Origin of the sequence: Streptococcus respiraculi, assembly GCF_003595525.1 — a bacterium.
Lineage (GTDB): Bacteria > Bacillota > Bacilli > Lactobacillales > Streptococcaceae > Streptococcus > Streptococcus respiraculi.
The window spans coordinates 1-57,671 of record NZ_CP022680.1; the positions used below are offsets into that span (position 1 = coordinate 1).

The window sequence follows — 57,671 nt, forward strand, 5'->3', positions numbered from 1 at the left end:
TGGGTAGGTCACATGGTTTCGGGTCTATAACATGATACTATGGCGCCCTATTCAGACTCGGTTTCCCTGCGGCTCCGTCTCTTCAACTTAACCTCGCATCATATCATAACTCGCCGGTTCATTCTACAAAAGGCACGCTCTCACCCATTAACGGGCTCGAACTTGTTGTAGGCACACGGTTTCAGGTTCTATTTCACTCCCCTCCCGGGGTGCTTTTCACCTTTCCCTCACGGTACTGGTTCACTATCGGTCACTAGGGAGTATTTAGGGTTGGGAGATGGTCCTCCCAGATTCCGACGGGATTTCGCGTGTCCCGCCGTACTCAGGATACTGCTAGGTACAGACTCTGTTTCGAATACGAGGCTTTTACTCTCTGTGGCTCCCCTTCCCAGAGGATTCTTCTACAAAATCTGAGTCCACATTGCAGTCCTACAACCCCGAAGAGTAAACTCTTCGGTTTGCCCTCCTGCCGTTTCGCTCGCCGCTACTAAGGCAATCGCTTTTGCTTTCTCTTCCTGCAGCTACTTAGATGTTTCAGTTCACTGCGTCTTCCTTCTCATGACCTTAACAGTCATGGATAACATGCATTACATGTTGGGTTCCCCCATTCGGACATCCCTGGATCAATGCTTACTTACAGCTCCCCAAGGCATTTCGTCGTTAGTCACGTCCTTCTTCGGCTCCTAGTGCCAAGGCATCCACCGTGCGCCCTTATTAACTTAACCTTATTTAACCTAATTCTTTCAAATTAGAAAACTCATTAATTCACAGCGTTTTCGGTTTATTTTCTTGTTACTATTTGATATAGATATTCAATTTTCAATGGACAATTCCTACAATCACATTCAGTGACTGTATGGAGCCTAGCGGGATCGAACCGCTGACCTCCTGCGTGCAAAGCAGGCGCTCTCCCAGCTGAGCTAAGGCCCCAACTAATAATCTGGTTTTCTCTTATTAGTTCACGTTTCTTATTCTATTGTCTTCGGGTGCCGCTGGCCCCTGTCGTTCGCTTTCGCTTCGACAAACCTGAAACCTGCGGTTTCGCTTAGCTGAGCTAAGGCCCCACAAGACCTCTCAAAATTAAAGAAGACTACGTACAGAGTTCCATTTCCTTAGAAAGGAGGTGATCCAGCCGCACCTTCCGATACGGCTACCTTGTTACGACTTCACCCCAATCATCTATCCCACCTTAGGCGGCTGGCTCCTAAAAGGTTACCTCACCGACTTCGGGTGTTACAAACTCTCGTGGTGTGACGGGCGGTGTGTACAAGGCCCGGGAACGTATTCACCGCGGCGTGCTGATCCGCGATTACTAGCGATTCCGACTTCATGTAGGCGAGTTGCAGCCTACAATCCGAACTGAGACTGGCTTTAAGAGATTAGCTTGCCGTCACCGACTCGCGACTCGTTGTACCAGCCATTGTAGCACGTGTGTAGCCCAGGTCATAAGGGGCATGATGATTTGACGTCATCCCCACCTTCCTCCGGTTTATTACCGGCAGTCTCGCTAGAGTGCCCAACTCAATGATGGCAACTAACAATAGGGGTTGCGCTCGTTGCGGGACTTAACCCAACATCTCACGACACGAGCTGACGACAACCATGCACCACCTGTCACCAGTGTTCCGAAGAAAAATCCTATCTCTAGGACGGTCACTGGGATGTCAAGACCTGGTAAGGTTCTTCGCGTTGCTTCGAATTAAACCACATGCTCCACCGCTTGTGCGGGCCCCCGTCAATTCCTTTGAGTTTCAACCTTGCGGTCGTACTCCCCAGGCGGAGTGCTTAATGCGTTAGCTGCGGCACTGAGTCCCGGAAAGGACCCAACACCTAGCACTCATCGTTTACGGCGTGGACTACCAGGGTATCTAATCCTGTTCGCTCCCCACGCTTTCGAGCCTCAGCGTCAGTTACAGACCAGAGAGCCGCTTTCGCCACCGGTGTTCCTCCATATATCTACGCATTTCACCGCTACACATGGAATTCCACTCCCCCCTTCTGCACTCAAGTTTGACAGTTTCAAAAGCGTACTATGGTTGAGCCACAGCCTTTTACTTCTGACTTATCAAACCGCCTGCGCTCGCTTTACGCCCAATAAATCCGGACAACGCTCGGGACCTACGTATTACCGCGGCTGCTGGCACGTAGTTAGCCGTCCCTTTCTGGTAAGTTACCGTCACTTAGCGGATTTTCCACTCCCGCTAACGTTCTTCTCTTACAACAGAGCTTTACGATCCGAAAACCTTCTTCACTCACGCGGCGTTGCTCGGTCAGGGTTCCCCCCATTGCCGAAGATTCCCTACTGCTGCCTCCCGTAGGAGTCTGGGCCGTGTCTCAGTCCCAGTGTGGCCGATCACCCTCTCAGGTCGGCTATGTATCGTCGCCTTGGTGAGCCGTTACCTCACCAACTAGCTAATACAACGCAGGTCCATCTGGTAGTGGTGCAATTGCACCTTTCAAATACTTACCATGCAGTAAGTACTTTTATGCGGTATTAGCTATCGTTTCCAATAGTTATCCCCCGCTACCAGGCAGGTTACCTACGCGTTACTCACCCGTTCGCAACTCCTCCGCTCGGTGCAAGCACCAAGCTTCAGCGTTCTACTTGCATGTATTAGGCACGCCGCCAGCGTTCGTCCTGAGCCAGGATCAAACTCTCATTTAATAGTTTGAGTCTTCACTCATACTGTCCACTGACAGATTTATTTTCTTATGTTCATTGACGGTTTATGTCTCCATAAACCACCCTGCACGTTTGGTTCGTCTTCTTTAATTTTCAAAGGTCTTGCCTTATCGCTCTCTCAAGCGACAACTATATCAGTATATCACCTCTTCTTCTTATTGTCAACTACTTTTTTTACTTTTTTTGAATTTTTTTCATGAAAATAACAATCGAAAGTTCTAAAATGAAGTTAGCCACTCAAGGGTATAAAAAAACATCTCAGAGAGATATAATTGTAATCACCACAAGAACAATTAGAAAGACTCTGAGATGCAACACTATTATACACCAAAAAGGAAACATTTGACACTAGCTGAACGTAGAATGATTGAGCGTTGGCTTCAAGAAGGGCTCTCAAATCGTGAAATCGCTAGAAGATTAGAGAAGGCTCCTCAAACCATTCACAACGAAGTCAAACGTGGTCTGGTTAGGCAACAAGTGCGTAAAGGAAAATTTGAAATAATCTACTCAGCTGACTTCGCTCAAAAAAACTATCAAAATAATCGTAAACATTCTGTGAGGCAGACTTCCCTAACCAAGGAACTCAAAGAAAAGATTCTTCACTATATCAAGCAGAAATACTCTCCTGAGATGATGGTAAAAGCAAAAGGGATATCTGTCTCCGTCTCCACCATTTACTACTGGATTCATCATGGACACTTAGGATTGACCAAGGATGGCATGCTTTATCCTCGCAAGGAGAAAACGAAGAAAAAACAAGCGAGTCCCAACTTTAAGCCGGCTGGAAAATCGATTGAGGAACGGCCAGAAAGCATTAATCAACGTGAGAATGTTGGTGATGTTGAAATTGATACGGTTATTCAAACACGGGCAAAAAATGAGTGTCTGTTGACTCTAACTGATAGAAAGAGTCGTTATCAAATCATCCGACTCATTCCCGATAAGTCCGCGTCTTCAGTCAATCAAGCTCTGAAAATGATCCTCAGAGATTATCAAATTAACTCAATCACAGCTGATAACGGGACTGAATTCAGTCGTTTAGCAGAAGTTTTTGGCCCCGATCATATCTACTATGCCCACCCTTATTCCTCTTGGGAGCGTGGAACTAATGAGAATCATAATAGACTCATCAGGCGTTGGTTGCCTAAGGGAAGCAAAAAGGCGACGCAGCAACAAGTCGCATTTATTGAAAACTGGATTAACAACTATCCAAAGAAGATATTGGGTTACAAATCTCCTAGAGAATTTTTACAGACTGGCTAACTTGAACTTGAAATTTGCCATGAAAATAACAATAGTTAAAAAGCATATCGATACTAAGCTATGTCAATATACTACATAACCTTACAATTTGTCAAGGGTATTAAAAAGAAAGACTTAGGAAACATTCTATACAATCTTATAGTTGTTTCCTTAGGTCTCTCTTATATATTTATTTCGTATCTTTCATTTTTTCTTTGATTTCATCATATGAAAGTGGATGAACATCTTCATTATCAGGATGGTTTAAATCTGTTGGCATCTGCCCTGTTTCATAGAGTGATTTGATTTGAACGCTATCCAATGTTTCATATTTCAATAGTGCTTCTGCAATCAGCTTATGCGTTTCACGGTTGGCCTGAATAATTTCAGCTGCTTTATCGCGTGCTTCATTCAATAGCTTGCGAACTTCATTATCTAATTCATAAGCAGTTTGCTCTGAAATATGTTTTTGAGTTGTATAGCCGCCAAACATTGCATGATTTCCCTCATACTGCATCGGTCCCATCTTATCACTCATTCCATATTCTGCCACCATAGCTCGTGCCATTTGGGTTGCTTGTTCAAAGTCGTTGGCAGCTCCCGTTGTTTGAGCATTGAAAATAATCTCTTCTGCTACGCGACCACCCATAAGACCTGCCAACTGCTCTTTCATATCTTCCTTAGATAGAAGCATTTGATCTTCTTTAGGTAGAGCAATCATGTATCCACCTGCACGACCACGAGGTACAATCGTCACTTTATGAACTTCGCGTGCATTTGAAAGAATAAGTCCAACAATCGTATGACCCGCTTCGTGATAAGCGACCATTTCTCGCTCGCGTTGTGAAATTTGACGGTCTTTTTTAGACGGGCCTGCGATGACACGATCTTCTGCTTCATCAATATCAGAAGCATCAATAACTGCTTTGTTTTGACGGGCAGCGACAAGAGCTGCTTCATTCAGTACATTTTCCAAATCGGCACCGACAAATCCGGGTGTTTGCTGGGCAACCAGTTTCAAATCAACATCATCTGCCAATGGTTTATTTTTGGCATGAACTTTCAAGATAGCTTCACGACCTTTTACATCTGGTCGTCCAACCAAGACTTTACGATCAAAACGTCCCGGGCGAAGAAGGGCTGGATCCAATACATCGCTACGATTTGTTGCGGCAATCACGATAATACCTTCATTGCCAGCAAAACCATCCATTTCAATCAATAATTGATTGAGGGTTTGCTCACGCTCATCGTTTCCACCACCCATACCGACACCACGTTGGCGACCGACAGCATCAATTTCATCGATGAAAATAATGGCTGGCGCAGCTTTCTTAGCATCTTCAAAGAGCGAACGGACACGACTGGCACCAACTCCGACAAACATTTCAACAAAGTCAGAGCCAGAAATACTAAAGAATGGTACTCCTGCTTCTCCCGCAACAGCTTTTGCGAGAAGCGTTTTACCTGTCCCTGGAGGACCCTCAAGGAGAACACCTGCTGGAATGCGTGCACCTAATTTAGTGAAGCGTTTTGGATCTTTAAGAAACTCAACAACTTCTACTAATTCTTGCTTTTCTTCTTCGGCACCTGCTACATCAGAAAAGCGAACTTTTACATTACTCTTTTCTAAAGCCTTTGCCTTATTGCGACCAAAGTTCATGGCGCCTCGTGCGCCACCACCACCTTGGTTCATCATCATGACAAAGAAGATACCAAAGATAACTAATGGAAAAATATTGATTAGGATATTTAACCACAGACTATTGGAACTTTCTGGTTTTACCGTTACTTTTACATCATGTTTTTTTGCTAATTCTTGTAAATCATCTACTGCTGAGTCAGCTGGTAACATAGTAGATGTAAATTTCTGATAACTAGTCTTATCTGAAACTTGGAATAATTTAATTGATTCTGCAGCTTTGCTTTCTGCAACCTTTGGATTTTTATAGGTTCCTGAAATTTCAACAACACTACCATTGGGTTGATAGGTAACATCTTTCACATTCCCATCAGTTAATTCTTTAACAACTTGTGAGTAGCTAATTTCATGAGTTGAAACTTGACTACCCGCTTTAAAAAATTGATACGCCGTAATTAAAGTAGCAATAATTAAAATAAGGAGAAAAGGATTTCGGATAAATCCTTTATTGTTTTGATTGTTCATAAATACTATAGTAACCTTTTTCTAATTTGAATAAACTTCCTCTTTCAATACTCCTACATAAGGAATATTGCGGTAGTTTTCATCATAATCTAGACCAAATCCTACAACAAATTCATTTGGAATTGTAAAGCAAGTATAATCTGGTTCAATCTCTACCACACGGCCTTCTGGTTTATCAAGGAGGGTTACAATTTTAATGGAAGCTGCTTGGCGTAGAGCAAACAACTCTTTCAATTCTTTCAAGGTGCGTCCTGTATCAATAATATCTTCGATAAAGAGGACATCACGACCCGCAACATTTGTATCTAAGTCCTTGATAATCTTGACAGTACCGCTACTTTCAGTACCCCCATGATAGCTAGAAACCACCATAAAGTCCATTTCGATATGAGTGTCAATATGTTTTACGAGTTCCGCCATAAACGGAATAGAACCCTTTAAAATACCAACCAAAAGGGGATTTTTCCCAGCATAAGCTTCTGTTAAAATCTTCCCTAATTCCTTGCTTTTTGCAACAATTTCTTCTTCTGAAATAAGGATTTTTTTGATATCTTTTTCCAACATATTTCATTCACTCTTTCATTTTTATATATAATGTAGCTTTGATTATATCATTTTTTGCAGATTTACTCAAATCACTGGCAACCATATTTGCGATTCCGTAAATTTTTCCGTCTTGTTCAATCACAATAGCCGTATCTCGCAAGTTTTGAGGTATTTTTTGGTCAATAAAATAACGTCGAATTTTTTTGTAAATCGAATGAAGTAAGATACGATCACCAGCCTGTCTCCCTCGTAGGAGAATCGGTTGATGAGCCTGAAGATAGAGAATCTGATCTGGTTGCTCAAGAGGCTCATTCAATGAAAAAAGAAACGATCCATACTGAAAAATACCTTCTGATTCTATCACGTATTCTTCCTCTTGCCTATCCGTCTTAGGTTGGATTTTTGTAATAGCAAAACGCTGATAATCCTTGATAAGGTAATAGTCACCTTTTAAGTGCTGCTGATAATTGGCTTTTTTTTCAAGGATGTTTAACACTTGGTCAAATTGATTTCGTGTCAACTGAAGTTCTGGAAATTCTTCCAGATAGTGTTGTAGTAAAAAATAACGAACAGCTGTCGTCTGCGCTTGAAAATCCTGCAAATTTGTCACATCAATATGACAGGTTAAATCTCTGAAAGCCTGATGTAGCCGTTCAGACTCTTTTCCTATATGCAATAAAGCAGATCTCACTCGAGGATTTTCATTGAGTAACACAGGAAGATAGTTATTACGAATACGATTTCTGAAATAAAGCGAAGAATTGTTACTCTCATCTTCAAAGTGAGGCACATTCATCAATTCACTCTTACGAAAAGCCAATAAGGGACGAATCAACTCTCCACTTGCAAAAGGTTGAACAATCTTCATTCCAGAAAGGTGAGCTAGACGACTCCCTCGAATCAAGCGCATCAAAATCGTCTCTGCCTGATCATCAGCGTGATGAGCCGTAACAATAGCTGTATAATCATGCTGTTTCATCACTTCTGCAAAAAAATCATAGCGCATGGTACGAGCTGCTGCTTCAGAGAATGTTCCTTTAAAATAAGAAACATGAAAAGGAATCCTTCGTCTTTCAGCCCATTCTTTGATATAAGCCTCTTCCACAGCTGATTCTCGTCGTTGTTGATGATTGATATGAGCAACCCCAATTCTAATATCGAAGACACTCTGATATTTATAGAGAAGATGAAGTAAATTCATTGAATCTTTTCCACCTGAAACTGCAATAAGAACTGACTTATGCTTATCAAAAAAGTGACCTTCTTGTGTCACTTTTAAAAATTTTTCTTCCATTATTATTTTAAAATCCCGTATACATCATTTGCAATCTGTGAAATATCATCGTACGCCATCCGATCTGTAAAAATCGAGAGAACAAATGGTTCTTTGGCATAGACAATCGCTACGTCATGCTTGAAGTCATAGGCATCTCCGATTTTATGAGCAACTTTGACATCGATATCTCTCGCAATCCGTTGGTCATCAAAGTTGGTAGCAGACAGACTTTCTAGAACATAACCATTCTGATGATAGATTGCTTCCATCATCAATCCCGCCATTTCAGCCGATGCCATGCGCGATACCATATCCCATTTTTGACCTGCAATTCTAGTCGTTTCTTGGTAGAAACGCTTATCAAATTTATCAGCTGCGTAGTAGCCAAGGAGGTTGCTAGCCACATTATCTGATTCCTTTGCAGTTCGATTGATCAAGTCACCAATGTTGTAATTCTGATTATCAGGTGTTTTTGGGATTGAGCCACTTCCTTCTGGTTCGTAGGCACCATCAAAATCTTCTGTTTCCTTGACATACTTTACACTATCTGTCAAGTTTATTTTTTTTTGATTGATATTCTCTTGTACGTAGTAAAGTTCTGGAAGTTTGGTTATACTAGCTGCATACATCAGCTGTTCTTGGTTGACACCAGCTGTCTCTCCAGTTGACAACTTCTTGACATAGACAGCTATATTCTTAGAATGATATTTTGTCGTAAGTAACTCCTGAACAGCTTCTATACGGTTATCATTCTCAGATAAATCAGCCACATTAACCCAAGCTTTAGAATTTATTTTCGCAAAGAAACCTAGATGAGTTTCAACCACTTCTGATACTGTTACTTCTTTATAGGGTTTAACCCCAATATCTATTTTTTTCGCTTGATTAGAGATAGGACTGGAGTAGAGGGTGAAATCTTTCTTGAGCCAGGCTTTTTCTTCAACAACCTTTTTAGATAAGATAATATCATCATAGATACGGGTCTGATCAGCCACCACATAACTCTTATCCTTTAATTGGAAGACTAGCTGATTCTGACTATTACTATCCACACCAATAATTGAGAAAATTTGATTAGGCTTGATTTTTTTTAATGGTGTTGTTAACTCCTTGTCAAGGTAGCTATCAACTTCTTCATAGACATTTGGATTGGTCGGAATACTCTTAAAATCTGTACTATACTCTTTGTAGTTCAGTTGGTAGTTCATCTGACTAGACAACTCAAATGGAATCTCAGTACTTCCAACTGGTGTCGTTGCAAATAAAACTGGACTAATGAGCCATAATAACTGCTTTTTCATGTTTCCTCCTTTCCTACTTTTTAGTATCCTTTTCCTCAGTTTTTAATGCTTGATTTTTCTCAGCTAGTTCCTCTAATTTTTCATCAGAATAGGCCAAGAATTTTTCTACAATTTCTACAATCGTTTCTGTCATCGTGGTAATAATCCTGGGATGTTATAAATAAATTCCCCGTCCTTTGAATATTGAAGTTTTGCTCGAATATACTTGGTCACATATTCTTCATCTTCTAGTTTTTTCACTAAAGAAGTCTCAATTTTTTGCTGCTTTTTTAATTCTTTATAGCGCTTTTGCAAATCGTTCAATTGGGCTTCACGCTTTTGCAAATTTTCATAACTAGTGACCAGATTGTAGGTCGGCAAAACAAAGAGAAAAACGACCAAAATCAAGATAGAACCCATAAAGCGGTTCTTCTGCCTTTTTTCTTGCCGATAAGCCTGACTTTTTTGCAGTTCTTCTTGAATGTATTGGTTATTGATTTGGAGAATATTCGATTTTTTCATCTGCTTCAATCCTTGTTTCACTGATGATTTCATACATCTTGAGCGCATCTTCTTTTTTAGTGCTATCTTTCATTTCAAGTACTTTGACAACTAGCAACTTGTTCCCAAAACGGATTTCAATCTGGTCATTTTCTTTCAAATCAGTCGATGATTTAGCCAAAATACCATTAACCTTGATTCTTCCCTTATCCGCCACTTCTTTTGCAACCGTGCGACGTTTGATAATACGGGAAACTTTTAAATACTTGTCTAGTCTCATATTTTCACCTCATTTCTTTATTGTATCACTTTTTGATTGGTTTTAAAACTTTATAGCGCCTTTCGTGCCTTAATTTCAACCATTTTTTCAGCAAAATGTAGTAGTTCTTCGATGATTTCGTAGTCTTTTTTCTTAGTAATATTAAAGATCAACTCCACACTTCCCTTATTTTCCGAAATATGGGCTTTTAAATCTGTCACAGACAAAGCCTCAAAGTAATCTTGCATCAGGAAGATTTGACCTGATAGTTCTTCAAAGCTGACCACAAGCTGATGCTGTTTTCGTTCGACTTTCTGTGCAAATACTTGATCAAAAGAGGATTTTAAAAGACCAATTTCAAGAAGATAGGCCACCACATCTGGGTATTCTCCAAAGCGGTCCATTAACTCATTTTGTAATTCTTCATAATCCACCCGATTTTCAATCTGCTTAATCCGCTTATAAATCTCAATTTTTTGGCGTTGGTCAGAGATGTACTCACTTGGCAAATACGCATCGATAAAAAGATTGATTTCAGTATTGCTTTTTTCCCGCTTAGCCTGCTTACCTTGTTTTTTAAGAATCGCATTTTCTAGTAATTGTGAATATAATTCATAGCCGACTGAATCAATAAAGCCACTCTGGGCTGCTCCCAAAATATTTCCAGCTCCTCGAATGGATAAATCCTGCATAGCAATTTTAAAACCGGAACCTAATTCTGTAAAGCCTTTAATCGCTTCAAGACGCTTTTCAGCAATCTCTGTCAAATTTTTGTCTGGTCTATACATCAAATAGGCATACGCAATACGATTAGAGCGACCAACACGACCTCTCAGTTGATAGAGGGTTGACAGCCCCATGTGGTCTGCGTTTTCTATAAAAAGCGTATTGGCATTTGGAATATCGACACCTGTTTCAATAATTGTCGTTGTCACTAGGACATCGTATTCACCTTCAATAAAGGCTAGAAGCGTATTTTCCAATTGGATTTCTGACATTTGACCATGGACATAGCCAACCTCTGCCTCGGGTACTAATTCACGGATTTCAGAAACCTTTTGTTCAATTGTGTCAACTTTATTGTAAAGGTAGTAAACCTGTCCACCCCTATCCATTTCCCGCAAGATTGCATCACGGATAATAGAAGGGTTAGTCTCTAGCACATAGGTCTGAACAGGGTAACGATTGGTCGGAGGCGTCTCAATAACTGACAAATCTCGAATACCTAACATGGACATTTGCAAGGTCCGTGGAATCGGCGTTGCTGTCAAGGTCAGCACATCAATCTTGGTTTTCAATTCTTTTAAGCGTTCCTTATGCTTTACTCCAAAGCGTTGTTCCTCATCAATCACCAAAAGTCCCAAATCAGCAAATTTCACATCTTTTGAGAGCAGACGGTGGGTACCGATAATAATATCTACCTGACCTTTTTTGAGCTTTTCGAGCGTCATTTCTTGCTCTGCCTTGGTCTTAAATCGGCTCATAACATCAACATTGACAGGAAATTCTGCAAAACGGCTTTGGAAATTGGTAAAATGTTGCTGAGCCAATACAGTTGTCGGAACCAATATTGCTACTTGTTTACCATCATTAACCGCCTTAAAAGCTGCGCGCATGGCAACCTCGGTCTTTCCAAAGCCAACATCCCCTACCAACAAACGATCCATTGGAGAGGCTTTTTCCATGTCTTTTTTAATTTCTTGAATGGAACGAAGTTGGTCTTCTGTTTCGACGTAGGCAAAATGCTGGTCAAACTCAGCTTGATTTTCATCATCTGGTGAAAAGGCAAAACCTGTCAATTGACTGCGCTCGGCATAGAGACGAATCAAATCATCTGCTATGTCCTCAACTTGTTTTGCTACCTTTTGCTTGGTACGCTGGAAGCGACCGTCGTTTAACTTATTGAGTTTAGGTGTTTTTCCGTCTGAAGCTAGATACTTAGATAAGGCATCGATTTGCTCAACTGGTAGAGAAATGCGGTCATTGTTCTGATATTGAATACTCAAATAATCACGATGAATACCCGATATTTCAATGGTTTCAATCCCTAAATATTGACCGACACCGTGAACATGGTGAACAACGTAGTCTCCAACAGATAACTCGCTATAGTCTTTCAAGCGTTCAGCATTTGAGATATTTTTCCTGCGGACCTTACGCTTAATCTTTTTATGAAAAATCTCATGTTCAGTAATGAGAACAATCTTTTCGTCTAGGAAATGAAAACCTGCTGATAATTGACCGATTGTTAGCTGTTGCTGACCAATTTGCAGCTGATTTGATTGAGCGACAGGCAAGTCTATCTCATATTCCTGTAACGTCTTTTGTAAACGCTGTAAGGAAGATTCTGACTCTGCCTGGATGATAACTGTATAGCTCGATTTGGCATAGTGGCGTAATTCGTCTTGCAATAAGGGAATTTGATTGAAAAATTCCTGCATAGAATGTTGATTGAATTGATAGATAGCATCGAACTTCAGATTTCCTAGTCCTTTTTGAAAGACTGAAAAATAAGTAGCAGGTTTATAAGCTCTAAAAGATTGATAGGTTGATGCAAAGTATTGTAATGTTGATAATGATTTATAATTTTGTAAATCTTGTGTCAACAATTCTGCAACTTCCTTATCAAACTGAGCATGGGTATCTGCTAGCTTATGAAAGTCATCAAAAAAGATTGGCGTATGAGTTGGAAGATAGTCTAACAAGGTCCATTCCTTTTGATAAAAATAAGAAAGGAATTTCCGAATATCTGGATGACGAAAGGACTGTCTTACATCTGATAATACTTCTTCAATATAAGAAATCTGTTCTTGCTGCTGTAAATTTTGTAAACTATCTGTCAACTTTTTTTCAGCACGCAAAAAATCTTCTGAGTAAAAAATCATATCAGAAGCAGGTCGTATTAAAATACTATCGACATTTTCAATAGACAATTGGTTTTCAATTTCAAACTGGCGAATACCGTCAATCTCATCACCAAAGAATTCCAACCGATAAGGATTTTCACTGCTAATTTCAAAAATATCCAGAATATCTCCACGCTTGCTAAATTCTCCAGGACTTAACACACGAGATACTTTTTTATACCCAACTGCTTGTAAACTTTTTACAATGTTGTCAACTTCAAATTCTTCCCCTACTGCAAGCTGCATCATGGCATTTTGATAAATGTCTGGACTTGGCAATAAAACTCTACAAGCGGCCATGCTAGCAACTAATATTCCTGATTTATTTTTATTAATTAAAAAGTTTAGACTTTCCAAACGAGATTGAGTACGGTCATTTGAAGCAAAGACGAACTCTGCAACAGGATTGTCATCTGTAAAGAAGTTGTAAATATACTCACTTCCCAAAATACTGGTCAGCTCTTGGATTAATTTTTCGGCCTCATTCTGGGTAGGGGTCACAATCAGACACTTTTCGTCTAACACATCAAAGGCAGATGACATGACAAGGGCCTTCATAGTACCTGATAAGCCCATTACCAGCTGGCGACTAGACTTGTTTAAACCAGCCTGCCATTTGTCAATTTGCCTATTGCGATTGACTAATTCAAGAATATTCATCTTAGGTATTATACTTTCTCATGATTTTTTCAGGGTTCGCTTCCTGTAAATAGAAGTTTACAAAGTCGTCAAGTTTTTCCAAGGTTAACTCAACTGCAATACGGTCATTGGTATCAAATTGAGACAGAACATGCTGAACAACGGTCATACCATTCTTTGGCCGGCCAATTCCAATCTTAATGCGATCAAATTCCTGACTGTCCAGATGTTTAATGATACTCTTAATGCCATTGTGACCACCTGCCGATCCTTTCTGACGAAAACGTACTTTTCCGACCACCATATCCAAATCGTCATAAATCACTACTAAATCTTCCTTATCCAGGCCATAGTAGGCTAAGAGGGCATGAACGGCCTTGCCTGATTCATTCATAAAAGTTGTTGGTTTAACCAAATAGACTTTTTCGCTATTTATAAATGTTGAGGCAATGTCTGCCTGAAAAATCTTGTCATGAATAAAGGAAAGATTTTCCTTTTTGGCAATTCGATCGATAAACATAAATCCAACATTGTGCTTGGTATCTTCATAACGATCACCAGGATTTCCTAGACCCACAATCAATTTTGTCATGATATCTCCTTTTAAAACACTAAAATGGGAGTGGGACAAAAATCGTGATTTCGTAAAAATCGATTTTATAGTCTTCGCTTTCTAATTTTTAGGATCAGTTATGAACAGTCACTCCCCTAACTGTTCATACCACACAAGATTGATGTGCTTTCACAATTGAGAATTGTGAAAGATTGGAAATAGGGCTAGCGAAGAAATGTTCGCTAGCCTATTCAAATAGAATATTGATTTATCAATGTTTTACAAACTCGACAACTACTGCGTTAAACTGTTCAAATTATAATACTAAGGAGGTTGGGTATTTTTTATATGTAAGGTTTCAGATTACATATTTTTGTGGGTTAGTGCTACGCGCTCATCATGGCCTGTCCCACTCCCTTTATCCTTTATATTATTCTCTACATTCTTTATACATTAAAGCGGAATTCCATAATATCGCCGTCTTGGACGATGTATTCTTTTCCTTCCTCACGGAGGCGTCCTGCTTCTTTTACAGCTTTTTCGCTACCATAGGACATGAGGTCATCATAGGACATGGTCACAGCACGGATAAAACCTTTTTCAAAGTCTGAATGGATAATACCAGCAGCTTGTGGGGCTTTGATACCACGCTTAAATGTCCAAGCCCGCACTTCTTTTTCACCAGCTGTAAAATAAGTTCCGAGTCCTAACAAATGATAGGCAGCTCGTGTTAACTTATCAACACCTGATTCTGTTAAGCCCATTGCTTCTAAAAATTCAGACTTGTCTGCTTCATCGAGTTCTGAAATTTCTTCTTCTGCACGCGCCGAAATAACGACAACTTCTGCACTTTCTGTTGCTGCAAACTCACGAATTTGCTTCACGTAGTCAATATTATCTGGATCTGCCACTTCATCTTCGCTAACATTTGCCACATAAAGAACTGGTTTTGTCGTTAAAAGGAATAATCCTTTCACAATCTTCTGCTCTTCTTCCGTAAAATCAATAGTTCGAGCAGATTTACCATCTTCTAAAACTGGTTTGATTTTTTGTAAAACAGTAAATTCTGCAACTGAATCCTTATCTTTTTGCGTACGAGCCATTTTTTCCACACGCGCATAGCGTTTGTTGACACTCTCTAAATCTGCCAAAATCAATTCTAAATTGATTGTTTCAATATCGGCCATTGGATCCACAAAAGCAGACTCACGCCCTTGCTCTCGCATGACATTTTCATCATCAAAGGCGCGAACAACATGGACAATCGCATCTACCTCACGGATATTGGCCAAGAATTTATTTCCAAGACCTTCCCCTTTAGAAGCTCCTTTTACAATTCCTGCAATATCTGTAAATTCAAAAGTTGTTGGGACTGTCTTTTTAGGAGTAATCAATTCTGTTAATTTCTGCAAGCGCTCATCTGGTACTTCTACCATTCCGACATTGGGATCAATAGTTGCAAAGGGATAGTTTGCTGCTTCTGCTCCTGCCTTTGTAATCGCATTAAATAGGGTTGATTTTCCAACATTTGGTAAGCCAACGATACCTGCTGTTAAAGCCATTTCTTATTCTCCATTCAAAAATTTCAATCATGACCATTATAGCAGAAAAATTTGAAAAAAGCTTGCTAAATAGCAAGCTAAATGAACAGAAATTCAACCAACACACAACACTTTTAAACTAGTTTGAAAAATAGCGAACCAATGTTACTACGAAAAAATACGGCTAGAATGCCAATGAGCACCAAAGTTTCGCTTTTACTACTTTCTGAATGTTTATCCAAAAACTCCCAGACATTCATAGAACGCTCCGACTTCTCGACCATCCGCTAAATGCGCACTTCCTCTATTTTACCAAGTACCAACTCACCCAGACTAACCTCTAAACATGTAGCTAATGTGATAAGATTTTCTATATCGGGTGTTACATCCCCATTTTCCCATTTGGAATCAGGACTTATTTTTTGACATTTTTTTGTCAACTAGAGCTTGCAAAATTATGTAAAAATCGCTTTAAATCAGACTTTTTACGGTTGCAAGACTTTCTTCATCTTCCGCTCAAAATCATGACGACTCATCATAACGAGATGATCACAGTTAGTGCAACGAATTTTAATATCTGCTCCTAAGCGCATGATTTCCCAGGCATTTGCTTTTTTACCAGTTGATTTGATGACACAAGCATGTGGCTTTTTCATTTCAACGATACTTCCTAATTCGTACATCTTTATTCCTTTCCAAGATAATAATAACGTGTTTGGCAGCTAATGGTCAGCTGTTGAATCGTCTGTAATTCTCCGTCTACCTGAGCAACTATTTCATGAGGTAATATCAATTTGACAGTTTTTGCTGTAACATGATGCAACACAGAAGAAGATTTGTGGCGTTTTAAAATCAATTCTAACAAAGCCTTGATACGCTGGAAAATGGAAGGTGCTGAAACATAAACAAGATCCATTTGTGGCTTTGTAATATGAGCATCTGGCCAAATCATAATCCCACCACCAAAGTAAGTGTTGTTTGCAATAGAAAGAAAAAAGAGATGCTCCAATTCCATCTTCTGATGATTGATTTCAATGCAAGCTGACAATTGGGAAGAATTAAACAAACCAAGAACCCCAAAGAAAATATAGGTCAACTTTCCGATTTTTAGTCGATTAAACCATTTTTTTAAGGCTGTTTTTTCAGAATGTGCAATAACACGGGCAGGATAGCCAATGTCCAAACTATTGATGACTACTCCTTCTGGCAGACTTAACACACAAACTGGTACAGGTGGAGTTGTCAATATCGTCTCCATCACTTGCTGCCATGACCGAATGCCGGCGGCACGCGCAAAATCATTTCCTGATCCAGTGGGAAAGTAGGCAAAAGGAAGCTCTTGTGGCCAAACAGACAACACTTTCGATAACGTTCCATCTCCACCCAAAATCAAGAAACGGTCCTGTTCTTTCCGAAAAACGGATAAAATCGCTTCTACTTGTGCATATTCATCATCTTTACTCGCTGTAACATAACTTTCTATCCGTACTTGTGGATACATTTCTCGAATGTCTTTAACGATTGTAAAAGCCTGACCATTTCCTGCATGAGGGTTCGCTAAAATATATACAATCATATCTCTAATCGTTTTCATTTTTACCCTAGTATAACATAAAAGACACTGAGAAAAAAGCCATAATTGCAGCGATATCAGCTTTCTTCACTTTGACAAAGTATTAAAAAGTGAAGGAACTCGCAACGATTCTTATTTTTTATTTTTTAGACTCAGATATTACCAGTCACTCCTCTGGCGGACGGGTGATTAGATTATTCTATCAATCATATAATGTGTTATTCTGCTTTTTCTGAAATTTAATAAAAGCTAAAATTTTATAAAAAAGCTCCTACTAAGATACTATCTCTTAGTAAGAGCTGTATGATGGTTTTCGTTTTTTTTTGTGGGTGAGGGTACATCTTGCCTCACTCCCTTTTATTAGTTCGTACGTACTGGTGTAATCAATTGGATAAAATCAATTTCTTCTGTATTTGGAACAAGGGTAAAGGGACGAACTGGGGAAATAAAGCTAATCTTGATTTGTTCACTATTGGTTGCTTTTAGGGCATCAATCATATAGGTTGGATTAAAGCTGATGACCAAGTCCTCTCCTGTCACTTCTAGTGTATCCAATTCTTCGTTTACCCGACCAACTTCTGGTGAATACACGTGAGCTGACACTTGACCACCTGTAATTTCTAATTTTACGGTACCATTTTGAGTGGCATTTGACAGTAAACGAGCCCGCTCCATAGCTTGACGGAGTTTTGCAGTATCAAAAATAGCTGTTGTATTAAATTCTGTCGGAATCAAACGATCAGTATCAGGATAGGTTCCTTCAAGCAAACGAGTATAAAAACTGATATGCTCGCTTCTAAAGAGCATTTGGTTGTTTGAGAAGAACACTTCTACCGTCTCAATATCATCGGTGAAAACAGTGACAAATTCACGTAGAGAGCGGCTCGGAATAACCACGTTGAAGTTATCCCCAGATTTATCCAAGGTTAATTTACGTTGGCTCATCCGATGAGAGTCTGTTGCAACTGTTTTTAAGTATTTATTTTCTGTAAGAACAAAGTGAACACCTGTCAAGATTGGACGACTTTCTTGGATTGAAGCTGCAAAAGCTGTCTCGTTAATGGTCTCTTTCAAAACGCTGGTTTTGAGAATAAGCGGATCAGCAGTTGACACTTCCTGCAAGCGAGGATATTGCTCTGCCTCTTTTCCTTTTAAGGTGATTTCTGATTTACCACTGGTTAAAACAATTTGTTGCTGCTCGATTTCACGGACGTCTAAGACAATATCAGGTAAGCTTGAAACAACATTGATAAAGAAAGAAGCTTCTAATAAGATAGAACCTGGCGAAGAAATCAACAGACCAGCATTTTCGTCTTGAATAGAGAGAAAGTTTTCAATCGAAATTTGGCCATTCGATCCAGTTAATGTAATACCTTCAGTAGAGACTTCCATTTTTACAGTTGATAAGATAGGAATAGCATTTTTACTACTGATTGCCCGCTTGGTAATAGTAAGAGCTTGTAAAAATACAGTTTTATTGATAGAAAATTGAATCATGGATTCTCCTTTATTTATATATTATAAGATTAGTAGTAATAGTAGGCTTTGTGTATTCTGTGGAAAACAGGCTGATAGTGCATGTTTCTTCGAAAAATACGGTGTGCATAGCTTGTGGAAAACTGTGGATTTTTCTCACAAGTTATCCTCATACTCGTCAAAAATCAAATTCTGATATAGAATATCAGTTTCGAATTTTGTTTTTGATAGTGGTTAGTTCAATTTCGAGATTTTCATCGTTTGAGAGCATATTTTTGATTTTATTATGCGCGTGCATGACGGTTGTATGGTCGCGATTGCCAAATTCTTTTCCGATTTTTGGGAGAGAATTGTCAGTCATTTCACGTGCAAGATACATAGCCACCTGTCTAGCATGGACAATATTTTGGACACGTTTTGCCCCCTTGATTTCTTTTAGGCTAACCCCGTAAAATTCTCCTACTTCATGCTGAATGGTCTCAATCGCAATAACTGTATTGACAGGGTTTGTCTGTTTTCGAGCTCGAATAGCTTCTGCTGCGACATCAACGGTAATTTCAGTCAGATGTTTCACACTAGCTAAGAGATGAATGTCTTTTAAGGCGCCTTCTAGGTCTCGGACATTGGAATCAAATTGCCCTGCTAAATAAGAGAGAGTATCGTCTGTAAAGTCATAGGGATAATCTTCACATTTATTACGTAAAATGGCGATACGTGTTTCTAAATCTGGCGGTGTAATATCTGTTGTTAATCCCCATTTAAAGCGTGTTACAATCCGTTCTTCCAGATTATCCAGATAGTCAGGATTACGGTCACTAGTTAAGACGATTTGCTTATTTTTATCGTAAAGTGCATTAAAAGTATGGAAAAATTCTTCCTGGGTAGAGGCTTTGTTTCGTAAAAATTGAATATCATCAATGAGTAGAAAATCTAAATTTCGATAGATTTCTTTGAATTGCTCCATCTTATTTAAGCGAAGATGGTCTAGAAAGTCATTGATAAATGTTTCTGTTGAAACATACTTGATACGGGCATTTGGATTATTTTCTAAAGCTTTATTTCCAATTGCATTTAAGAGATGGGTCTTTCCTAAACCAGGTCCCCCGTAGATAAATAGAGGATTATAGTAAATTCCTGGGTTATCAGCAACCCCTAAAGCCCCAGCTTTTGCCATCTGATTATTAATTCCTTGGACAAAATTTGCAAAGGTATACTGAGATTTGATATCTGGATGAGGAGATTGTTCTTCTTGTAGCTGCGCTACGGGCTCACTGACTATAGCTCGTTCAGGGGTATCTGTGGTAAATTGATAATCAATAGCAATTTGGCTATCAAAAATTTCGAATCCCGCAGTGATGAGAATATCTTTTAAATTTTGATCCCAAAAGAGCTGTTTATAAGGGCTGTCTAAAAATATCTGCGCTCGGTTTGAAGCGATATCTAGTAATTTGGCGTTTTCAACGTAAAAATCATAGGCTCCTTGGTTGAGCTTGGCTTTAGCAAGCTGAAGAACCCTGCTCCAAAATGTTTGCTTCTGGTCCACTTTTTCCCCTCTCTTTCTATTTGGTCTTACTAGTGTATCATAAAAGAATAAAGTTTTCCACAACTTTATTCTTTTTCCACACGGTTTATAATAGTTTTCCACAACTTGTGGAAAAAATAGGGAATTGCTTATTTTTCTAGAGGGTTCGACAAGTTTTTAGTGTGAATAACCTTGTTCATCAATTAATTGTTTCCACACTAGTTTATAATGGTGTGGATAATCCGTTCGAATTCTTCAGCGTTTTTAAAGGAAATGGATAGGGTACCACCGCCATTTTTTTTCTGTTGAATGTCAATAGCTGTTCCCAATAGTTGCTGGAGATTTTTTTCTGCTTCTTTGACAAAGAGGTTTTTGCTAGGTTGAATTGTTTTTGTTTTTTTGGTAGACAGGGCTGCTTCTAAAGCGCGGACACTCAGCTCTTTTTCAAGAATAGTATGGAGCCATTGCTCTTGCTCTTTTGCTTGATAAGGAATTAGGAGTCTAGCGTGTCCTTGTGATAGTCTTCCTTCTTCCACTGCTTGAATCAAGGGAGCAGACAGCTGCAATAGGCGTAGAATATTGGTGATATAAGGTCGTGATTTGCCCATGATTTGTGCAATTTCATCGTGAGTCAAGCCTTTTTCAATCAAGCGCTGATAAGATGTCGCTTCTTCAATCGGATTAAGGTCAGAGCGTTGCAGATTTTCAATAATAGCTTGAGAAAGCAAGTCATCATCAGACAAGTCTTTGACGACTACAGGAACGGTTGTCAAACCTGCCAATTGGCTGGCTCGAAGTCTCCTTTCTCCTGCTAGTAATTCGTAGCCGATAATGGCTGATTTTCGGACAATCAAGGGCTGAATTAGACCGTTTTCTCTAATCGATAAGGCTAGTTCTTCTAGCTTTTCTTGATCAAAATGAATCCGTGGTTGATAGGGATTGGGGCTGATGTCAGTGATTGCAATATAACGTAGTTCTTCCATACGTCCATCTTAGCAAAAAAAAGCTCACTTTACAATGATGTAAAGTGAGTAATGACCTAGTTTGCAAGGTCTTCTGTTGAATTGGTCAACTTGATGTTAATTGTGTTTTCTTTTCCATGGCGAGAATAGGTAATGGAAATGGTGTCACCAACGGTATGTTTATAAAGAGCACTTTGCAGGTCGCTGATATTTTCAACAGTTTCACCATCAATTTTGGTAATGACATCGTACTGTTCCAACTGACCGTCTGCTGGTAGGCCTTTTTGAGTAGAAAGAACAACGATACCAGCTTTTAAGCTATCATCTTCAATACCTGCTTTTTGGCGTTGTGTAGTCGAAAGATTGCTTAAATTAGCCATTTTAATTCCTAATGCTGGACGGATAACTTTCCCATTTTTCTCTAGTTGATTGATGATGCTAACAGCATCATTTGCTGGAATTGCAAAGCCCATTCCTTCTACGGCAACTCCTGCTGCTGAATTTGAGCTAGAAGTAATTTTGCTAGAGGTAATCCCAATGACCTGTCCTTGAATATTAATTAGCGGACCACCTGAATTTCCAGGGTTAATAGCTGTATCTGTTTGAATAGCATTGGTTGAAATAGTCTGACCGTCTTCTGCTTTTGAAGTAACTGTACGACTAAGACTAGAGACAATTCCCTGCGTTACTGTATTGGCATAGAGGCTCCCTAGCGGGCTACCAATCGCAATCGCTGTTTCCCCAACTTTAATCTTATCAGAGTCGGCAAATTCAGCAACGGTTTTCACCTTATCAGCTGCGATTTTAATCACGGCAATATCTGCATAAGTATCGGATCCAATCAACTCCCCTTCTACTTTTTCACCTGAAGCCAGTTGAATATCGATTTTTTCAGCTCCTGCAATGACGTGCGTATTGGTGACAAGATAGGCAAATTTATCTGTTTTTTTGTAAATAACTCCAGAACCTTCTCCAGCAACGGCTAAATCATCTGAATTGCTATTTTCTTCTAAAATAGAGCGATAACCATTATCGCGTGGTTTTTGGTAGTTAATGACAGATACTACTGCATTTTGTACTTTTTCAACAGCGGAGGTTGTTGAATTTTCATTATTGTATTGTACCTTACTAACCGTTGTTTGTTCGCTTTCTTTTTTAGTTTCAACGACTTGTGTTGGCTGCTTATTTGTCTGTAGTAAGGGTGCAGCAAGTGTTCCCGCTAATCCTCCGACAAAACCAATTAATAATAAAAGTAACACTTTAAAAAATTTTTTCATACAGATAATCCTTTCGAATTTTGGGTTTATCATACCCTTATTTTCTTAATTATAGCTTAAAACTAGAAAAAAGCAATCCACAGGTTGTGGATAACTTTAATACTTCCTATTCAAATTCATCATTAGAGATATTTCCTAGTAGCATTTAGAAGGAATATGATACAATAATAGCATGAAAATAAAAATTATCACAGTTGGAAAATTAAAGGAAAAATACCTCAAGGATGGAATTGCTGAATATGTCAAACGCTTGAGTCGTTTTGCAAAAATCGAGATGATTGAATTAGCTGATGAAAAGACACCTGATAAAGCTAGTCTAGCTGAAAATGAGGCTATTTTAAAAAAAGAATCCGAGCGGATTTTAGCAAAAATCAACGAACGTGAATATGTGATTACGTTGGCGATTGAAGGGCGGCAATTTTCCTCAGAGAATTTTAGTCAGCTAGTATCTGATACTATGGTCAAAGGTTATTCAGATATTAGCTTTGTCATTGGTGGTAGTTTGGGCTTGCATGAGACGGTAAAAAAACGGGGCAATCTTTTAATGAGTTTTGGAGTCCTTACCCTACCTCACCAATTGATGCGTCTAGTTTTGGTTGAGCAAATCTATCGAGCATTTATGATTCAACAAGGAAGTCCCTACCATAAATAGTTTCACGTGAAACATAGGAGTAATATGTCAATAAACAAGGAATATCAAGTATTCGAAGGTTTACGAATTGCAACGGCTTTGACCTTTATCAGCGGTTATCTAAACGCTTTTACCTATGTTACTCAGGGAGGTCGATTTGCAGGAATTCAATCAGGCAATATCATCATGTTATCCTATTACCTAGCAAAAGGTGAGATATCACAGGTACTTAGCTTTCTAAACCCTATTTTTTTCTTTATATTGGGACAATTTATTGTCTATCTCTTGAAGCGGAAATTGAAAAAAGATAGATGGACATGGCATTTCTGCAGTAGCTTGTTGATGACTGTTTTCATCATTCTAGCAGTTATGATTTCTCCTTTTGTAGGTCCATTTTTTACCATGGCTACCCTAGCTTTTGTAGCTTCTATTCAGATTGGAACTTTTCAAAAATTACGAGGAGCCCCTTATGCCAATGTCATGATGACAGGAAATCTAAAAAATGCAGCTTATCTGTGGTTTAAAGGATGGATGGAACATGATAAAATTCTTCGTAAAAGAGGGCAGGAAACGATTCTAATTTTAGGAAGCTTTAGTCTTGGAGTCATTATTTCCACACTTCTTTCCCTAAGATTTTTCGAATATGGACTTGTCTATGTCTTGATTCCAGCCCTATATGTCAATTATGAATTATGGAGAGAAAAAAGCCTAGCATAGAGGCTAGGCTGTATCAGATGATTCCAGCAGGATTCGAACCTGCGACCGTTCGCTTAGAAGGCGAATGCTCTATCCAGCTGAGCTATGGAACCGCTCAGTAACCATTTCATTGTAACGTAAACAAGATAGAATGTCAAGATATAGAAAAAAGCAAAAAATAGCTTGACAAAGAGATAAGGTCTATATTATACTAGATAGTGCTTGAATGGTCCGTTGGTCAAGGGGTTAAGACACCGCCTTTTCACGGCGGTAACACGGGTTCGAATCCCGTACGGACTATATCATCCGCCATAGCTCAGTTGGTAGTAGCGCATGACTGTTAATCATGATGTCGTAGGTTCGAGTCCTACTGGCGGAGTAAGAGTGATTCCTTGATGTTTCAAGGAATTTTTTATTATGTAAAAAAGCGGGGAATTATTCCACCGCTTTTTCACTTGTCATGATACCTATTCGCTTTTTGGTGCGCATCCTGTTATAGAAACTAAATAGTAAGATTCCTATTCCAAAACAAGAAGTCCCAATCACAAATCCCTGAGGAATGAATGAGAGTACAATCGTTCCGCTCCCTTTTTTGACATCTACTTTCATGAAGCCATTTTGCGCTTTTTTAATCGGTAGGGTCTTTCCATTTTGACTTGCAGACCATCCCTTGTCATAGGGGAGAGTTATCAGTAATGAGGCATCCGTATCAGATGTATAATCCACAGAAATCTTGTTTCCTTTTGTTTTTACCTGAACATCTCGACTCTTTAATTTATCCATGGCTACCTGATAGGCAAATGTATCAAGACGATAAAATTGAGGTTTATCAAATGAAACTTGGGAATTATTAGGGAAGCTCATTGTCAAGGTAACGACTTGTTCATCTTCAAAATATCCTGCATCAAAAAGTGAGAAAGTATTATCAAGAGTAAAGTTTTTAGTGACATTATTGATGGTAAACTGCACATTCTTACTGTTATCACTTGTAAAGTTGATATTTGGAATGTTGACGTATAATTGTGTATGAGCAGGGACCAATAGTGAATACTGAATGCGAGGTGTCTCATCTTCTTTTGTTTTAGAAACGGTCACACGATTCGTTAATTCAGATCCATTTTCAACATTGGAAGGTTCTAAGCTGTAGTAATACTGTAAATCGACTCCAGCTAACTGGTTTAGGAAATGGGTTTGATTATCAAGCGTTAAATTAGAGAAGTTGACATCCTTGTAAACACTACTTGTTAATACTGCCAAGGGAAGAGAGTAGGAATTTTCATGGAGATAATAAGAGCCACTTGAATAGACAGGAGAAAATCCGAATTTAGACAAATCGCCCTCTACTAAATTGTATCGAATAGCAAAGAGACTGTCAGCTAGAATAGTATTGTTTTGATAGCGCAAATTTAAATTTGTACCGTCAGAACGAAATCCTAATTTATCTAAAGTGGAGCTTGAAGCACGATTCCGAATGGAAGAAAATTGAGAGATCCCATTGTAATTGTATTTCATGCTATCATTTCCAGTTTGAGGAAAGATTCGCTCAGTTCGATAAAATGTTTCATTGGTAGATTTTGCATACTTTACAATCTTGTCAATATCTGTCAAGTTTTGCTCGTAACTCTCACGACTTGGAAAGTGCCATTCAGCAGATAAGCCGTCAACTTGAAAGTTGGTATTCAATCCAAGTTCAAATAGGACGAACAATAGACTGACACATGAAAATACTTTTAGATTCATTCGCTTTTTACTGATGGCAAATAGAAGAATTCCGTAGGCTATTAAAAATTCAAAGGATAGTAAAAAATGGATAGATGTTAGAAATTCATAATGATTGAAGGCGAAAAATGTTGTTCCAAATCCAACCAGTAAGAAGAGGATAGGAGGAAGGTAGTTACGGAAATGAATATCTGTCAATCGTGTCAATGTCTCTGCAGCCATATAAATGATGACTAATGGGAAAACCCAGGCATAGCGGTGTAAAAACATGTTAGGTGCGTGCATTCCCTGCCAAAAAAGATCAAGTGGATGGAGATAAAAGCTAGCAATGATGAAGGCAAGTAGTACACTATAGCTGATTTTTACCTGCCATTTAATCGATTTTATAGTGAAGAAAATAAGGGCAAAGAATAGGGGAAAAATTCCTACATAAATCATAGGAATGGCACCAAACTTCGTTGTATCATAGCTTCCAACTAAATTTTTAGCAAAAATATCCAAATACCAAGAGTTTTCTGTCTGTAAGTTGACAATCTTTGTCAACTTTTCCCCATGTGTTTTTAAATCTAGATAGGCCGGTAGGAGCATGATCATGCTGGATAGACCTGCTAATAGTGATACAACTGTAAAGTCAACAAAAGATTTTATTCTGTCCTTAACCTTCCAAGATAGCTGAACAAGAAACCAAAGGGCTAAAAACAAGGCCATCATGTATCCAAAATAATAATTTTGAATAAACAAACAAGTAAGGCTAACAAAATAGAGGGTTCTTCCTCTGCCTTCTACCATCATCTTATGAAGTCCAAGGAGAATAAGTGGCACCAAAATAAAGGTATCTAGCCAAATGTTGATTTCCAACTGACTGGTCGCAAAACTCATTAATGAGAAAGAAGTAGATAACAGTATAGCAAGGGCAGGTTGTAATTTTTTATGGATACTAGAGAGACTAAAGTAAGTTGACAACCCTGTCAATCCGAACTTTAGTAGTGTAAAGAGATAGAGGGCATCTGGCATGCTTTTTAAATCAAAAAAGTAGGCCAAAGGAGATAAGATAGAGCCCAAATAATAAGAAGATAAGGCATAAAAATTTAAACCTAATCCACTTGTAAAGCTATAGAATAAGGAGCCGTCACCGTGTAAAGTATTTCGCAACACTTGGTTAAAAATGACATACTGATGGAAGGCATCACTTGCCAAAATAGTTGTCGTACTTCCCCACCAAATTCCTTTCATAGCTAATATACTAGCGATGATAAGGATAGGTAGTAGGAAAGAGGCGGCTAAAAATAGATATTTTGAGTGTTTTTTGAACATAATGCTTATTTTTCTATTTGAAAGAAAAGGCGAACCAACTCGCCTTTTTCTTTTAATCTTTCCAAAGTTCTTTTACTTTTGCTTGCACTTCTTGATTTTCCAAGAATTCATCATAGGTTTCATCGATACGGTCAATGACCCCATTTTTTGAGATAACAATAATATGATTTGCTAGGGTTTGGATGAACTCATGGTCGTGGCTGGCAAAGATGATAGATTCCTTGAAAGCCTTCAGTCCGTCATTCAAGCTAGAGATAGATTCCAAGTCTAAGTGATTGGTTGGGTCATCAAGCACAAGTACATTTGATTTGAGAAGCATGAGTTTTGAGAGCATCACGCGCACCTTTTCTCCTCCTGAAAGGACATTGACAGGCTTATTCACCTCGTCACCGGAAAAGAGCATACGACCCAAGAATCCACGCAAGAAAGTATTGTCATCTTCTTCCTTGCTTGCAAACTGACGGAGCCAGTCAAGAATCGATTCATCGCTTGCGAAATCACGACTATTATCTTTTGGTAGGTAAGATTGACTAGTTGTCACACCCCATTTAATAGTTCCTTCGTACTCGATATCTCCCATAAGGGCACGAATCAGCGCTGTTGTCTGAATATCATTTTGACCAATTAGGGCTGTTTTGTCACCTGGACGAAGAATAAAGTTGATATTGTCCAAAATCACTTCCCCGTCAATAGTTACTTTCAGGTTTTCAACGGTTACCAAATCATTTCCAATTTCTCGCTCAGCCTTAAAGTTGATAAAGGGGTATTTACGGCTAGACGGGATGATTTCTTCTAGCTCAATCTTATCGAGCATCTTTTTACGGGAAGTGGCTTGTTTTGATTTGGATGCATTGGCAGAAAAGCGGGCAACAAATTCTTGTAATTCCTTGATTTTTTCTTCTGCCTTGGCATTGCGGTCAGCTTGCAATTTAGCAGCCAACTCGCTTGATTGTTTCCAGAAGTCATAGTTTCCGACAAAGATTTTGATTTTGCCAAAGTCGAGATCAGCCATGTGGGTACATACTTTGTTAAGAAAATGACGGTCGTGGGACACGACAATGACGGTATTTTCAAAATCAATCAAAAAGTCTTCGAGCCAGTTAATTGATTGAATATCAAGACCGTTGGTTGGCTCATCAAGGAGCAGGACATCTGGTTTCCCAAAGAGAGCCTTGGCTAGGAGAACTTTCACTTTTTCTCCATTGGTTAACTCGCTCATATTTTGGTAATGAAGATTTTCAGAAATATTCAGGTTCTGCAAGAGTTGAGAAGCTTCACTTTCTGCTTCCCAGCCACCTAATTCTGCAAATTCACCTTCTAATTCAGCTGCACGAACACCGTCGTCATCTGAAAAGTCTTCCTTCATGTAAATGGCATCTTTTTCTTTCATAATGCTGTAAAGTTGTTCATTTCCCATGATAACAACATCAATCACGCGCTCATCTTCGTAGTCAAAGTGATTTTGGCGTAAGACAGAAAGACGTTCATCTGTTCCAAGTGAAATATGACCAGTTGTTGGCTCGATGTCACCCGCTAAAATTTTCAGGAAGGTTGATTTACCAGCACCATTAGCTCCAATCAAGCCGTAGGTATTTCCAGCTGTAAACTTAATGTTGACATCGTCAAATAATTTTCGATCGCTAAAACGCAGCGATACATCTGATACTGTAAGCAATACAATTCTCCTATTTCTATCGTTAGTCTTATTCTACTCTAAACAAGCTAATTTTTCAATTGAAACTACATTGGAATGAGAATATCTTTTTCAAAATTCTGATGCGTCTTTTGTAGACTAAATCCTCTTCCCTTGACCTGAGTCGCAGGCATGACAACAATAAAGGCTGTTTCATCAATGGCTAGAATACTGGTTTCTAGCCTTTGGTATTCAAGCCGTGAAACAGTTGTCATCAGCATACGATTTTCCTGACCTGTAAAGCCACCGACCATTGGTAGTTCTGTCACACCGCGGTCTGCTACTTTGGTAATGTATTCTTTAATCTTAGCGTGATGTTTTGAAATAATCATGACATTTCGTGACGAATCTGCTCCTGCCATGACAAGGTTGACAAAGTATGTAATGGACAGTAAAGCCACAATCGAGTACATCACGGTGTCTGCGTCAAAGGCAACAAATCCTAGACCAACGACAATTCCGTCTACAAAGGCCATGCTAGTTCCAAGAGGAATGGGGGTGTATTTTTCAAACAGCTGGATGATAATACCAGTTCCACCGGTTGATGAGTTTCCGATGAAGACAAGACCCAGTCCAAATCCTAGAACAGCCCCTCCAAAAATGGCTGCCAGCAGTGTATTATGTGTCAATGTTGGTAAACCTGCTGTCAATTTTATGAAAATGGGATAAATCCAAGCACCGTAAACGGTCTTAATGAATACTTCTTTTCCTAAAAAGACAAAACAAATGAGTAGGAGTGGGATATTGGCAATCAGAACAAAGTTAGCTGTATTCCAACCGAATAAGGCATTCATGCTAATAGCTAGTCCCCCAACTCCTCCAGAAGCGATATGATTTTCAACAAACATACTATTAAAAGCAATAGCAGAAATGAAAGATCCAATCGTAACTAGCGCAAAATCTTTTAGTTTTTGTTTCATATAGGTATCCTATCTGTAAATGTTCAGCTTCTATTATCCCTAATTCTAACCCTGTCGTCAAGTTAAGAATGGCTTGACTTTCTATTTTTTAGAGTATATAATTGAAAGGAATCAGAAAAGTAGTGGATTAGCTATTTTTAGAGAGCCTGTGGTCGGTGAAAGCAGGTAATAGCGATTGATGAATGGGCTGATAGACTAGGAATCTGAAATCATAAAGATTCGGCTTGCAGGCCTTATCTGCAAATGAGATGAGACTACTCATAAGTGAGGTGGCACCGTGTCTTTGACGCCCTCGCATGGCTTTTTGCTGTGCGTGGGTTTTATTTATGGAAAAAGGAGAATACTATGACAAAACCAATTATCTTAACAGGGGATCGTCCGACTGGGAAGCTACATATCGGACATTATGTCGGCAGTTTACAAAATCGTGTTCGTCTGCAAAATGAAGATAAGTACGACATGTTCGTCTTTCTGGCGGATCAGCAAGCTTTGACAGACCATGCTAAGGAGCCACAAAAGATTGTAGAATCAATCGGTCATGTAGCCTTGGATTATCTAGCAGCAGGACTAGATCCTGAAAAATCAACGATTTTCATTCAAAGTCAAATTCCAGAATTGGCTGAGTTGTCCATGTATTACATGAACTTGGTTTCACTGGGACGTTTGGAACGTAATCCGACTGTTAAGACTGAAATTGCTCAAAAAGGCTTTGGAGAAAGTATCCCGACTGGATTTTTAGTTTACCCGATTGCCCAAGCAGCAGATATTACAGCTTTTAAAGCAAATTATGTGCCGGTTGGAGTTGACCAAAAACCGATGATTGAGCAGACCCGTGAAATTGTCCGCAGTTTTAATCATGCCTATCAGACAGATGTACTAGTTGAGCCAAAAGGGATTTATCCGATACATGAAGGGGCTGGACGACTCCCAGGATTAGACGGCAATGCCAAGATGTCTAAATCACTCAATAATGGGATTTATCTGGCGGATGATATGGATACGCTCAAAAAGAAGGTCATGAGCATGTATACAGATCCTGACCATATCAAGGTCGAAGATCCGGGGAAAATTGAGGGCAATATGGTCTTCCATTACCTAGACGTCTTTGGTCGTGAGGAAGACAAGGCCGAAATTGAGGCGATGAAAGAGCACTACAAGCAGGGTGGCCTAGGAGACGTTAAGACAAAACGCTATTTGTTAGAAATCTTAGAGCGAGAATTAGGTCCAATTCGGGAGCGCCGTTTGGAATTTGCTAAGGATATGGGTGAAGTCTACAATATGCTCCAAAAGGGAAGTAGCAAAGCTCGGCAAGTAGCCGCTCAAACTCTTTCAGAAGTTAAGTCAGCTATGGGCTTGAATTATTTTAATGAATCCAAATATTCCAAAGGGTAGAAAGATGATTTCCACCCTTTTTCTGAACAAAATTTTAATATATTCTAAAAACGTTCGTTCTATAAAGAAATATATTCCTTTAATATCTTGTTCAAAATAAAATATTGAATTTAAGGCGAATAATAATTGACAAATGATTTCAAAATGGTATGATATTTAAAATACAAATCAGCTAATTTAGCTGGAAAAAATAAGAAGAAAAGAGGAATCTGTGGATGTCTAATTGGGACACAAAATTTTTGAAAAAAGGTTTTACCTTTGATGATGTATTGCTTATTCCAGCGGAAAGTCATGTTTTGCCAAATGATGCCAATCTCCAAACAAAACTGGCTAAGAATTTAACCCTCAATATCCCAATCATTACGGCGGCCATGGATACCGTAACAGAAAGCAAAATGGCGATTGCGATTGCGCGTGCAGGTGGTCTTGGTGTCATTCACAAGAACATGTCAATTGAACAGCAGGCAGATGAAGTGCGCAAAGTAAAACGCTCTGAAAATGGCGTTATCATCGATCCATTCTTTCTCACCCCCAACCATACGATTAAAGAGGCAGATGAGCTCATGGGTCGCTACCGCATAAGTGGTGTGCCAATCGTTGAGACCATGGAAAATCGTAAATTGGTCGGGATTATCACCAACCGTGACATGCGTTTTATCTCAGATTATGACCAGCCAATTTCAACCAATATGACCAGCGAAAATCTGGTGACAGCTCCAGTTGGGACTGATTTAGAAACAGCTGAAAGCATTCTCCAAGAACATCGCATTGAAAAACTTCCATTGGTCGATGAAAATGGTCGCTTGTCTGGTTTGATTACGATTAAAGACATTGAAAAAGTCATCGAATTTCCAAATGCTGCTAAGGACGAATTTGGTCGCCTCCTTGTAGCGGGCGCAGTTGGCGTGACTTCTGATACCTTTGAACGAGCAGAAGCTCTCTTTGAAGCAGGAGCAGATGCGATTGTTATCGATACAGCTCATGGGCATTCGGCAGGCGTTTTGCGCAAGATTGCAGAAATCCGTGCGCATTTCCCAGACAGGACTCTGATTGCAGGAAATATCGCGACAGCAGAAGGTGCGCGTGCACTCTATGACGCTGGAGTCGATGTAGTTAAGGTTGGTATTGGACCAGGTTCAATTTGTACAACCCGTGTCATTGCTGGTGTCGGGGTACCGCAAGTCACAGCCATTTACGATGCAGCACAGGTTGCGCGTGAATACGGTAAAACAATTATTGCGGACGGTGGAATCAAGTATTCTGGTGACATTGTCAAGGCTCTTGCAGCAGGTGGACATGCGGTCATGCTAGGTTCTATGTTTGCAGGAACAGATGAAGCACCGGGAGAAACTGAAATCTTCCAAGGACGTAAATTCAAGACTTATCGTGGAATGGGATCGATTGCAGCCATGAAAAAAGGCTCAAGCGATCGTTACTTCCAAGGTTCTGTCAATGAAGCCAACAAGTTGGTTCCAGAGGGAATCGAAGGTCGTGTGGCCTACAAGGGAGCAGCAGCTGACATCGTCTTCCAAATGCTTGGCGGAATCCGCTCGGGTATGGGCTATGTTGGTGCAGCCAATATCCAAGAGTTGCATGACAATGCGCAATTCATCGAAATGAGTGGTGCAGGATTGAAAGAAAGTCATCCGCATGATGTCCAAATTACCAATGAAGCACCAAACTATTCTGTTCAATAGTCTCTAGGCAGAACTCTGATTATTCAGGGTTCTGTCTTTTCTTTACAAAGAATCATCATTGTGTTAGAATATAGAACTATGTTGAAAAGAAAAAAGTTTACATATTTGTAAAATATATTTACAAATATGTAAACTATCTGTAAAGGAGAAGAAATGCAGGGTATTTTATATGCACTTATCCCAATGGTAGCTTGGGGCAGTATCGGTTTTGTCAGCAATAAGATTGGTGGCAAGCCTAACCAACAAACCTTTGGAATGACACTGGGGGCGCTCTTGTTTGCACTGATTGCTTGGCTGATAGTCAGACCAGAAATGTCAGTTTCTCTATGGTTTTTTGGCACTATTGGTGGTATGCTCTGGTCCATGGGTCAATATGGTCAATTTCGTTCCATGCAGTATATGGGAGTGTCAGTTGCAAATCCTCTATCTAGCGGTGCTCAATTGGTCTTTGGGAGCCTGATTGGTGCAATCATCTTTGGTGAATGGAGTAAGCCAATTCAATTCATACTTGGAATTCTTGCCCTCTTGCTCCTTGTCATTGGATTTTACTTCACTAGTAAGCAGGATGCTGAGAAAGCTTATACCAATACCAACCATGAGTTTGGAAAAGGGTTCCGTGCGTTGACTTATTCAACTGTTGGCTATCTCTCTTATGCCATTTTATTCAATAATATCATGCATTTTGATGCTTTAGCAGTTATTCTTCCGATGGCTGTCGGCATGGTCCTAGGGGCGATGATTTTTATGAAATTCAAGATTCAGCTTAAGGCAGTTGTGATTAAAAATGCACTAGTTGGACTCATGTGGGGCATTGGAAATATCTTTATGCTTCTTGCTGCTGCTAAGGCAGGTCTTGCCATTGCTTTTAGTTTCTCGCAACTGGGGGTGGTTATCTCAATTATCGGTGGTATTCTCTTTTTAGGTGAAACCAAAACGCGCAAGGAAATAGGTTGGTTGACGATTGGAATTACTTGTTTTGTGATTGGTGCGATCTTATTAGGTGTCGTAAAATCCTATTAGTAAATGTACTAACTCTATTACCTGTCCCTAGACAAAAATTGCGAGACAATACTTGACATATGTGTAAAGATAAAAAGCTGGCTATGCCGGCTTTTCTTGTTCCTCAATTTGTCCTTGTTTGACGGTGAAAATTTTGACTTCTTTAGGTAGTGTTGATAGGTGATCGAGACTGGTTGTCGTAATAAAAGTCTGGATATTGTAGGAAATGGTCTCTAGCAATTTTACTTGCCGGTTATTGTCAAGTTCACTCATAACATCATCAAGCAGTAGGATAGGATATTCTCTCGTGACTTCTTTCATCAATTCAATCTCGGCCAATTTTAGTGATAATACAAGACTACGATGCTGTCCTTGACTTCCGTAGTGGGCATTGATACCGTTTAGGAAAAAGGCAATATCATCACGATGGGGTCCAACACCGGTATTTTTTTTGAATAAATCCCGTTTACGACACTGTAATAATTCTGCTAAAAATACGTCAAATAAGTTGTCAATATCTGTAAACTTGATAGAAGATTGATATTGGATTGTCAACTCTTCACGCTGTTCTGAGATTTCTACAACTTTTTTATTTCCAAAAAATTCTAGTTTTTTTAGAAAGTCCATTCGCTGTAAAATAACCTTGCTGCCGTATTCCGCTAACTGCTGGTCTAAGACAGAGAGAAAGGTTTCGTCGATTCTATCTGAGGATTTGAGATAGGTATTGCGCTGCTTGAGAATATGGTTATAGTTGGATAAATCAGACAAGTAAATTGGCTTGATTTGTCCCAATTCGACATCGATAAATTTTCTTCTAAGCGCAGGGGCACCTTTAATCAGCTGTAAATCTTCTGGGGCAAAAAGAACGACATTCATGTGGCCGATATAGTCCGATAATTTGGATTGTTTGAGATGATTGACCTTAGTTATCCGTCCTTTCTCTGTCAACTCTATGTCAAGCGGGAGTTTCCCAACTTGACGATGGAGTAAACCACTGAGTGAAAGATTTTTTTGTTGAAACTGCATCAAGTCCTTGTCAATCCGTGTCCGATGGCTCCGTGTAAGGGCCAAGAAGTAGATACTCTCCAAGATATTAGTCTTACCTTGAGCATTTTGTCCCAAAAAGACATTTAATCCATTATGAAAGCGGATATCTAGCTCTTGGTAATTGCGAAAATGCTGTAAATGTAATGATTCGAGCCACATGCTTAGGTACCTGGAAAGCGGACAGGTGCTTTTTTCTGTCTATTCTTGTTGGGTTTAGGAGAAGAAGTGGCTTGTGGTTTGCTCTTTTTGTTTTGTGCATTGAGCTGTTTGACAAGTTGAGCGACCCGTTCTTTTTCAGCCTTGTCTTTCTCATATTCTCTTTGCTCAGCTTCTGTCGGCGCCACTATTGTAATGGTCACATCATGACTTGGAATGCTGATGATATCTCCAATACGGATTTTTTTGCGTCTGCGTTCTTCTTTTTCACCATTAAAAAAGACGGGGAATTCCTGTAAAAATCCCTTAATAGCTCCACCGCTTTGGATGACATCAGCCTCTTTTAATAATGCTTGTAAAATAGTGTATTCTTCGTATAATTTGTAGTCCATAAATTACCTCGTTTCAGTTAATTATATCATAAAATGGTATAATTGAAGCTAGAATGTTTTAGAGAGGTTATCCATGAAATTACAAGAAGGTGTCCAGCTTCATTTTATCCCTGCAGACAAGTTTACAACCAATCAAATTTTGGTCCGTTTTGCTGCGCCAATGGATGCAAAAACCGTTGCTGGAAGGGTGTTGGTTTCTAATATCCTAGATATGGCGAATCAAGTCTATCCAACTTCTCATTTGTTTCACAAGCGCTTGGCTGACCTTTATGGGGCACAATTTTCAACCAGTGTGTCAAGGAGTGGGAAAGTCCACTATATTGACATCAAAATCTCCTATGTTAAGTCAAGTTATCTGCCAGATAAGACTGATTTAACCCTGTCCTTACTTGAACTTCTCTATGCTAGCCTCTTTCAGCCTTTGGTGAAAAAAGATGCGATTGATCCTGAATTTTTTGAGATTGAAAAGACCAATTTATTGAATTATCTAGATGCAGAGGTTGAGGATCATTTTTACCATGCGGATGTAGCGTTGGCAGAACTGTTTTTTGAAGATGAGCAGCTGAAAATTCCTCGTATTGGAAAACGCGATTTGGTAGAAAAAGAGACTGCTCAGACAGTTTATAAGGCTTTACAGGATATGCTTCAGTTGGATCGCATCGATTTTTTTGTGTCAGGAGATGTTAATCAGGAAATGGTCCTTAAACGCTTGAAAGACTTTCGTTTTTCTTATCGAAATCCTAAGTTAGAATGGACCTACGAGCAACCTTTTTCAAATGTATTCAGAGAAAAAATGGAGCGAAAAGAAGCAGGTCAATCGATTTTAGAACTGGGTTATCATTTACAAGTTGTTTATAATGATATCAATAGGATTCCCCTGATTGTCTTTAATGGTTTGTTTGGGGCGTTTGCTCACTCTAAATTATTTACAAATGTTAGGGAAAAAGAGGGGCTTGCCTATACAATTGGCAGTCAATTAAATATCTTTTCAGGTTTTTTGAAGGTCTATGCAGGTATTGATAAGGATAATCGGAAAAAGGCCATGCGCTTGATCAGTAAGCAATTGCTAGATATCAAGAGGGGATACTTCACAGATGAAGAATTGGAGTTGACAAAGATGATGCTGATTCATTCTGCTACTCTGTCTCAGGATAAGCAGGGCCAGATGATTGAACAAGCCTATAATAAGGTTATTTTTGGTGAGGACCAACTTGATTTGCCAGATTGGATAGATGCTGTCAATCAAGTATCAAGAGAAGATGTCGTTCGCGCAGCAAAATTGGTCCGACTACAGGCAGTTTATTTTATGGAAGGAGTTATACAGTAAAGATGAAGTTGACAGAAAAGACCTATCCTTACTTAAAGAATCCCATCTATAAGTGCAAGTTAGAAAATGGACTAAGAGTCGTCTTGGTTCCTAAAAAAGATTTTCATGAAACCTATGCCATTATGACGGTTGATTTTGGTTCGATTGACAATAAATTTACAACTGTTGACAAGATTGAAAAGGCTTATCCAGAAGGAATAGCGCATTTTTTAGAACATAAGTTATTTGAAATGCCAAATAGTGGGGATATCTTACAGGAGTTTGCAAGATATGGTGCGAATGCTAATGCGTACACCAGTTTTCATCAGACCAGTTACCTTTTTTCAACGACGGGTGCTTTACGCCAGCCACTTGACTTACTACAGCAAATGGTGCGCGAAACACATTTTACCGATGAGAGTGTGGAGCGGGAAAAAGAAATCATCAGTCAAGAAATTGAAATGTATGCAGATGATCCTGATCATCGTCTTTATCTAGGGATTTTGAAAAGCCTTTACCCTAATACGGCTTTGGCTGAGGATATTGCGGGTACGACAACCTCTATTCACGAGATTTCAGCTGAGATATTGCGAGAGAATTTTCAACAATTTTATCAGCCGAAAGCCATGACCTTGGTGGTCATGGGGGATATAGATGTTTATCAGGTTTTTGACTGGATTTATGAAACTCAGGCGCAATATCATGTAACAAAAGAGAAGCCGATTTCTGAGCCAATCAAGAAAGAAGCAATCATCGAGCATGGTAAGGAAAGTTGGGAGGTAGCCTTACCGAAACTTGCTATCGGTCTGCGGGGGAATAATACCATTTCTAAAGGAAAAGAGCAGTACTATCGGATCTGCTTGTCTTTTTTACTCGCCATGCTTATCGGACGGACCTCAAAGCGTTATCAGATCCTTTATGAAGCTAATAAAATTGACCATTCCCTGAGTTTTCATATCGAGGTCCAGCAAGGCTATCATTTTGTAGTGGTGACGGGAGATACGGCAGAGCCAATAACGGTTTCCAGTCAGTTACGCAAGGCTTTTTTGAATTTTGAGCAGGATGAGGATGTGACACAGGAACATTTCCAAATTCTTAAGAATGAAATGTACGGTGAATTTATCCGTGGTCTTAATTCTTCAGAGTTTACTGTTGGCTACTTTGTCAGTCATTTTTCAGAAACAGAATCGATTTTTGATATTCCTGAACTTTTAATCAGCTTGACACTGGAGGATGTGTTGGCAGTTGGACGGCAATTTATGACCCAGTGTGATATGGCAGATTTTATGATTTTTCCAAAATAAAAGTGAATTAACATCGAAATTTCCCTAAATTTTTGGTACAATATGGTATTGAAAACTAATTGATAGAGAGAGGAACTTATGAGACAAAAAAGTATAGGAGAGGTGTTGCGGGCAGCTAGGGAAAGTCGCGGTTGGAATTTTGCTGATTTACAGAGAATGACAAAGATTCAGGCAAAGTATTTACAGGCTTTAGAGTACAATGATTTTGACTATATTCCAGATAAAACCTATACCCGTTCATTTTTACAGCGTTATGCTGAGGTGCTGGAGTTGGATGCAGCTGTATTGCTCGATGCCTATGACCGCAATAGTTTAGTCATGTATTATGAGGCGGGAGAAGAGGTAGAAATTGAGTCTGAGTTGCGAAGAAGTTATAAGGTTAAAAAGAAAAAGACATCTTATTTGCCTTTGATTTATTTATTACTAGCTTCAACCTTTATTTTATGTTTTGTAACCTATATCGTTTATAGTCGTGTACAAAATCAAGCAAGGAATAAGGAAACCAGTGCGTCCTATAGTGTCGTATCTCAATCATCTACGACTACAGCTAGCGAGGCTACGAGTGAAGCCTCCACTAGTTCATCATCTTCTAGCAGTCAGACTTCTGGTGTGAGTTTAGTAATATCTGGTGGAGGAAATGATTTGGCCGTAACCGTAAAAGGTGCGAAGGAACCTGTAACAGTCGCCCTTTCTGTATCAAGTGTTACAAGCTGGGTAAGTTTAACAGGTACAGAAATTGCAGGTGGCTTTACACTATCTCCAGAAAATCCTACTGTGTCAGCGAATCTGCCGGCAGGAACGACTACGGCAACCCTGGTATTAGGTGTGGTACGCGGTGTTGATATTACCATTTCAGGGCAAAAGTTGGACACATCTGCTTTAACAAACCAGTCAGGAAATGTCATTCTGACAATCGAACAATGAGGAGTAACATGAAAAAAGAACATATTCCTAATGCCTTAACGCTTGGTCGCATTTTGGTGATTCCTGTCTTCATACTTGTTTTGAGTGTGTGGGGTAGCCTAACGAGTCATATATTAGCAGCGGTGTTATTTGCGCTTGCTAGTCTGACTGATTATCTTGACGGCTATTTAGCACGTAAATGGCAGGTAGTCACGAATTTCGGTAAATTTGCTGATCCAATGGCAGATAAGATTTTGGTGATGACAGCCTTTATCATGCTGGTTGAGCTTGGATTTGCTCCTGCTTGGATTGTAGCGATTATTATTTGTAGGGAGTTGGCTGTCACTGGTTTGCGTTTGCTCTTGATTGAAAATGGTGGAACGGTGCTTGCTGCGGCAATGCCTGGTAAAATTAAAACATTTTCTCAGATGTTTGCCATTATCTTTCTATTGCTCCACTGGCAGTTGTTAGGAATAATCACCCTTTACATCGCCCTATTTTTCACCCTTTATTCAGGTTATGATTATTTTAAGGGTGCTTCTTATTTATTTAAGGATACCTTTAAGTAATGACAAATATTATTGAAGTAAAACACGTTAGCTATAAATATGACCAAGAAGATGAGCATTATACCTTGAATGATGTGTCGTTTCACGTGAAACAAGGAGAATGGCTTTCCATTATTGGTCACAATGGTTCAGGAAAATCAACTACGGTTCGTCTAATTGATGGGCTTCTAGAGGCAGAATCTGGAGAGATTATCATCTCAGGTGATGTCTTGACACCAAAAAACGTCTGGGAAAAACGCCGTCAGATTGGCATGGTTTTTCAAAATCCCGACAATCAGTTTGTCGGAGCAACGGTGGAAGATGATGTTGCCTTTGGCTTAGAAAATCAAGGTGTTCCCCTAGAAGAAATGAAGCAGCGTGTACAGGAAGCTTTAGAATTGGTCGGTATGACAGATTTTAAAAAGCGTGAACCTGCTAGACTGTCTGGTGGTCAGAAGCAGCGGGTAGCGATTGCAGGAGTTGTTGCTTTGCGGCCAAATATTATTATCCTTGACGAGGCAACCAGCATGCTAGATCCTGAAGGACGCTTGGATTTGATTCGGATTGTCAAGGACATCAAGGAAAAGCATCAGATTACGGTAATTTCGATTACGCATGATTTGGACGAAGTGGCCTTGAGTGATCGGGTAATGGTTATGAAAAAAGGTCAGATTGAATCGATTAGTGGTCCAGCAGACTTGTTTATGCGTGAGGATTTAAAGGATTTGGGCTTAGACCAGCCCTTTACAGCAACCTTGGTTCAGCAATTGCGTGAAAAGGGGCTAGATGTGCCGTTACGCTATTTTACAGAAGAGGAATTAGAAGAAACATTATGGGCATTACTCTCCAACAAGTAGATTATACATACCAAGCCAACACACCTTTTGAAGGGCGTGCGCTTTTTGGTGTCGATTTGGAGATTGTAGACGGCTCTTTCACGGCGCTTATTGGCCATACTGGATCAGGAAAATCAACGATTTTACAGTTGCTAAATGGTCTGAATATCCCAACGTCAGGGACTGTTTTGATTGATGAGTTTTGTATTACACCAACCTCTGTCAATAAGGATATCAAGCAGGTGCGTAAAAAAGTTGGACTTGTTTTCCAGTTCCCGGAAAGTCAGGTTTTTGAAGAAACTGTCTTGAAAGATGTCGCTTTTGGACCACAGAATTTTGGAGTATCACAAGAAGAAGCAGAAGCAATTGCGCGTGAAAAACTAGCCTTGGTAGGCATCTCAGAAGATCTGTTTGACCGCAGTCCTTTTGAGTTATCTGGTGGTCAAATGCGACGGGTTGCCATTGCAGGGATTCTTGCTATGGAACCCAAAGTCTTGGTGCTTGATGAACCGACCGCAGGTCTTGACCCTGTAGGGCGTAGGGAATTGATGACCATTTTTAAGGAGCTCCACCAAGCGGGTATGACAGTTGTTCTCGTGACTCATCTAATGGACGATGTAGCTAACTTTGCAGATCATGTCTTTATTATGTCCAATGGAAAATTGGTCAAATCAGGCAGTCCTAGAGATGTTTTTCAAGCAGTTGATTTTATGGAAAGTATCCAGCTGGGAGTGCCTAAGATGACAAAATTTGCAGCGAATTTAGAACGAAGAGGATTTGTCTTTGAGCGTTTACCGATTACCATTGACGAATTTGTTGAGGTAATAGTGCATGGATAAGTTGATTTTAGGCCGTTATATTCCAGGGGACTCGGTGATTCATCGTTTAGATCCACGTAGCAAATTGCTGGCCATGATGAGCTTTTTGTTGATTATTTTCTGGGCCAATAATTTGGTGACCAATCTCTTATTGTTTGCCTTTGTTCTTCTTGTCATTTTTTTATCCAAAATCAAATTAAGCTTTTTCATCAATGGTGTGAAACCGATGATTGGGATTATCTTGTTTACAACTTTTTTCCAAATCTTTTTTACGGGTGGTCATGAGGTGTTGTGGCAATTTTGGATTTTGAAAGTGACAGAAGAAGGGATTCAGCAGGCAGGTATTATCTTTGTTCGTTTTGTCTTGATTATTTTCCTGTCAACCCTCTTGACCCTAACCACCATGCCACTCAGTCTAGCAGATGGTATTGAGGCAGGCCTTGCCCCTCTTACCTATTTGAAGGTACCAGTTCATGAAATTGGTCTGATGTTGTCGATGAGCTTGCGTTTTGTACCGACCTTAATGGATGATACGACACGAATCATGAATGCCCAGCGGGCGCGTGGAGTTGATTTTGGAGAAGGAAGCCTCATTCAAAAGGTAAAATCAGTCATTCCAATTTTAATCCCGCTCTTTGCTTCTAGTTTTAAACGGGCAGACGCTTTGGCGACAGCCATGGAAGCACGGGGGTATCAAGGTGGAGACGGGCGAACCAAATACCGTATGCTAGAATGGAAGTTAGCAGATAGTCTAGTTTTAGTTGTCATGTTGATTTTAGGAACCCTTCTTTATTTTATGAAAAATTAGTGAAAGCATGAGGAAAAGCGCCAAATGGCCCTTTTATCACTGAATCTAAACTTTTTTGTAACATTTGTAATATTTTTACAAAATAAGAGTAATATTTTGGTTGTATCATAGAAGATGACTGAAAGAAAGGACTATGTATATCATATGAGACGTATACGTAACAAACGACGTACAAGTAATAAATTAAGATTAGCGATTGCAGGGCTTATTGCAATGAGTTCCATCTTGATTGCTGGTGTCGTAAGTGCTGATACCTACAAGGTGAAATCTGGAGATACTTTATCCCAAATTGCTCTTACTTATAAAACAACTGTTGAAGAATTGGTTGCTCTAAATCAGATTAATAATCCGAATTTGATTTATGTGAATCAAGTATTAGAATTATATAAGTTATCAGATACAGTAGCAAATGTGCCTTTACAAGTAGTTTCTGATCCAGTCGTTCAAGAAACACCAGTGCAGGAAACTCCTGTTCAAACAGAGCCAGTTCAGGAAGTACCAAGTCAAGTAGCTCCAGCTCAGTCGGCACCAATTCAAGAAACGCCAGCTTCAGCTGCACCAGCCCAAACAACACAGCCAGTTCCTACAGCAAGTCCAGTCCCTGCTACTTCTACGGTAACAGATGCTGAGGCAGAAGCCAAAGAGTGGATTGCACAAAAAGAATCAGGCGGTAGTTATACAGCTCGAAACGGTAGATACTATGGTCGCTATCAGTTAACAGATAGCTACTTAAACGGAGATTATTCTCCTGAAAATCAAGAACGCGTAGCAGATGCGTATGTAGCAAGTCGCTATGGATCATGGGTTGCAGCTAAAAACTTTTGGTTGGCACATGGTTGGTATTAAGCATAAAGAAAACAAAAAGACCGAACTCGGTCTTTTTTATCTATCCCTTATACAATGTGTATTCTTTGAGACTTAGTAATGTGAACTCGTCAAATTCTAAACAAACGATATGGGGCATGAGTGGCTTGATTCTTAAAAAATCGTTCAGTCCAAAGTGCTCACTATAGTAATGGAGAATAGTTGACAATGCTGTCCCATGACTTCCGATGACAAGCGTTTTTTCTGAATAATCCTGTAAACATTTCTGTAAAGCAGCGATGTTTCGATTTTGGACTTCTTGGAGGCTCTCTCCATTTTCTAGTTTGAAAGAAAAATCCTCCCATTGTTTTGCTGTAAAGCTATCAAAATCTTCAATCCAGCTGTCGTCAATCTTACGTTCGCGAAAATCCGCAACCGTCTGAATCGTAAGATTTTGAGATTGAGCAAAGGGTTTTACCGTATCTATAGCCCGTTTTAATGGACTGGATAAAACGATGTCAACCTCTTTATCTGATAGGAAGTCTGTCACTAGCTGACAATCTTGTAAACCTTTTGGTGATAATTCTCTTGTTAAATCATTGTGATTGTTGTAGTTTGGTTCGCAATGGCGAACAAAATAAACTGTTGTCATTGTCCAAATATCTCCTTGCTTAGTTTTAGACCAGTTGGAGTGATGGCAAGCCCCCCCTCTGCTGTTTCTCGAAAGGCGGTAGGCAGGCTAGAGCCGACTTGGTACATGGCAAGAATGACTTCGTCTGCAGGAATTTTTGACTCAATCCCTGCTAGCGCCATATCGGCTGCAACGAGGGCGTAGCTAGCTCCCATGGCATTTCGCTTGACACACGGGACTTCTACAAGACCAGCAACAGGATCGCAAATCAGACCGAGCATATTTTTGATGACAAAGCAAATCGCTTGACTAGCTTGAAAGGCGTTTCCTCCTGCAGCTAAGGTGACAGCAGCAGCTGACATAGCAGCGGCAGAGCCAACTTCGGCTTGACAACCTCCTTCTGCTCCCGAAATAGAAGCGTTGTTTGCAATTACCAGACCAAAAGCTCCTGCTGTAAAGAGGAAGTCGAGCTGTTCTTTTTCATTTAGTCCAAGTTTGTCAATAGCTACTCCTAGAACAGCAGGCAGGCAGCCAGCAGAGCCAGCAGTTGGGGTAGCGCAGACCAATCCCATCTTAGCATTTAATTCATTTACCGCAATAGCATTGCGAGCGGCAGAGAGGATTGTTTTGTCTGACAAGGTTTTGCCAGACTGGATATAGCGTTCAAGTTTAGCAGCATCGCCTCCTGTTAACCCAGATACAGATTTGCTCTCTGTTAGACCATCAATAATGGATGATTTCATTACTGTCAAGTTTCTTGACATCAGTGTCAATATTTCTTCTCGAGAGCGCCCAGTCAGCTCGATTTCTGTTTCAATCATGAGTTCAGCGACATTGCCTGAAAAATCTTGATTTGCCTGTGATACCAGTTCTTTAATTGTATAAAACATATTTTCTCTTTCTAGTTAAAGAAGTTGACATTGTGTAAATGTGGAATTTCTTCAATTTCAGCAATGGAGTCACCACATTGTCTGGAATCGACTTCAATAATCATAATCGCTTTTTCTCCAGCACTTTCACGGGTCACGTTCATTTGGGCGATATTGATGTCATACTTTGATAGAATATCCGTCACTTTTGCAATCATTCCAGGAACATCTTGGTGGACGATGATGATAGTTGGGGTGTTCATATTCAGGTTGACTGCAAAGCCGTTTAGCTCGGTCACTTGGATATTTCCTCCCCCAATGGATACACCTGTTGCAGAGATGGACTTGTACTCATTTTTAATGATGATACGGGTTGTGTTGGGGTGGGGAGTATTACTTTCTCTATTGATTTTCCAGTAGACCTTGATGCCTCTTTCTCGGGCAATATCAAGGGAGTCTGGAATACGAGGGTCATCCGTGTCCATTCCTAGGATACCGGCTACTAGGGCAACATCAGTTCCGTGGCCCCGATAGGTTTTGGCAAATGAATTGTAGAGTTGAAATTCGACTTCTGTCGGAGTCTCACCAAAAATGGATGAGACGATTTTTCCGATGCGAACAGCTCCTGCTGTATGGCTAGATGATGGGCCAATCATGACAGGTCCAATGATATCAAAGACGGATTGAAATTTTAAATTAGTCATAGGGTTTCCTCAATTTTCTCTTACTGTTATTATATCAAATAACGTTCGGAAAATCTGCTTCTTGATTTTATTTGTTAGAAAATGGCTAGGGATATGGTATAATACTGTCTGTGCCGTGAGGTACTTCAAAATCGACCTTCAATCGTTTTTTGAAAATAGACGGTGTAAAGGAAGTTTACACTAGATTAAATTGATGGGAGAATAGACAATGGGTGATAACTCAAAGATACGTGTTGTCGTTGGTATGAGTGGGGGTGTTGATTCCTCTGTCACGGCCCTGTTACTCAAGGAGCAAGGCTATGATGTGATTGGCATCTTCATGAAAAACTGGGATGATACAGACGAAAATGGTTTTTGCACAGCAACAGAAGACTACAAAGATGTTGCAGCTGTTGCCGATCAAATCGGGATTCCGTACTACTCTGTCAACTTTGAAAAAGAGTATTGGGACCGAGTGTTTGAATATTTCCTTGCTGAATATCGTGCAGGACGGACACCAAATCCTGATGTAATGTGCAATAAGGAAATTAAATTTAAAGCCTTCTTGGACTATGCTATGAACTTAGGTGCTGATTATGTGGCGACAGGTCACTATGCACAGGTCAAGCGAGATGAGAATGGAGCGGTTCACATGCTTCGGGCTGCTGATAATGGTAAGGATCAAACCTACTTCCTCAGCCAATTGTCTCAAGAGCAATTGCAGAAAACCATGTTTCCTTTAGGACATTTGCAAAAATCAGAAGTGCGTGAAATTGCAGAACGTGCTGGGCTTGCCACAGCTAAGAAAAAAGATTCGACTGGGATTTGTTTTATCGGTGAAAAGAACTTTAAAGAATTTCTCAGCCAGTATCTGCCTGCTCAAAAAGGACGCATGATGACAGTTGATGGTCGAGATATGGGGGAGCATGCAGGTCTCATGTATTACACCATTGGTCAACGTGGGGGACTTGGTATCGGTGGACAAATTGGTGGAGATAATGCTCCATGGTTTGTTGTCGGAAAAGATTTGTCACAAAATATTTTATATGTGGGACAAGGATTCTATCATGAGTCGTTGATGTCAACTAGCTTGACAGCTAGTCAAGTTCACTTTACAAAGGACATGCCTGAGAACTTTACGCTAGAATGTACGGCGAAATTCCGTTACCGTCAACCAGATTCCAAGGTTACAGTACATGTTAAAGGTGACAAAGCAGAAGTTGTCTTTGCTGAACCACAACGTGCCATTACACCAGGTCAAGCCGTTGTTTTCTATAATGGCGAAGAGTGTCTAGGTGGGGGCATGATTGACCTTGCCTTTAAAGATGGGAAAGTGTGTCAGTATATTTAGATTGACAATGTTGTAAAGTTAATCACGAGAATATTTAAGTTGACATTCATACTAAATGTGATAAAATGAAAGTATAACAATGCTATGATGGTCAAAGCTCATAGGAATTGGACGTTTTTTGCGTGCAGTTTCTGAGGGTTTTGGCTCTTTTTGTCTAGAAAGGCCGAAAAAAGTGGGTTTTTGAACGAGAAGCAACGGGAAAACTTTCGGGGTTCGAGCAACTGCACTTATTATGAAAAATAGCCAGCTTTTTCTTTCCTATCGTGAGGATACTCAGAAATACTATACGATTGGCGGAGCTATTCAGGTTGGCGAGTCAACAGAAGCTGCAGTAGTCCGAGAGGTAAAAGAAGAACTAGGGATTGATGTAGCAGTCAAGCAACTAGCTTTTATTGTTGAAAATGAGTTTACAGTAGTTGACAAGAAAGAGCCGGTCAATTTTCACAATATTGAGTTTCACTATATCGTTGAACTACTGGGGAATCTGCCTTCTCAGATGATTGAGGAAGAGTGGGGAAGTCCGTGTTATTGGATAGATGTTGACAACCTTGTCAATATTGATGTAGTTCCTGCTTTTTTGAAAACGGCCTTACCTAGCTGGTCAGGGGCGATTGAACATATCAGAATTAAAGGAGACTAGGAGATGACATATTCGTTTACAGAAGAGTATGACGTGATTGTAATTGGTGCGGGCCATGCGGGTGTAGAAGCGGGTCTTGCCACCAGTCGGATGGGGTGTAAGACCCTTCTTGCAACGATTAACTTGGACATGGTGGCCTTTATGCCGTGTAATCCCTCTATCGGTGGATCGGCTAAGGGGATTGTAGTCCGTGAGATTGATGCTCTTGGTGGCGAAATGGGGCGCAATATTGACAAGACCTACATTCAGATGAAAATGCTGAATACGGGTAAAGGTCCTGCTGTGCGCGCTCTTCGTGCCCAGGCTGATAAGGCCAAATACTCGCTAGAGATGAAGCGTACGGTGGAGCAACAGGAGAATCTAACTCTTCGTCAGACCATGATTGATGAGATTTTGGTTGAAGAAAATCGAGTCATCGGTGTTCGGACAGCGACCAATCAGTATTTTGCAGCAAAGGCGGTCATTGTAACAACAGGAACGGCTTTGCGTGGTGAAATTATTATCGGGGATCTAAAATATTCATCTGGTCCAAACAACAGCTTAGCTTCTATTACTTTGGCGGATAACTTGAAAGATTTGGGTCTTGAAATTGGGCGGTTTAAGACAGGAACGCCACCTCGTGTCAATGCTAGAACAGTGGACTATACCGCAACAGAAATTCAACCCGGAGACGAGAAGCCCAATCATTTTTCTTTTTTATCCAAAGATGAGGATTATCTGCAAGACCAGATTCCATGCTGGTTGACTTATACCAATGCACGCAGTCATGAGATTATCAATAGTAATTTGCACCGTGCACCGATGTTCTCAGGTGTAGTCAAGGGGGTAGGTCCACGCTATTGTCCATCTATTGAGGATAAAATCGTGCGTTTTGCGGATAAAGAGCGTCATCAGTTGTTCTTAGAGCCTGAGGGGCGTGATACCGATGAGATTTACGTTCAGGGACTTTCAACTAGCCTTCCAGAAGATGTGCAAAAGGACTTGGTTCACTCTATTAAGGGACTTGAAAATGCAGAAATGATGCGAACAGGCTATGCGATTGAGTATGATATGGTCATGCCTCATCAATTGCGGGCAACCCTTGAAACCAAGAAAATTTCAGGATTATTTACAGCAGGACAGACCAATGGAACTTCTGGCTATGAAGAGGCTGCTGGTCAAGGAATTATCGCAGGAATTAATGCGGCGTTGAAAGTACAGGGCAAGCCAGAGTTAATTTTGAAGCGTAGTGATGGCTATATTGGCGTGATGATTGATGATTTGGTGACTAAAGGAACAGTTGAACCTTATCGCCTCTTGACGAGTCGGGCAGAATATCGTTTAATTTTACGCCATGACAATGCAGATATGCGTTTGACAGAAATTGGGCGCCAGGTTGGTTTGGTCGATGATGAGCGTTATCGGGTCTTTCAGATTCACAAGAACCAGTTCGAAAATGAAATGGCGCGGTTGGATTCAATCAAGTTAAAACCTGTCAAGGAAACCAATGAGAAGGTTGTCGCGATGGGCTTTAAACCGCTGACAGATGCGTTGACTGCAAAAGAATTTATGAGAAGACCTGAGATTACCTATGCGGATGTCCTTCAATTTGTCGGTCCAGCTACTGAGGAACTGTCTGATAAGACCATTGAATTGATTGAAACCGAGGTGAAATATGAGGGCTATATTAGCAAGGCCTTAGATCAGGTTGAGAAGATGAAACGCATGGAGGAAAAACGGATTCCAGCAGATATTGACTGGGATGATATTGACTCGATTGCAACGGAAGCTCGTCAGAAATTTAAGCTGATTTCTCCTGAAACGATTGGACAGGCAAGCCGTATCTCAGGGGTCAATCCGGCAGATATTTCAATCCTCATGGTTTATTTAGAAGGGCGTAGTCGCTCCATTTCAAAGACTAAGGCAAAAAATAATGACTAAAGGCTGGGCATTTGTCTGGTCTTTTTGCAAATCTTCTGTGGAAATAGAAGCTAGCATTTTCAGCGGTTTTATGGTAAAATGGCAAGCAGAGGTTAGTGATGAAAAAATTTCGATTTTCAACGATTCATTTTGTGATGATTGGGGTAATCCTATTTGGATTATTGGCTGTTATTCATGGTCTATACCCTGACTCAACAATTACCTATTTATCTATATTTATCGTTCTTTTATTATTGGTCTTGCTTTTTATTTTTCAAAAGCATTCCTACGAAGTGAGCGAAGTGGAACAAATTGAATACTTAAATGCCCAAGCTGATACGGGTCTCATGCGCTTGCTTGCACACATGCCAGTCGGAGTGATTAAAGTTCGCTTGGAAGACAATCAAGTAGAATGGTTCAATCCCTATGCTGAACTTCTTTTTGTCAAAGAAGATGGCGAGTTTGACCAGCGGAAACTTCGTGAAATCATTGATACGGGATTGGATGAGGACAGGACGTATGTGACGGTTGCTGACAAGCGGTATGCAGTCTATGTCGATTTTGAGCAGGGTTTGTTTTACTTTTTTGATGCGTCAACAGAGTATTATGCCACTTCTAATCTGATCGGCAGTAGACCTGTGATTGGGATTATTTCGGTTGATAATTACGACGAATTAGAAGATATTTACTCGGATTCTCAGATTAGTCAGGTCAATAGCTTCTTGGCTCAGTTTGTGTCTGATTTTGCAAATGAAAACGGGATTTACTACCGCCGTGGGACCATGGACCGTTTTTATTTCTTTACGGATTATGCGGTCTTAGAAAGACTGATTGAGGATAAATTCTCAGTGATTAATCGTTTCCGTGAAGAAGCCAAGCAATTGGATTTGGCTCTGACCTTGAGTATGGGGATTGCCTACGGACCAAACAATCATCATAAGATTGGTCAGGTAGCGCTTCAAAATCTCAATATGGCTGAGGTACGCGGTGGTGACCAAGTCGTTGTCAAGGAAAATGATGAAAGCAAACAGCCTCTCTTTTTCGGTGGTGGTTCTGCTTCATCGGTCAAGCGGACCAGAACCCGTACTCGTGCCATGATGACAGCAGTCTCTGACAAGCTCAAAACGGTCGATGCGGTATTTGTTGTTGGGCATCGCAACTTAGACATGGATGCTTTAGGTTCTGCTGTTGGAATGCAGTATTTTGCACAGAATATCATGAATAACGCCTATACTGTCTATGATGAAAAGGATATGGGATCTGATATTCAACGTGCCGTTCAGAAATTGACTCAGGAAAATTGCTCTAATCTGATAACAGTTGACGAAGCGAAAAAGCAGGTAACGGCTCAGTCTCTTCTCATTATGGTGGACCATTCTAAGATTGGCTTGACCTTGTCGAAAGAATTTTATGAATTATTTAGCCAGGTTGTTGTGGTTGACCACCACCGCAGGGATACAGATTTTCCAGACAATGCAGTCTTGACCTATATTGAAAGTGGAGCAAGTTCTGCCAGTGAATTGGTGACAGAATTGATTCAGTTCCAAAATGACAAGCACCATAAACTCAATCGACTTCAGTCTAGTCTTCTCATGGCAGGGATTATGCTTGATACCAAGAATTTCACCTCGCGCGTGACTAGCCGAACATTTGATGTGGCTAGCTATCTCAGAAATCGTGGTAGCGACAGTTCAGAAATTCAGCAGATTGCAGCGACTGATTTTAGTGAATACCGTCAAATCAATGAATTGATTTTAAGAGGAAAGAAGTTGACAAATCATATTGTTCTTGTTTGTGGCGATGAGGGAGTTGCCTATGACAACATTGTCCCAAGTAAAGCAGCAGATACGATTCTTGAAATGGCTGGGATTGAAGCGGTATTTGTCATCACTAAAAATATCAATGACTATATCGCAGTTTCAGCGCGGAGCAGAAGCAAGGTCAATGTGCAACGGATTATGGAAGAAATGGGCGGAGGTGGCCACTTTAACCTTGCAGCCGCTCAGGTTCATGATCAGTCAATGGCACAGGTTCAAGCGCAGCTAGGTGAAGTTATTCAAGAAGAATTAAAGGAAAAATAGAAGGAGAGTTCCTCATGAAAGTTATTTTTTTAGCAGATGTCAAGGGCAAAGGGAAAAAAGGGGAAATCAAGGAAGTGCCGACAGGCTATGCTCAAAATTTCTTGATTAAGAAAAATCTTGCTAAAGAAGCGACTAACCAGGCCGTTAGCGAATTGCGTGGTAAGCAAAAGTCACAAGAAAAGGCACATGCTGAGATGTTGGCTGAGGCAGAAGCTATCAAAGCCAAATTAGCAGAGGAAGAAACGCTAGTATCCTTTGTCGAAAAAGTAGGTCCAGACGGACGTACCTTTGGCTCTATTACGAGTAAGAAGATTGCAGAAGAATTGGAAAAGCAATTTGGTATCAAGATTGACAAGCGTAACATCCAACTAGATCATCCGATTCGTGCGGTTGGTTTGATTGATGTGCCAGTTAAAATTTATCAAGATGTGACAGGTGTCATCAACTTGAGCATTAAAGAAGCCTAAATAAATCGTAAAAAAGATAGGAGGTGAGAATCTTGGCAGAATTAGATGAATTGCGTGTGCAACCGCAGGATATTTTGGCAGAGCAGTCGGTCCTCGGTGCGATTTTCATCGACGAAGGAAAGTTGGTCTTTGTTCGTGAGTATATAGAGGCAGACGATTTCTTCAAATATTCCCACCAGTTGATTTTTAAAGCTATGGTCGCTCTTTCAGATCGGCATGAGGCTATTGATGCAACGACCATGCGGAATTATCTGGCTAATCAGGGTGATTTGGAAAATATCGGTGGGCTCAGCTATTTGGCTGAGGTCATCAATTCGGTGCCAACATCTGCCAATGCAGAGTACTATGCCAAGATTGTTGCTGAAAAATCCAATTTACGCAAACTGATTGCCCGTTTGACAGAATCGGTCAACCAAGCCTATGAAGGTGCGGATGAGTCCGATGAAATCATTGCGCGTGCAGAAAAAGCCTTGATTGATGTCAGTGAGGGTACAAGTCGGAGTGGTTTCAAGCAGATTGAAGATATTTTAAATATCAACTTTGAAAACCTTGAAATCCGTTCGCGTCAGACGTCTGATATTACAGGGATTGCGACAGGCTATCCGGCACTTGACGCTATGACAACAGGCTTGCACGAAGAAGAATTGATTATTCTGGCAGCTCGTCCTGCAGTTGGAAAGACGGCCTTTGCTCTCAATATTGCCCAAAATATCGGTACAAAATTAGGCAAGACAGTTGCTATCTTTTCTCTGGAAATGGGTGCAGAAAGCCTAGTTGACCGGATGCTCGCTGCTGAAGGGATGATTAACTCACGTTCCATTCGTACAGGTCATTTGACTGATGAGGAATGGCAGAAGCTGACCATGGCGCAAGCGAATCTGGCCAATGCGAGTATTTACATCGACGATACGCCAGGAATTAAGATTACAGAGATTCGGTCCCGCTCCCGTAAATTGGCTCAGGAAACAGGTAATCTCGGCTTGATTTTGATTGACTACTTGCAGTTGATTACAGGAACTGGTCGGGAAAATCGTCAACAGGAAGTTTCTGAAATTTCGCGGCAATTAAAGATTTTGGCAAAGGAATTGAAAGTGCCTGTTATAGCCCTCAGTCAGCTGTCGCGTGGTGTGGAACAGCGTCAGGATAAGCGCCCTGTTTTGTCTGATATTCGTGAGTCGGGGTCTATCGAGCAGGATGCAGATATCGTTGCTTTTTTGTACCGTGATGACTACTATGAACGTGGTGAGCAGGAAGACGGGGGGATTCCCAATAATACCGTTGAGGTAATTATCGAGAAAAACCGTTCAGGGGCGCGTGGAACCGTCGAGTTAATGTTCCAGAAAGAGTATAATAAGTTTTCAAGTATTTCCAAGAGAGAGGATGGATAAGAATGAGTGATGCATTTACAGATGTTGCAAAAATGAAGCAAATCAAAGAAGATATTAAAAACCATGAGGGGCAAATTGTCGAATTGACTCTTGAAAATGGTCGCAAACGTGAGAAAAACAAACAAGGTCGGATAACCGAGGTTTACCAATCCCTCTTTATCGTCGAATACGAAGATCCAAATAACACTTTTGTGGAGTCCTATACCTATTCTGACGTTTTGACGGAGAAGATTTTGATTCATTATCTGGATTAGTTGGAAGTAGAAATAGATATGAATATCATTCAATCCTTTTTTATGGAGGAAGAGAATGGTATTCATCTTTTTTTGTTGTTGAGAAGAGATGGTTTCAGTTAATGGACCTAAGTCCATAGTCTTCCAACAAAGTTGTAAACGCTTTCTAAAAATGGTAATCTAATCCATAGATACGTATCAATAAATATTAAAAAGGAGAAGTTATGGAAACTCGGATTAACGAAGCAATGCAAAAATTTTCTAGATCAGTCATTGTTCCTGTCAAGTTCATGGCTGTTATGGGTCTATTTTTAGCGATAGGGGTTATTCTACAACTTCAGTTTATGCCTGAGTTTATTCAAACATTGGGCTCATTGATCAAAACGATGATGGACAGCATGTTAAATAATCTGTCATTGATTTTTTGTATAGGGATTGCCTCCTCTTTGGCGAATAAAAAGAAAGTAGAAGCTTCTTTAATAGCCCTCATTGCTTTTATATTTTTCTTGGCAGCTAACAATGCCTGGTTGACCTTAACAAATCAGTTAGCAAGTACAGGTGAAGTTGGATTGTTCGGGACTGGACAAGGGATGGTATTGGGCTTCCAAGTGGTTGATATGAATGTCTTTTTAGGGATGATTATAGGCTGTCTTGTTGGTTGGTTCCACAATAAATTTTCAGAAAAAGAATTTATTGATCTATTTAGTATTTATGGTGGTTCTCGTTTTACATTCACGCTCCTTATTCCGGTCATTCTAGTTTTAGCTATTGCCATGTGTTATATTTGGCCGGTCGTTAATCAGGGGATTTCTTCATTGTCTGGTTTTATTTTAACGACTGGTTTAGTAGGAGTATTTATTTACGCATTTGGTAACCGTTTCTTGATTCCTACTGGCCTCCACCATTTACTATGGATGCCATTCTGTTTTACGGCGCTTGGAGGAACTGCTGAAATCAATGGTAAAATTTATAGCGGAGCAGTTAATATCTTTTATGCTGAACTAGCAAACTCAGGTTCAATTGTCTCGCTAGATAATTCACTTCGATTTGCGACCTTTGGTTTTGTCAAAATATTTGGCTCACTTGCTGTTGCAGCAGCAATCATCTATTGTGCTAGGAAAGAAAAGAGAGAAGAAGTGAAAGGGATGATTTTACCGTCAACATTTGTTGCCATGGCAGCAGGTATTACGGAACCGTTGGACTTTACCTTCTTATTCATATCACCTCTATTATGGTTTATTCATAGTTTGCTAACAGCTATTTCAGAAACCATTTTATGGGCTTTAGGTGCTAGAACTTACATGCTATATGGGTTGATTGATACAGTCGTATCGAATGCACCATTTAGTCCCAACATCACTAAGTTTTACCTAGTGATTATTGTGGGGATTATCATGACAATTGTCTGGTTTGTAACCTTTGTCTTTTTAATTAAAAAATTGGATATTAAAACCCCTGGTAGAGAAGATATAGTAGAACCTGTGTCAGAGACAGTAGCATCTATGACAGAAACAATGGATGATACGGCTCTAGTGATTAAAGGTTTGGGTGGTGCAGATAATATTGAACATGTCACGAATTGTTTTACACGTCTTCGAGTGACTGTAAAAGATGAGATGAAAGTGGATGACCATATATTGCAAAAGGTTTCTCAACAAAAAGGTGTTGTGAAAAATGGCAAAAATATTCAGGTCATTATTGGTATGGGAGTTCAAACATTTAAAGAAGAAGTCTGTGCTGCCCTAGGAATAACAGAGTAAGAAAGGATATTATAATGGTAAGAGAAAAACAATCAGTCGTTATTGCAGGTGGAGGAAGTACATACACGGCGGGAATTGTGATGATGTTAATTGAGAATCAAGATCGATTCCCTTTAAGAAAGTTGAAATTCTATGATAATGATAAAGAACGTCAAGATATTGTCGCAAAAGCCTGCGAAGTGATTATACGGGAGCGTGCTCCAGAAATAGAATTTGTTGCTACGACAGACCCAGAAGAAGCTTTTTCAGATGTTGATTTTGTAATGGCGCATATCCGAGTGGGTGGATTGAAAATGCGTGAGCAGGATGAAAAGATTCCGCTTAAATATGGAGTTGTCGGTCAAGAAACATGTGGACCAGGAGGGATTGCCTATGGCATGCGGTCTATAAAGGGAGTTATTGAATTGATTGACTACATGGAAAAATACTCTCCGAATGCATGGATGCTCAATTATTCAAATCCCGCAGCAATAGTGGCAGAAGCAACTCGCCGGATGCGACCAGAATCAAAAATTATCAATATTTGTGACATGCCTGTTGCCATTAAAAAATCAATGGCAGATATTTTGGGCTTGAAGAATGAAAATGAGATTATTGATCGTTACTATGGTTTGAATCATTTTGGATGGTGGACGGAGATGTATGATAAGCAAGGCAATGACTTAATGCCAATCTTACGAAAACATGTCCAAAAATATGGTTATGCAGCAGCTACAGAGGAACATAATCCGCTGCTGGAAGAGGCTAGTTGGAAAGACACTTTCTTAAAAGTGAAGGATGTCCAAGCAGTCGATCAGGCAACTATGCCAAACACTTATTTGAAATATTATCTTTACCCTGACTATGTTGTTGCCCACTCTAATCCAGATTATACTCGTGCAAATGAAGTTATGGATCATCGTGAAAAAAATGTCTTTGCAGAATGCAAACGAATTGCTGATAATCAGACAGCAGTTGATACCAGTATTGAAGCAGGGGAGCATGCAGAATTTATTGTTCAATTAGCTGGTGCCTTGGCCTATAATACCTATGAACGAATGCTTCTTATTGTCAAAAACGAAGGAGCAATTGCTAATGTCAGTGAGGATGCAATGGTTGAAGTCCCTTGCATTGTAAGCAAGCGCGGCTATGAGCCATTGTGCATGGGTAAAATTCCGCATTTCCAAAAAGGAATGATTGAACAGCAAGTCGCTGTTGAAAAATTGGTAGTAGATGCCTATCAACAAGAGTCTTATGAAAAATTGTGGCAAGCTCTTAGCCTATCTAAAACAGTACCATCGGCTACTGTAGCAAAACAAATTTTGGATGAGCTGATTGAAGCAAATAAAGGATACTGGCCTACTTTAGCATAGTGGTTATTTATATAAAAATATGATATAAATAATTAGTAACAACAAATACGGGAAGATAGGGTGGGCTTCTATATGCGTTTCACAGATATAGTCAATGAACATTACAGCGAACTAAATTCATCAGAATTATTGATGTGTAATTACATTATAGAAAATACTACGCTTATACCCAAAATGGGAGTGGTGGAATTTGCCAAGCGAAGTCTGTCCTCAAAGTCTTCCGTTATTCGTTTTTCACAGAAATTAGGCTTTACGGGTTTTACAGAATTAAAAAATTTTATAAAGTGGCAGGATCAGGAAGAGGTACTGATTGAGCAACTAACCTTTAAGGAACAGGTGACAAAAGATATTCATTCCTTGCTAGAGTTGATTGCAAAAAGTGATTGGTCGCCTATTTATCAAAGGCTGGATACAATTGATAATATCTATGTGATTACAACAGGAGTAACTCAGAAGAATCAAGCAGCAGAATTGCAACGCTTATTTCTCTTAATCGGCAAGCCACTACAGATTGTACCAGGAGATGGAAATTCGAATGAGTTTCGACGAATCATCGAGCGTTTGACGGGTAAAGATATTGTATTTGTACTATCTTTGTCTGGTGAAAATAATAATTTGGAATCAATCGTTAGTCGTTTAAAATTAGTAAAAAGCAATATCGTTTCGATTACGAGCTTACAGAATAATTGGTTATCAGGAAAATCAGATTTTAATCTTTATGCGACAACTAGTCGGAGTCCCCTCCCTAGGGATTGGTGGCTCCAAACAACCTCCTCCTTCTTTGTATTGATAGAAGCCTTTACCTTTGGGTATGTGGATTATAAGAAGCGAATCAAGTAATTTGGGTAAAATACCTTTACAAAGCCTTTTTTCTATGATATACTATCCTCTGTGTGAAATAGCAGCAGAGGAATATGAAGCTCGTCAACAGGTACTTTGTAATAGAAGTAACCTTAGCTGTTTAGGCGAAGGGTATCTGCACGAATCAGGATTTCTCAAAGACTATTTCCATAAGAAATTTATTTTATGGAGGACATTATTATGTCACGTTATACAGGACCATCTTGGAAACAAGCTCGTCGTCTTGGTTTGTCACTTACAGGTACAGGTAAGGAGCTTGCTCGTCGTAACTATGTACCAGGTCAACACGGACCAAACAACCGCAGCAAATTGTCAGAATACGGTTTGCAATTGGCTGAGAAACAAAAACTTCGTTTCTCTTACGGTGTAGGTGAAAAACAATTCCGTAACTTGTTCGTACAAGCTACAAAAATCAAAGGTGGAATCCTTGGTTTCAACTTTATGCTTCTTCTTGAGCGTCGTTTGGACAACGTTGTATACCGTCTAGGTCTTGCAACGACTCGTCGTCAAGCTCGTCAATTTGTAAACCACGGTCATATCCTTGTTGATGGCAAACGCGTTGACATCCCTAGCTACCGTGTTGAAGTTGGTCAAGTAATCTCAGTTCGTGAGAAATCAATGAAAGTTCCTGCAATCCTTGAAGCTGTTGAAGCAACTCTTGGACGTCCAGCATTCGTATCATTTGATGCTGACAAACTTGAAGGATCATTGACTCGCCTTCCAGAACGCGATGAAATCAACCCAGAAATTAACGAAGCACTTGTCGTTGAATTCTACAATAAAATGCTTTAATTTCAAAGATTATTTTGCAAAAAGCCTACTTCGGTGGGCTTTTTGTGTACATCAAATGGATAGATTTCGAGCGTATGGGCCCTTGTTTCAGAATGTTTTTAAAATACGATATCATTCTTTGGTTTTCTTGTGAAAAAAATTACAAAAACTATTGCAACCGATTACTAAATAGGGTAAAATAGGACAGTAACCAAAAGAAAAGGAGAAGGTTTTATGAAAAAGAAAGTTTGGCTTGGTGCCTTACTTAGTTTGCTTGCTGCTATCTTCTTGATTGCTTG

Annotated in this window: 51 protein-coding genes, 4 tRNA genes, 1 rRNA gene and 2 other annotated features (1 of these 58 running past the window's edge); of the genes, 28 read left to right on the plus strand and 28 right to left on the minus strand. The window is 39.9% G+C overall.

Annotated features, from left to right (window positions below; translation table 11 throughout):
• Positions 1 to 725 (minus strand) — a sequence feature (23S ribosomal RNA rRNA prediction is too short).
• A gap of 132 nt (positions 726 to 857) precedes the next feature.
• Positions 858 to 930, minus strand: a tRNA-Ala gene (locus CHF41_RS00010).
• A gap of 186 nt (positions 931 to 1,116) precedes the next feature.
• Positions 1,117 to 2,665 (minus strand): 16S ribosomal RNA (locus tag CHF41_RS00015).
• Between the two features lie 327 nt (positions 2,666 to 2,992).
• Here CHF41_RS00015 and CHF41_RS00020 point away from each other — a divergent pair.
• A complete protein-coding gene (locus CHF41_RS00020) occupies positions 2,993 to 3,946 on the plus strand; it encodes an IS30 family transposase (protein ID WP_119875415.1) in 954 nt (317 codons plus the stop codon).
• A gap of 169 nt (positions 3,947 to 4,115) precedes the next feature.
• Here the strand turns inward: CHF41_RS00020 and ftsH are convergent, their stop codons facing one another.
• The 17 genes from ftsH to CHF41_RS00105 all read right to left on the minus strand — a co-directional run bounded on the left by ftsH (position 4,116) and on the right by CHF41_RS00105 (position 22,403).
• Entirely contained in the window at positions 4,116 to 6,092 is a 1,977-nt protein-coding gene (gene ftsH / locus CHF41_RS00025) for an ATP-dependent zinc metalloprotease FtsH (protein ID WP_119875417.1), read from the minus strand.
• A gap of 21 nt (positions 6,093 to 6,113) precedes the next feature.
• A complete protein-coding gene (hpt, locus tag CHF41_RS00030) occupies positions 6,114 to 6,656 on the minus strand; it encodes a hypoxanthine phosphoribosyltransferase (protein WP_119875419.1) in 543 nt (180 codons plus the stop codon).
• A gap of 7 nt (positions 6,657 to 6,663) precedes the next feature.
• The gene (gene tilS / locus CHF41_RS00035) at positions 6,664 to 7,932 is read right to left on the minus strand and encodes a tRNA lysidine(34) synthetase TilS (protein WP_119875421.1); all 1,269 of its coding nucleotides are present in this window, start codon (positions 7,930 to 7,932) and stop codon (positions 6,664 to 6,666) included.
• A 2-nt stretch (positions 7,933 to 7,934) separates the two neighbouring features.
• Positions 7,935 to 9,215, minus strand: a complete 1,281-nt coding sequence (locus CHF41_RS00040) for a serine hydrolase (RefSeq protein WP_119875422.1) — start codon at positions 9,213 to 9,215, stop codon at positions 7,935 to 7,937.
• A gap of 13 nt (positions 9,216 to 9,228) precedes the next feature.
• Positions 9,229 to 9,348 (minus strand): SP_0009 family protein, encoded by a 120-nt coding sequence (locus CHF41_RS00045; RefSeq protein WP_119875423.1) that lies wholly within the window; start codon positions 9,346 to 9,348, stop codon positions 9,229 to 9,231.
• A complete protein-coding gene (locus CHF41_RS00050) occupies positions 9,345 to 9,716 on the minus strand; it encodes an FtsB family cell division protein (RefSeq protein WP_119875424.1) in 372 nt (123 codons plus the stop codon). The genes CHF41_RS00045 and CHF41_RS00050 overlap by 4 nt, the downstream gene beginning before the upstream one ends.
• Positions 9,685 to 9,975 (minus strand): RNA-binding S4 domain-containing protein, encoded by a 291-nt coding sequence (locus tag CHF41_RS00055; RefSeq protein WP_119875425.1) that lies wholly within the window; start codon positions 9,973 to 9,975, stop codon positions 9,685 to 9,687. The genes CHF41_RS00050 and CHF41_RS00055 overlap by 32 nt, the downstream gene beginning before the upstream one ends.
• A 50-nt stretch (positions 9,976 to 10,025) precedes the next feature.
• Positions 10,026 to 13,520 (minus strand): transcription-repair coupling factor, encoded by a 3,495-nt coding sequence (gene mfd / locus CHF41_RS00060; protein ID WP_119875427.1) that lies wholly within the window; start codon positions 13,518 to 13,520, stop codon positions 10,026 to 10,028.
• Position 13,521: 1 nt separating this feature from the next.
• On the minus strand, positions 13,522 to 14,091 hold the full coding sequence (gene pth / locus CHF41_RS00065) for an aminoacyl-tRNA hydrolase (RefSeq protein ID WP_119875429.1): 570 nt from the start codon (positions 14,089 to 14,091) through the stop codon (positions 13,522 to 13,524).
• Between the two features lie 407 nt (positions 14,092 to 14,498).
• Positions 14,499 to 15,614, minus strand: a complete 1,116-nt coding sequence (ychF, locus tag CHF41_RS00070; RefSeq protein ID WP_119875430.1) for a redox-regulated ATPase YchF — start codon at positions 15,612 to 15,614, stop codon at positions 14,499 to 14,501.
• A gap of 266 nt (positions 15,615 to 15,880) precedes the next feature.
• Positions 15,881 to 16,033, minus strand: a complete 153-nt coding sequence (locus CHF41_RS10255) for a helix-turn-helix domain-containing protein (RefSeq protein WP_119875431.1) — start codon at positions 16,031 to 16,033, stop codon at positions 15,881 to 15,883.
• A gap of 45 nt (positions 16,034 to 16,078) precedes the next feature.
• The gene (locus tag CHF41_RS00080) at positions 16,079 to 16,276 is read right to left on the minus strand and encodes a DUF951 domain-containing protein (protein WP_119875432.1); all 198 of its coding nucleotides are present in this window, start codon (positions 16,274 to 16,276) and stop codon (positions 16,079 to 16,081) included.
• Positions 16,277 to 16,278: 2 nt separating this feature from the next.
• Positions 16,279 to 17,187: a diacylglycerol/lipid kinase family protein gene (locus tag CHF41_RS00085; RefSeq protein ID WP_119875434.1), complete on the minus strand. Its 909-nt coding sequence runs from the start codon at positions 17,185 to 17,187 to the stop codon at positions 16,279 to 16,281.
• 339 nt (positions 17,188 to 17,526) lie between these two features.
• Complete coding sequence (gene dnaN, locus CHF41_RS00090; protein ID WP_119875436.1) at positions 17,527 to 18,663, minus strand: DNA polymerase III subunit beta; 1,137 nt, start codon at positions 18,661 to 18,663, stop codon at positions 17,527 to 17,529.
• A 184-nt stretch (positions 18,664 to 18,847) separates the two neighbouring features.
• The gene (dnaA, locus tag CHF41_RS00095; RefSeq protein WP_119875438.1) at positions 18,848 to 20,185 is read right to left on the minus strand and encodes a chromosomal replication initiator protein DnaA; all 1,338 of its coding nucleotides are present in this window, start codon (positions 20,183 to 20,185) and stop codon (positions 18,848 to 18,850) included.
• 197 nt (positions 20,186 to 20,382) lie between these two features.
• On the minus strand, positions 20,383 to 21,147 hold the full coding sequence (locus tag CHF41_RS00100; RefSeq protein WP_119875439.1) for a ParB/RepB/Spo0J family partition protein: 765 nt from the start codon (positions 21,145 to 21,147) through the stop codon (positions 20,383 to 20,385).
• 56 nt (positions 21,148 to 21,203) lie between these two features.
• A complete protein-coding gene (locus tag CHF41_RS00105; RefSeq protein WP_119875441.1) occupies positions 21,204 to 22,403 on the minus strand; it encodes a S1C family serine protease in 1,200 nt (399 codons plus the stop codon).
• Between the two features lie 172 nt (positions 22,404 to 22,575).
• Between CHF41_RS00105 and rlmH the strand changes: the two genes are divergently transcribed.
• Both rlmH and CHF41_RS00115 read left to right on the plus strand, forming a co-directional pair.
• Positions 22,576 to 23,055, plus strand: a complete 480-nt coding sequence (gene rlmH, locus CHF41_RS00110; RefSeq protein WP_119875442.1) for a 23S rRNA (pseudouridine(1915)-N(3))-methyltransferase RlmH — start codon at positions 22,576 to 22,578, stop codon at positions 23,053 to 23,055.
• A 24-nt stretch (positions 23,056 to 23,079) separates the two neighbouring features.
• Positions 23,080 to 23,751 carry a YoaK family protein gene (locus tag CHF41_RS00115; RefSeq protein ID WP_119875444.1) on the plus strand — a complete coding sequence of 224 codons (672 nt, stop codon included), beginning with the start codon at positions 23,080 to 23,082 and terminating at the stop codon, positions 23,749 to 23,751.
• Between the two features lie 18 nt (positions 23,752 to 23,769).
• On the opposite strand, the gene CHF41_RS00120 is transcribed toward CHF41_RS00115, so the two are convergent.
• Positions 23,770 to 23,843: transfer RNA gene (locus CHF41_RS00120), tRNA-Arg, on the minus strand.
• Between the two features lie 115 nt (positions 23,844 to 23,958).
• Here CHF41_RS00120 and CHF41_RS00125 point away from each other — a divergent pair.
• Positions 23,959 to 24,030 (plus strand) — tRNA-Glu (locus tag CHF41_RS00125).
• A 5-nt stretch (positions 24,031 to 24,035) separates the two neighbouring features.
• Positions 24,036 to 24,109, plus strand: a tRNA-Asn gene (locus CHF41_RS00130).
• Positions 24,110 to 24,165: 56 nt separating this feature from the next.
• Here the strand turns inward: CHF41_RS00130 and CHF41_RS00135 are convergent.
• From CHF41_RS00135 to CHF41_RS00145, 3 genes are all read right to left on the minus strand, one after another.
• The gene (locus tag CHF41_RS00135) at positions 24,166 to 26,763 is read right to left on the minus strand and encodes a YfhO family protein (protein ID WP_119875446.1); all 2,598 of its coding nucleotides are present in this window, start codon (positions 26,761 to 26,763) and stop codon (positions 24,166 to 24,168) included.
• A 52-nt stretch (positions 26,764 to 26,815) separates the two neighbouring features.
• Entirely contained in the window at positions 26,816 to 28,438 is a 1,623-nt protein-coding gene (locus tag CHF41_RS00140) for an ATP-binding cassette domain-containing protein (RefSeq protein ID WP_119875447.1), read from the minus strand.
• A 65-nt stretch (positions 28,439 to 28,503) separates the two neighbouring features.
• Positions 28,504 to 29,376: a YitT family protein gene (locus CHF41_RS00145; RefSeq protein WP_119875449.1), complete on the minus strand. Its 873-nt coding sequence runs from the start codon at positions 29,374 to 29,376 to the stop codon at positions 28,504 to 28,506.
• 97 nt (positions 29,377 to 29,473) lie between these two features.
• Positions 29,474 to 29,673 (plus strand) — a binding site (T-box leader).
• A 48-nt stretch (positions 29,674 to 29,721) separates the two neighbouring features.
• Between CHF41_RS00145 and trpS the strand changes: the two genes are divergently transcribed.
• The 3 genes from trpS to CHF41_RS00160 all read left to right on the plus strand — a co-directional run bounded on the left by trpS (position 29,722) and on the right by CHF41_RS00160 (position 33,485).
• Complete coding sequence (trpS, locus tag CHF41_RS00150; protein WP_119875451.1) at positions 29,722 to 30,768, plus strand: tryptophan--tRNA ligase; 1,047 nt, start codon at positions 29,722 to 29,724, stop codon at positions 30,766 to 30,768.
• 215 nt (positions 30,769 to 30,983) lie between these two features.
• Positions 30,984 to 32,465, plus strand: coding sequence for an IMP dehydrogenase (gene guaB / locus CHF41_RS00155; protein ID WP_119875452.1), 1,482 nt, complete (start codon positions 30,984 to 30,986; stop codon positions 32,463 to 32,465).
• A gap of 153 nt (positions 32,466 to 32,618) precedes the next feature.
• A complete protein-coding gene (locus tag CHF41_RS00160; RefSeq protein WP_119875454.1) occupies positions 32,619 to 33,485 on the plus strand; it encodes a GRP family sugar transporter in 867 nt (288 codons plus the stop codon).
• A gap of 81 nt (positions 33,486 to 33,566) precedes the next feature.
• On the opposite strand, the gene recF is transcribed toward CHF41_RS00160, so the two are convergent.
• The gene (gene recF, locus CHF41_RS00165) at positions 33,567 to 34,670 is read right to left on the minus strand and encodes a DNA replication/repair protein RecF (RefSeq protein ID WP_119875455.1); all 1,104 of its coding nucleotides are present in this window, start codon (positions 34,668 to 34,670) and stop codon (positions 33,567 to 33,569) included.
• Positions 34,671 to 34,672: 2 nt separating this feature from the next.
• Positions 34,673 to 35,059, minus strand: coding sequence for an RNA-binding S4 domain-containing protein (locus CHF41_RS00170; RefSeq protein WP_119875456.1), 387 nt, complete (start codon positions 35,057 to 35,059; stop codon positions 34,673 to 34,675).
• Positions 35,060 to 35,132: 73 nt separating this feature from the next.
• Here CHF41_RS00170 and yfmF point away from each other — a divergent pair, with 73 nt between their 5' ends.
• From yfmF to apf, 8 genes are all read left to right on the plus strand, one after another.
• Positions 35,133 to 36,386, plus strand: a complete 1,254-nt coding sequence (yfmF, locus tag CHF41_RS00175; RefSeq protein ID WP_119875459.1) for an EF-P 5-aminopentanol modification-associated protein YfmF — start codon at positions 35,133 to 35,135, stop codon at positions 36,384 to 36,386.
• 2 nt (positions 36,387 to 36,388) lie between these two features.
• A complete protein-coding gene (gene yfmH, locus CHF41_RS00180) occupies positions 36,389 to 37,669 on the plus strand; it encodes an EF-P 5-aminopentanol modification-associated protein YfmH (RefSeq protein WP_119875460.1) in 1,281 nt (426 codons plus the stop codon).
• A gap of 78 nt (positions 37,670 to 37,747) precedes the next feature.
• Positions 37,748 to 38,593 carry a cytoskeleton protein RodZ gene (gene rodZ, locus CHF41_RS00185; protein WP_119875462.1) on the plus strand — a complete coding sequence of 282 codons (846 nt, stop codon included), beginning with the start codon at positions 37,748 to 37,750 and terminating at the stop codon, positions 38,591 to 38,593.
• Positions 38,594 to 38,601: 8 nt separating this feature from the next.
• A complete protein-coding gene (gene pgsA, locus CHF41_RS00190) occupies positions 38,602 to 39,141 on the plus strand; it encodes a CDP-diacylglycerol--glycerol-3-phosphate 3-phosphatidyltransferase (protein ID WP_119875463.1) in 540 nt (179 codons plus the stop codon).
• The gene (locus tag CHF41_RS00195) at positions 39,141 to 39,977 is read left to right on the plus strand and encodes an energy-coupling factor ABC transporter ATP-binding protein (RefSeq protein ID WP_119875464.1); all 837 of its coding nucleotides are present in this window, start codon (positions 39,141 to 39,143) and stop codon (positions 39,975 to 39,977) included. The genes pgsA and CHF41_RS00195 overlap by 1 nt, the downstream gene beginning before the upstream one ends.
• Positions 39,953 to 40,795, plus strand: a complete 843-nt coding sequence (locus CHF41_RS00200) for an energy-coupling factor ABC transporter ATP-binding protein (RefSeq protein WP_119875466.1) — start codon at positions 39,953 to 39,955, stop codon at positions 40,793 to 40,795. Before CHF41_RS00195 ends, CHF41_RS00200 begins: the two co-directional genes overlap by 25 nt.
• Positions 40,788 to 41,582, plus strand: a complete 795-nt coding sequence (locus CHF41_RS00205) for an energy-coupling factor transporter transmembrane component T family protein (RefSeq protein ID WP_119875468.1) — start codon at positions 40,788 to 40,790, stop codon at positions 41,580 to 41,582. Before CHF41_RS00200 ends, CHF41_RS00205 begins: the two co-directional genes overlap by 8 nt.
• 144 nt (positions 41,583 to 41,726) lie before the next feature.
• The gene (gene apf, locus CHF41_RS00210; RefSeq protein ID WP_119877104.1) at positions 41,727 to 42,428 is read left to right on the plus strand and encodes an aggregation-promoting factor; all 702 of its coding nucleotides are present in this window, start codon (positions 41,727 to 41,729) and stop codon (positions 42,426 to 42,428) included.
• A gap of 40 nt (positions 42,429 to 42,468) precedes the next feature.
• On the opposite strand, the gene CHF41_RS00215 is transcribed toward apf, so the two are convergent.
• The 3 genes from CHF41_RS00215 to sdaAB are packed head-to-tail and all read right to left on the minus strand — an operon-like array spanning position 42,469 to position 44,590.
• Complete coding sequence (locus tag CHF41_RS00215) at positions 42,469 to 43,038, minus strand: histidine phosphatase family protein (RefSeq protein WP_119875470.1); 570 nt, start codon at positions 43,036 to 43,038, stop codon at positions 42,469 to 42,471.
• Positions 43,035 to 43,907, minus strand: a complete 873-nt coding sequence (gene sdaAA, locus CHF41_RS00220; RefSeq protein ID WP_119875471.1) for an L-serine ammonia-lyase, iron-sulfur-dependent, subunit alpha — start codon at positions 43,905 to 43,907, stop codon at positions 43,035 to 43,037. The genes CHF41_RS00215 and sdaAA overlap by 4 nt, the downstream gene beginning before the upstream one ends.
• Before the next feature lie 11 nt (positions 43,908 to 43,918).
• The gene (gene sdaAB, locus CHF41_RS00225; RefSeq protein ID WP_119875472.1) at positions 43,919 to 44,590 is read right to left on the minus strand and encodes an L-serine ammonia-lyase, iron-sulfur-dependent subunit beta; all 672 of its coding nucleotides are present in this window, start codon (positions 44,588 to 44,590) and stop codon (positions 43,919 to 43,921) included.
• 208 nt (positions 44,591 to 44,798) lie between these two features.
• Here sdaAB and mnmA point away from each other — a divergent pair, with 208 nt between their 5' ends.
• From mnmA to CHF41_RS00285, 12 genes are all read left to right on the plus strand, one after another.
• Positions 44,799 to 45,920 carry a tRNA 2-thiouridine(34) synthase MnmA gene (gene mnmA / locus CHF41_RS00230; RefSeq protein WP_119875473.1) on the plus strand — a complete coding sequence of 374 codons (1,122 nt, stop codon included), beginning with the start codon at positions 44,799 to 44,801 and terminating at the stop codon, positions 45,918 to 45,920.
• A 229-nt stretch (positions 45,921 to 46,149) separates the two neighbouring features.
• On the plus strand, positions 46,150 to 46,560 hold the full coding sequence (locus CHF41_RS00235) for an NUDIX hydrolase (protein ID WP_338058444.1): 411 nt from the start codon (positions 46,150 to 46,152) through the stop codon (positions 46,558 to 46,560).
• Between the two features lie 3 nt (positions 46,561 to 46,563).
• The gene (gene mnmG, locus CHF41_RS00240; protein ID WP_119875475.1) at positions 46,564 to 48,480 is read left to right on the plus strand and encodes a tRNA uridine-5-carboxymethylaminomethyl(34) synthesis enzyme MnmG; all 1,917 of its coding nucleotides are present in this window, start codon (positions 46,564 to 46,566) and stop codon (positions 48,478 to 48,480) included.
• A gap of 98 nt (positions 48,481 to 48,578) precedes the next feature.
• Positions 48,579 to 50,540: a DHH family phosphoesterase gene (locus tag CHF41_RS00245; protein ID WP_119875476.1), complete on the plus strand. Its 1,962-nt coding sequence runs from the start codon at positions 48,579 to 48,581 to the stop codon at positions 50,538 to 50,540.
• Between the two features lie 14 nt (positions 50,541 to 50,554).
• Positions 50,555 to 51,007, plus strand: a complete 453-nt coding sequence (gene rplI / locus CHF41_RS00250) for a 50S ribosomal protein L9 (protein WP_119875477.1) — start codon at positions 50,555 to 50,557, stop codon at positions 51,005 to 51,007.
• A 32-nt stretch (positions 51,008 to 51,039) separates the two neighbouring features.
• Positions 51,040 to 52,395 (plus strand): replicative DNA helicase, encoded by a 1,356-nt coding sequence (gene dnaB / locus CHF41_RS00255; protein WP_119875478.1) that lies wholly within the window; start codon positions 51,040 to 51,042, stop codon positions 52,393 to 52,395.
• Positions 52,396 to 52,397: 2 nt separating this feature from the next.
• Complete coding sequence (locus CHF41_RS00260) at positions 52,398 to 52,649, plus strand: Veg family protein (protein ID WP_075105126.1); 252 nt, start codon at positions 52,398 to 52,400, stop codon at positions 52,647 to 52,649.
• 203 nt (positions 52,650 to 52,852) lie between these two features.
• Positions 52,853 to 54,388, plus strand: coding sequence for a PTS transporter subunit EIIC (locus tag CHF41_RS00265; RefSeq protein WP_119875479.1), 1,536 nt, complete (start codon positions 52,853 to 52,855; stop codon positions 54,386 to 54,388).
• 14 nt (positions 54,389 to 54,402) lie between these two features.
• Positions 54,403 to 55,740, plus strand: coding sequence for a 6-phospho-alpha-glucosidase (locus CHF41_RS00270; protein ID WP_119875480.1), 1,338 nt, complete (start codon positions 54,403 to 54,405; stop codon positions 55,738 to 55,740).
• Positions 55,741 to 55,812: 72 nt separating this feature from the next.
• The gene (locus tag CHF41_RS00275) at positions 55,813 to 56,580 is read left to right on the plus strand and encodes a MurR/RpiR family transcriptional regulator (RefSeq protein WP_119875481.1); all 768 of its coding nucleotides are present in this window, start codon (positions 55,813 to 55,815) and stop codon (positions 56,578 to 56,580) included.
• Positions 56,581 to 56,781: 201 nt separating this feature from the next.
• Positions 56,782 to 57,393 (plus strand): 30S ribosomal protein S4, encoded by a 612-nt coding sequence (gene rpsD / locus CHF41_RS00280; RefSeq protein ID WP_075105127.1) that lies wholly within the window; start codon positions 56,782 to 56,784, stop codon positions 57,391 to 57,393.
• Positions 57,394 to 57,606: 213 nt separating this feature from the next.
• Positions 57,607 to 57,671, plus strand: the 5' end (the start) of a protein-coding gene (locus tag CHF41_RS00285; protein ID WP_119875482.1) for a flavocytochrome c. It continues 1,450 nt past the right edge of the window; the window shows 65 of its 1,515 coding nt (coding positions 1-65); the start codon lies at positions 57,607 to 57,609; its stop codon lies beyond the right edge, outside the window.

Coding starts and splice junctions, on each gene's coding strand:
- CHF41_RS00135 (WP_119875446.1), bottom strand. CDS start 26,763: ATGTTCAAAAAACACTCAAAATATCTATTTTTAGCCGCCTCTTTCCTA.
- CHF41_RS00275 (WP_119875481.1), top strand. CDS start 55,813: ATGCGTTTCACAGATATAGTCAATGAACATTACAGCGAACTAAATTCA.
- yfmH (WP_119875460.1), top strand. CDS start 36,389: ATGAAGTTGACAGAAAAGACCTATCCTTACTTAAAGAATCCCATCTAT.
- rplI (WP_119875477.1), top strand. CDS start 50,555: ATGAAAGTTATTTTTTTAGCAGATGTCAAGGGCAAAGGGAAAAAAGGG.
- CHF41_RS00080 (WP_119875432.1), bottom strand. CDS start 16,276: ATGTACGAATTAGGAAGTATCGTTGAAATGAAAAAGCCACATGCTTGT.
- CHF41_RS00265 (WP_119875479.1), top strand. CDS start 52,853: ATGGAAACTCGGATTAACGAAGCAATGCAAAAATTTTCTAGATCAGTC.
- CHF41_RS00045 (WP_119875423.1), bottom strand. CDS start 9,348: ATGACAGAAACGATTGTAGAAATTGTAGAAAAATTCTTGGCCTATTCT.
- CHF41_RS00270 (WP_119875480.1), top strand. CDS start 54,403: ATGGTAAGAGAAAAACAATCAGTCGTTATTGCAGGTGGAGGAAGTACA.
- CHF41_RS00050 (WP_119875424.1), bottom strand. CDS start 9,716: ATGAAAAAATCGAATATTCTCCAAATCAATAACCAATACATTCAAGAA.
- CHF41_RS00100 (WP_119875439.1), bottom strand. CDS start 21,147: ATGGAAGAACTACGTTATATTGCAATCACTGACATCAGCCCCAATCCC.
- CHF41_RS00055 (WP_119875425.1), bottom strand. CDS start 9,975: ATGAGACTAGACAAGTATTTAAAAGTTTCCCGTATTATCAAACGTCGC.
- rlmH (WP_119875442.1), top strand. CDS start 22,576: ATGAAAATAAAAATTATCACAGTTGGAAAATTAAAGGAAAAATACCTC.
- CHF41_RS00085 (WP_119875434.1), bottom strand. CDS start 17,187: ATGAAAACGATTAGAGATATGATTGTATATATTTTAGCGAACCCTCAT.
- hpt (WP_119875419.1), bottom strand. CDS start 6,656: ATGTTGGAAAAAGATATCAAAAAAATCCTTATTTCAGAAGAAGAAATT.
- ychF (WP_119875430.1), bottom strand. CDS start 15,614: ATGGCTTTAACAGCAGGTATCGTTGGCTTACCAAATGTTGGAAAATCA.
- ftsH (WP_119875417.1), bottom strand. CDS start 6,092: ATGAACAATCAAAACAATAAAGGATTTATCCGAAATCCTTTTCTCCTT.
- mnmA (WP_119875473.1), top strand. CDS start 44,799: ATGGGTGATAACTCAAAGATACGTGTTGTCGTTGGTATGAGTGGGGGT.
- recF (WP_119875455.1), bottom strand. CDS start 34,670: ATGTGGCTCGAATCATTACATTTACAGCATTTTCGCAATTACCAAGAG.
- tilS (WP_119875421.1), bottom strand. CDS start 7,932: ATGGAAGAAAAATTTTTAAAAGTGACACAAGAAGGTCACTTTTTTGAT.
- mfd (WP_119875427.1), bottom strand. CDS start 13,520: ATGAATATTCTTGAATTAGTCAATCGCAATAGGCAAATTGACAAATGG.
- CHF41_RS00260 (WP_075105126.1), top strand. CDS start 52,398: ATGAGTGATGCATTTACAGATGTTGCAAAAATGAAGCAAATCAAAGAA.
- mnmG (WP_119875475.1), top strand. CDS start 46,564: ATGACATATTCGTTTACAGAAGAGTATGACGTGATTGTAATTGGTGCG.
- CHF41_RS00105 (WP_119875441.1), bottom strand. CDS start 22,403: ATGAAAAAATTTTTTAAAGTGTTACTTTTATTATTAATTGGTTTTGTC.
- trpS (WP_119875451.1), top strand. CDS start 29,722: ATGACAAAACCAATTATCTTAACAGGGGATCGTCCGACTGGGAAGCTA.
- pgsA (WP_119875463.1), top strand. CDS start 38,602: ATGAAAAAAGAACATATTCCTAATGCCTTAACGCTTGGTCGCATTTTG.
- CHF41_RS00200 (WP_119875466.1), top strand. CDS start 39,953: ATGGGCATTACTCTCCAACAAGTAGATTATACATACCAAGCCAACACA.
- CHF41_RS00020 (WP_119875415.1), top strand. CDS start 2,993: ATGCAACACTATTATACACCAAAAAGGAAACATTTGACACTAGCTGAA.
- CHF41_RS00115 (WP_119875444.1), top strand. CDS start 23,080: ATGTCAATAAACAAGGAATATCAAGTATTCGAAGGTTTACGAATTGCA.
- sdaAB (WP_119875472.1), bottom strand. CDS start 44,590: ATGACTAATTTAAAATTTCAATCCGTCTTTGATATCATTGGACCTGTC.
- CHF41_RS00160 (WP_119875454.1), top strand. CDS start 32,619: ATGCAGGGTATTTTATATGCACTTATCCCAATGGTAGCTTGGGGCAGT.
- rodZ (WP_119875462.1), top strand. CDS start 37,748: ATGAGACAAAAAAGTATAGGAGAGGTGTTGCGGGCAGCTAGGGAAAGT.
- pth (WP_119875429.1), bottom strand. CDS start 14,091: ATGACAAAATTGATTGTGGGTCTAGGAAATCCTGGTGATCGTTATGAA.
- CHF41_RS00170 (WP_119875456.1), bottom strand. CDS start 35,059: ATGGACTACAAATTATACGAAGAATACACTATTTTACAAGCATTATTA.
- sdaAA (WP_119875471.1), bottom strand. CDS start 43,907: ATGTTTTATACAATTAAAGAACTGGTATCACAGGCAAATCAAGATTTT.
- CHF41_RS00040 (WP_119875422.1), bottom strand. CDS start 9,215: ATGAAAAAGCAGTTATTATGGCTCATTAGTCCAGTTTTATTTGCAACG.
- rpsD (WP_075105127.1), top strand. CDS start 56,782: ATGTCACGTTATACAGGACCATCTTGGAAACAAGCTCGTCGTCTTGGT.
- yfmF (WP_119875459.1), top strand. CDS start 35,133: ATGAAATTACAAGAAGGTGTCCAGCTTCATTTTATCCCTGCAGACAAG.
- CHF41_RS00145 (WP_119875449.1), bottom strand. CDS start 29,376: ATGAAACAAAAACTAAAAGATTTTGCGCTAGTTACGATTGGATCTTTC.
- CHF41_RS00205 (WP_119875468.1), top strand. CDS start 40,788: ATGGATAAGTTGATTTTAGGCCGTTATATTCCAGGGGACTCGGTGATT.
- guaB (WP_119875452.1), top strand. CDS start 30,984: ATGTCTAATTGGGACACAAAATTTTTGAAAAAAGGTTTTACCTTTGAT.
- dnaN (WP_119875436.1), bottom strand. CDS start 18,663: ATGATTCAATTTTCTATCAATAAAACTGTATTTTTACAAGCTCTTACT.
- CHF41_RS00195 (WP_119875464.1), top strand. CDS start 39,141: ATGACAAATATTATTGAAGTAAAACACGTTAGCTATAAATATGACCAA.
- CHF41_RS00245 (WP_119875476.1), top strand. CDS start 48,579: ATGAAAAAATTTCGATTTTCAACGATTCATTTTGTGATGATTGGGGTA.
- apf (WP_119877104.1), top strand. CDS start 41,727: ATGAGACGTATACGTAACAAACGACGTACAAGTAATAAATTAAGATTA.
- CHF41_RS00215 (WP_119875470.1), bottom strand. CDS start 43,038: ATGACAACAGTTTATTTTGTTCGCCATTGCGAACCAAACTACAACAAT.